Origin of the sequence: Photobacterium sp. SP02 (assembly GCF_038519165.1) — a bacterium.
Lineage (GTDB): Bacteria > Pseudomonadota > Gammaproteobacteria > Enterobacterales > Vibrionaceae > Photobacterium > Photobacterium halotolerans.
In genome coordinates this window covers 57,672-115,342 of sequence record NZ_JASJOJ010000006.1, presented here as the reverse complement: position 1 = coordinate 115,342, position 57,671 = coordinate 57,672, and the positions used below count along the sequence as shown (strand labels likewise).

The following is a 57,671-nucleotide window of genomic DNA, read 5'->3' as shown; positions in this document are numbered from 1 at the left end:
ATTAGTCAGTTACCTCAGTCTCAGCACCTCGCAGGACATTATTCAGTCGCGCCTGCTCAGCAATGAACTGCCGACCCGGCTGGCCCATTTCAGCGGACAAGTGGAATCAGAAGTCAGGCTGCTGCAAAACGCCACTGAGCAGCTGGCGAACAATACGGCCATGCTGAACCTGCTGGCGCAGCCTGTCAGCACCGCCGATGAACAGCAGCTGATTGACCAGCTCAACAGCCTCAAGCGCCAGTACGGCCTGAACGATGCGTCGATTGCCAACCGGGAAACCGGGGATTACTGGAACCAGAACGGATTCCTGCGCCGCCTGAATCGCACTCAGGATAGCTGGTTCTACAGCTTCCGTGACAGCAACACGTCAAGAATGACCCAGGTGTTCAGGGAAGCGAACGGCGAGCTGAAACTGTTCGTCAATTACCAGCAGCTGAACGGCACAGGAATGTCCGGCTTTTCCCGCTCATTCAATGATATGGCTAATCTGCTCTCACAGTTCAAACTGGAACAAACCGGCTTTGTGGTACTGACGGATGCACGCGGCGTGGTGCAGCTTGATCCGAACAACCGCAACCCGGCAAAAACGCCTTTTACCGATCGCTTTGGTTCCGACAGCCGGGTGTTACTGGAAAAGAGCCCTTTCAATCTGTTTACCGCCCATTATCAGGGCCAGAAGCTGCTGCTGGCTTCCAGCTATATTCCGGCGATGGACTGGTTCGTGATTGCTCAGGTGCCTGAACAAGAAGTGTTTGCCCAGCTAAATGAGACCCGCAATTATGTGATGCTTCTGGCTGTTCTGACCACACTGGCATTTATTGGCCTGGCGGTGTACCTGAGCCAGACCATCACCCGGCCGATCCGCCAGGCCGCTGATACCTTCCGCGAGCTGGGCGAAGGTGATGGCGATCTGAGCCGACGCATTCCGGTGTCTGGCAAAGACGAAATTGCCGAACTGGCCAATGGTTTCAATGCCTTTGCCGGCAAGATCCACGCACTGGTTATCGACGTCGCTGCCACGGGCACAGAACTCCGGGTGGCCGCCGAGCAAGTCTCTGCCCAGGCGCAGGCCACACTGGATCACAGCCAGAATCAACGCGATCGTACCCTGCAGGTGGTCACAGCCATTAATCAGATGGGCGCCACCGTCAATGAGATAGCCGGTAATGCGGCTTATGCGGCGGAATCCGCTTCGCAGGCCACCTCGGCCACCAGCAATGGTCAGCAGGTGGTCCAGAGCGCTCAGGACAGCATTGAACAGCTGGCCGGCGATATGCACAACATGGCGAAAGTGGTCGCGACCCTGGCAGACAATACCGTCGCCATTGGCGGTATTCTGGAAGTGATTCGTGGCGTCTCCGAGCAAACCAATCTGCTGGCACTCAATGCCGCCATTGAAGCGGCGCGAGCAGGTGAGCAAGGACGGGGATTTGCCGTGGTCGCCGACGAGGTCCGTAACCTGGCCAGCCGCACCGCGGCCTCAACCGATGAAATCCAGACCATGATTAACCGCCTGCAGCAGGAAGCGCAAAACGCCGTGCAGGCCATGCACAACAGCCAGCAATTAACCGAAGCCGGTACCCAGGCTGCGGATGATGCCACCAAGGCGCTGCTGCTCATCAACGAGCAGATCCTGCAGATTTCCGATCTGAACACCCAGGTCGCCACGGCCACCGAGGAGCAGTCCACCGTTGTGTCTGATATCAACATCAATATCGAAGATATCAACGAGAATACCCAACGTACCTCAGACACAGCCAATGAAATGGTCACGTCCAGTCAGAATCTGCACGCTTTGTCGCTCCGTCTGGAGCGTATGGTCAGCAGCTTTAAGCAGTAATCAGACTCTGCACCGCCTTCAAGCCTAGTGCCCGGAACATCCCCTGCTAACCTCCCCCTCCACGAGGGGGAGGAACAAAAGCAGCGAACCTGTCCTTGAAGCCAGAATACTTCCCTCCCCTTTTCAAGGGGAGGGAGGATGCGAATGCCTTTACTCTGATTCAAAACGTAAAAAAGCGCCGCAAGGGCGCTTTTTTCATGCAGTCAGAAAAGGTAAAAACTTACTTTTTCTTCTTCGCTTTGGCGTTTGGCAGGTCAGTGATCGAACCTTCGTACACTTCCGCAGCCAGACCCACAGACTCGTGCAGAGTCGGGTGAGCATGGATGGTCAGTGCGATGTCTTCGGCATCACAACCCATCTCGATAGCCAGACCAATTTCGCCCAGCAGTTCACCACCGTTAGTACCTACGATAGCACCACCGATAACACGGTTAGTGTCTTTGTCGAAGATCATCTTAGTCATGCCGTCAGCACAGTCAGACGCGATCGCACGGCCGGAAGCGGCCCAAGGGAAAGTCGCAACTTCGTAGTTGATGCCTTCTGCTTTCGCTTCTTTCTCTGTCTTACCCACCCAGGCAACTTCTGGCTCAGTATAAGCAATTGAAGGAATCACTTTCGGGTCGAAGTAATGCTTCTTACCGGCAATCACTTCTGCCGCTACGTGACCTTCGTGCACACCTTTGTGCGCCAGCATTGGCTGACCCACCACATCGCCGATGGCGAAGATGTGAGGCACGTTAGTGCGCATTTGCTTGTCGGTGTTGATAAAGCCACGCTCATCAACCGCCACGCCAGCTTTGTCAGCGTCAATCAGCTTGCCGTTTGGCGTACGGCCGATCGCCACCAGAACCGCGTCGTAACGAACAGGCTCAGCCGGTGCTTTCTTGCCTTCCATTGACACGTAAATGCCGTCTTCCTTCGCTTCAACCGCAGTCACTTTGGTTTCCAGCATCAGGTTGAACTTCTTGCTGATACGCTTGGTGAAGACTTTGATGATGTCTTTGTCTGCCGCAGGGATCACCTGATCAAACATTTCAACGACGTCGATCTGTGAGCCCAGTGCGTCATACACAGTACCCATTTCCAGACCAATGATACCGCCACCCATGACCAGCAGTTTTTCTGGTACTTCTTTCAGTTCCAGCGCGTCTGTGGAGTCCCAGATACGCGGATCTTCATGCGGGATGAAAGGCAGTTCAATCGGACGGGAGCCGGCAGCGATGATAGCGTTGTCGAATTTCACCGTAGTGGCTTCTTCGCCTTCGACAAGGATAGTGTTCGGATCGGTAAATTTACCGTAGCCGTTCACGACAGTCACTTTACGCATTTTCGCCATACCACCCAGACCACCGGTCAGCTGGTTGATGACTTTATCTTTCCAGATGCGGATCTTGTTGATATCGGTTTGTGGCTCACCAAATACCACGCCGTGATCGGCCATGGCTTTAGCTTCTTCGATGACTTTCGCCACGTGCAGCAGTGCTTTCGATGGGATACAACCCACGTTCAGACACACACCACCCAGCGTGCTGTATTTTTCAATCAGAACCGTTTCCAGACCTAAGTCTGCGCAACGGAAAGCGGCAGAGTAACCGGCAGGACCTGAGCCTAGAACTACGACCTGGGCTTTAATTTCTTTACTCATTATTGACCTCGTTGTAAGTCATCTATCCCTAACTGGCTGTAAGGCAGAATGCGTTATTTTTTTATTTTCAGACCGCGCAACAGTTTACAGACCTGTTATCACCCTGAAAAGGAAAATGGCATTCCCTGTGAGCCAGGCAACAATTCCTTGCCCGTTCATACGGGCAAGGAATCTCGGGTCACACCTTTTACAGCACCAGACGACGAATGTCGGACAGCATGCCGTTCAGGTAAGTAATGAAGCGTGCACCTTCAGCACCGTCGATCACACGGTGATCGTAAGACAGTGACAGCGGCAGCATCAGGCGAGGTTCGAAGTCCTTGCCGTTCCATACTGGTTTCATCTCAGACTTAGACACACCCAGGATGCCCACTTCAGGCGCATTCACGATTGGGGTGAACGCCGTACCACCCAGGCCACCCAGGCTTGAGATAGTGAAGCAGCCGCCCTGCATGTCAGCAGCAGTCAGTTTACCGGCACGGGCTTTCTTAGAGACCACCATCAGCTCTTCAGACAGCTCGTAGATGCCTTTCTTGTTCACGTCTTTGAACACAGGCACAACCAGACCGTTTGGTGTATCGACCGCGATACCGATGTTGACGTACTTCTTCAGGATCAGGCTCTCACCGTCATCAGACAGGGAAGAGTTGAACGCCGGGAAAGCTTCCAGAGACTTGGCAACCGCTTTCATGATGAACACCAGCGGGGTGATCTTCATGCCTGTGTCTTTCTTCGCTTCAATCGCATTCTGCTCTTTACGGAAAGCTTCCAGCGCTGTGATGTCTGCGTCATCCCACTGAGTAACATGCGGGATCATTACCCAGTTACGGTGCAGGTTGGCGCCAGAGATCTTCTTGATGCGAGACAGCGGCTTCACTTCAGTTTCGCCGAACTTGCTGAAGTCCACTTTCGGCCAAGGCAGCAGACCCAGAGCCGCACCGTCACCTTTACCCGATGCAGACGCAGCGGCACCCGATTCCAGGCGTTTCAGCGCGTCTTTCACATAGCTCTGAACGTCTTCTTTCAGAACGCGGTTCTTGCGGCCGGTCCCTTTGACTTTCGCCAGGTTCACGCCGAATTCACGCGCCAGACGACGCACAACCGGAGAGGCATGTGCGTATTCGTTGTTTTCAACGAAATCACCGCCCGCTGCTGGTGCTTCTGCTTTCGCAGCCGGTGCTGCGGCAGGTGCTGCTGCAGGCGCTGGTGCTGCTGCCTGAGGCGCGGCAGCCGGGGCTGCACCGGCAACTTCGAACACCATGATCAGAGAGCCGGTCGAGACTTTGTCGCCGCTCGCGATCTTGATTTCTTTCACTTTACCCGCGAATGGTGCAGGCACTTCCATTGAAGCCTTGTCGCCTTCCACTGTGATCAGCGATTGCTCTTCTTCCACCATGTCGCCAACGGCAACCATGATTTCAGTCACTTCAACTTCGTCGCCACCGATATCCGGTACGTTCACTTCTTTGTCAGCCGCCGCGGCTGGTGCTGCTGCCGGAGCAGGAGCCGCTTCAGCCGCTGGAGCCGGTGCAGCTGCACCAGAACCTGCCACTTCGAAGACCATGATCAGAGAACCGGTCGACACTTTGTCACCGGATGCGATCTTGATTTCTTTAACCGTACCGGCGAATGGCGCCGGTACTTCCATCGAAGCCTTATCGCCTTCCACCGTGATCAGAGACTGCTCTTCGTCAACGCTGTCGCCAACCGCCACCATGATTTCAGTGACTTCAACTTCGTCGCCACCGATATCCGGCACATGAACTTCTTTCAGTTCAGCGGCGGCTGGTGCTGCAGGTGCTGCGGCAGGCGCAGCTTCTGCAGCTGGAGCAGGTGCCGCTTGCGCCGCACCCTCCGCTTCGAAGATCATGATCAAAGAGCCGGTAGACACTTTGTCGCCTTCCGCTACTTTGATTTCTTTTACGATACCCGCCTGAGAAGCCGGTACTTCCATGGAAGCCTTGTCGCCTTCAACAGTGATCAGAGATTGCTCTTCTTCCACCTTGTCGCCAACGCTGACCAGGATTTCAGTAACCTCAACCTCATCAGCACCGATGTCAGGTACATTAATTTCGATTGCCATTATTTATTGCCTCTTACGCGAATAGCGGGTTGATCTTGTCGGCATCGATGTTGAATTTCTTGATTGCTTCCGCAACGGCAGATTTCTCAACATCACCACGCTTGGCCAGCTCGTTCAGAGCTGCAACAACCACGTAGCCAGCGTTCACTTCGAAGTGACGACGCAGGTTCTCACGGCTGTCAGAACGGCCAAAGCCATCAGTACCCAGCACTTTATAAGATTCAGCCGGGATGAAGGCACGCACCTGATCCGCATAGTTCTTCATGTAGTCAGTTGCTGCAATGGCAGGTTCAGTACCCATCACTTCCGCGATGTAAGTGACTTTCTGCTCAGCTTCCGGGTGCAGCATGTTGTAACGCTCTGCGTCCTGACCGTCGCGGGCCAGTTCGTTGAATGAGGTTACAGAGAATACGTCAGACGCGATGCCGTAATCGTCGCTCAGGATTTGAGCGGCTTTACGTACTTCAGTCATGATGGTGCCTGAGCTCATCAGCTGAACTTTCGCTTTATCACCCGCGTAAGTTTCCAGCTTGTAGATACCCTTACGGATACCTTCTTCAGCGCCTTCCGGCATAGCTGGCATCGCATAGTTTTCGTTCATCAGCGTCAGGTAGTAGAACACGTTTTCCTGATCGCCATACATGCGACGGATACCGTCTTGCATGATCACGGCCACTTCGTACGCGAACGTCGGATCGTAAGAGATACAGTTCGGGATGGTGTTAGCCAGAATGTGGCTGTGACCATCTTCGTGCTGCAGACCTTCACCGTTCAGGGTGGTACGACCGGCTGTCGCACCCAGCAGGAAGCCACGTGCTTGCTGGTCACCCGCCATCCACGCCATGTCGCCAACACGCTGGAAGCCGAACATAGAGTAGTAGATGTAGAAAGGAACCATTGGCAGGTCGTTGGTGCTGTACGAGGTCGCCGCAGCTACCCACGAAGACATAGCGCCCAGCTCGTTAATACCTTCCTGCAGTACCTGACCTGCGGTGTCTTCTTTGTAGTAAGACACAACGCCACGGTCTTCAGGGGTATAAGTCTGACCGCTTGGGTTGTAGATACCGATTTGACGGAACAGACCTTCCATACCGAAAGTACGCGCTTCGTCAGCAATAATAGGAACGATGTTCTTACCGATGTTCTTGTTCTTCAGCAGCACGTTCAGTGCACGCACAAAGCCCATAGTGGTTGAGATATCACGTTTCTGCTCTTCCAGCAGCGGTTTGAACTCTGCCAGCTCAGGCACAATGAACTCTTGGGTGAAGTTCGGCAGACGCTTAGGCGTGTAACCGTGCAGTGCTTTACGACGAGCGTGCAGGTATTCGTGCTCTTTCGAACCTTCTTCCAGTTTCAGGTAAGGCAGGTTCTTGACGTCATCTTCAGACACCAGATCTTGCAGACCCAGGCGATCACGCAGGTGCAGAACATGGGTCATGTCCATTTTCTTCACCTGGTGCGCAATGTTCTTACCTTCGGCCGCTTCACCCATGCCGTAACCTTTAACGGTTTTGGCCAGGATAACAGTTGGCTTGCCTTTGGTGTCTTGCGCGTTTTTGAATGCCGCGTACAGTTTTGATGACTCGTGACCGCCACGCTTGAGCGCGAAGATTTCGTCGTCAGTCATGTCAGCAACCAGGGCTGCTGTCTCTGGGTATTTACCGAAGAAGTGCTCACGCACGTAAGCGCCGTCTTTGGATTTGAACGTCTGGTAGTCACCGTCGATGGTTTCGTTCATCAGCTGCAGCAGTTTACCTGTGGTGTCTTTTGCCAGCAGAGAATCCCAGTTGTTGCCCCAGATAACTTTAACTACGTTCCAGCCTGCACCTTTGAACAGACCTTCCAGTTCCTGAATGATGCTGCCGTTACCCATGACCGGGCCGTCCAGACGCTGCAGGTTACAGTTAACCAGGAAGCACAGGTTGTCCAGTTTCTCACGGGCGGCGAAAGAAATCGCACCGCGTGATTCTGGCTCATCCATCTCGCCATCGCCCAGGAAGGCGTAGACACGCTGGGCTGAGGTATCTTTCATACCACGGCCATTCAGGTACTTCAGGAAACGCGCCTGATAGATAGAGGCGATTGGACCCAGACCCATAGACACGGTCGGGAACTGCCAGAATTCAGGCATCAGTTTAGGGTGCGGGTAAGAAGACAGACCTTTACCGTCGACTTCCTGACGGAAGTTATCCAGTTGCTCTTCAGTCAGACGACCTTCAACGAAGGCACGAGCGTAGATACCCGGAGAGATGTGGCCCTGGTAGTACACCAGGTCGCCGCCGTCTGTTTCGTTAGCTGCGCGGAAGAAGTGGTTAAAGCACACTTCGTAGAAAGCCGCAGAAGATTGGAACGAAGCCATGTGGCCACCCAGCTCCAGATCTTTCTTAGAGGCACGCAGTACGATCATTACGGCGTTCCAGCGGATAATTGCACGGATACGACGTTCCAGAGTGGTATCACCAGGATACGCAGGCTCTTGTGCTGCAGGAATGGTATTGATGTAGTTAGTGGTAATGCCCGTTGGCATGTCTACTCCACCCAGACGCGCTTTTTCCAGCACTTGCTCCAGCAGGTACTGTGCGCGCTCTACACCTTCTTCACGAACGACGGACTCCAGGGCTGCTAGCCATTCTTGAGTCTCCAGTGCGTCCACGTCATGCTTCATGACTTCAGACATGCGATCTATCCTTTCGTTGATATTCTACAAAACCAGGGTTTTATCGCCCCTAACAATGTCGCGACTGTTTGATACCGACCTCGGCTTATATGAGGGAAGTATTAATCCAGCCCGTCCTTGCGTTGTTGAATCCTGCGAAGAGAGCGTTCACGTCTGCTATCTTCAAGCGTTAAATCCAACAATGTTTCCTCGATATAAGCCAAATGTGCATGCGATGCTTCACGCGCCATTTCCGGCTGCCCGGAAACGATCGCATGCACAATATCGGCTCGGTGTTTGCTCACCTTCTCCACCACCTCAGGGCGGCGGTTCAGGAGTTCAAAGTTTTGTAATACGTTTTGTTCCAGCAAGGGGGCGAGACTGCGGATGATATGCAGCAGTACCAGATTATGAGCGGATTCGGTCACCGCAATCAGATACTGCATCACAGCGGCAGCTTCAGACTTGAGATCACCCTGTTGCTGGGCTTCCTGTATCCGGCTGTGACAGGCGCGGATACGGTCGAAATCGTCTTCATTGCCGCGAAGGGCGGCATAGTAAGCAGCCAGCCCTTCAAGGGCATGGCGGGATTCGAGTAAATCGAGCTGTGTTTCAGGATGGGCTGCCAGTAAGTCCAGCAGGGGATCAGAAAAGCTTTGCCATAACTGATCCGACACAAAGGTGCCCCCGCCCTGACGACGGGTCAGCAGATGTTTGGCTTCTAAGCGTTGAATCGCTTCGCGTACCGAAGGACGCGAAACGTCAAACTGCCGCGCTAACTCTCGTTCAGGCGGCAGTTGGTCTCCGGGGGACCATATCCCCTCCAGGATCAATCGCTCAAGTTCTTGCTCTATGACGTCTGAGAGCTTGGCTTGGCGGATACGCTTATAAGTCATTTATTAGTATCTGCTTCTTGTATTTTTTTATCTTACAATTCGACCCTACGACCGGTTAATTGGTCATACCAATTTAACTATATACAGAAATTTTACAGAAATAATTGAGGATGTCTACCGACAACTTGATTCATGTCATGGTACTTCGAGCAACAAATCCCCGCAATTCGGACCATGAAAGCCAAAAATTATCGGAACTTTAGACCATAATCCCGCATGTTGCGAACAAGATTCATACAGAAAGTTAATGGTCAGACCAATTTATTAACATTTTTATCACATATAAAAATGTCACTTTTTGTAAAATAGCTCAAATTTTTTTTAATCACTTAACCCGGTTTTATAATGCCGCCAGTCAAAGGCCAGTCCAGGGTCGGTCTTGCGGCCGGGAGCAATAAATTCATGGCCGGTGATACGGGCGCGGGACAGGTGCGGATAACGGGCTAACAAAGTGCGGGTGAGCCGGCGCAGAGCGTCATACTGCGCCGGGGTGTATGGCAGGGTATCTGTGCCTTCCAGTTCGATACCGATAGAAAAATCATTGCATTTCTCTCTGCCGGCAAACTCAGACACACCGGCATGCCAGGCTCTGGCATTGAAGGGCACAAACTGAATCACTTCGCCATCGCGGCGGATCAGGCAATGGGCCGATACCCGCAACTGATGAATTTCGCGAAAATACGGGTGCCCGTCCGGATCCAGCAGTCCGGTAAAGAGCTGCTCTATATAGGGGCCGCCAAACTGCCCCGGCGGCAGGCTGATATTGTGGATCACCAGCAATGAGATATCGGTTTCATCCTGCCGGCTGTCACTGAACGGAGAAGGCACCCGTTTTACTTTGTCCAGCCAGTGTTGGTCGTTAATTGTGAAATTCATGCCTGCTGCCTGTTTGCTTGATTCGCCTGACGCTAAGGATAAAACCTCTCGCCGCTCTCACTCAACCCGAGAATGCCTTCCCCTTGCCAGCATCTCACAGTATGATCGGCTTCATTTCGACAGCCTCAGCCAACACGGTATATAAGTTATGAGCCCTACGGAACAAAAACATGATACGCAGTCTCGCCTGGCCTACCTGCGCCAGCAGCTTCCCGAAGATATCCGCCGCAATGTGGCCGATGCGCTGCGCGAAGATTTGGGCGGCGAGATTGATGCGGCCCGCGACATTACTGCCAGCCTGATCCCGGCGGACAGCCAGGGAACGGCCACCATTATCACCCGTGAATCCGGGGTGTTCTGCGGCCAGCTCTGGGCCGACGAAGTGTTCCGTCAGTTAGGTGATCAGGTGACCATAGACTGGCAGGTCAGCGACGGCGATCCGGTTGAGCCCAATCAGGTGCTGTGCGTCTTGCGAGGCCCGTCGCGCATTCTGCTGACCGGCGAGCGCAATGCGATGAACTTCATCCAGACCTTATCCGGCTGCGCCACCAAGGTGGCCCATTACGCCGAGCTGCTGGAAGGCACATCAACCCGTCTGCTCGATACCCGCAAGACCATACCCGGCCTGCGCAACGCGCTGAAATACGCTGTGGCGTGCGGCGGCGGTTTTAACCACCGTATCGGAGTATTCGATGCCTATCTGATCAAAGAAAACCACATCATTGCCTGTGGCGGGATCAAGCAGGCCGTTGAGACGGCCAGGCAGCTCAATCCGGGCAAGCCGGTGGAAGTGGAAACCGAGAGTCTGGATGAACTGAAGCAGGCCATGGATGCCGGTGCTGATATCGTGATGCTGGACAACTTCACCACCGACATGATGCGCCAAGCGGTTGCGTTAAATCAGGGACAGGTCGCACTGGAAGTGTCTGGCAATGTCACTGATGAAACGCTGCGCGACTTTGCTGAGACCGGTGTTGATTATATCTCGGTCGGCGCACTGACCAAGCATGTGCGTGCCATGGACTTGTCGATGCGCTTTACGTAAATACCCACATGACTCAGAACAGAAAGGGAGCGCCAGAGCGCTCCCTTTTCTTATTGAGGGTGAGTCCCCGTTAGCCACGGTTCAGGAAAGATACCGCTTTGTCCGGGAAGTCAGTGAATACGCCATCCACTTTCACTTTGTTATAAAACACGTCCAGCATGTCATCAAAGTTATCCGCATAAGGGGCAATACGGCCTTCATCGGCGCGGAAGGTGTAGGGGTGAACCACCAAACCGGCAGACTTAGCTTCTTTCATCAATGGCAGGATGATCAGCTTATCTTTGGTTGACTTGTCATCCACCAGCATAGGTTTCCAGGGACCGATGCCATCGGCATACTGAGCCACTTTTGCCATGCCGTCTTTTTCAAACATCCAGTCATAGTTGTACGGCGTTGCATCTTTGCCTTGATACACCATGGTCTCGTTCCAGTCGGTGTAGGCCATCAGCTGGACCAGATTGAGATCCATCTTCATGGCCGGCATCAGTTCATCATTGATGCGTTTGAGCTCAATCGGATCAAAACACTGCACAAAAGCTTTGTCGTCTTTGCTGTCGTAGCCGTAGGCTTTCAGCACTTTCAGTAAGGCTTTGGAGATATCCTTGCCTTCGTGGCGGTGGAACCAGGGGGCCTTGATCTCAGGATAGATTCCTATGTTGTAGCCCAGCGTACGGTTCAGACCCTGGATCAGCTCAATTTCTTCCGCCAGTGTCGGCACAGTAAAGGACGACTTCCACAACGGAAAACGGTCAGGAAACCCCGCCACCTTGTTGCCGTCTTTATCTATGTTAAAGCCTTCGGTCAGGCGCAGGCCCTGGATTTCGGCCAGGGTAAAATCGATCGCATAGTAACGGCCGTCGGCACGGGCACGATCCGGATAACGCTCCGCCACGTCTGTGACACGATCAAGATAATGGTCGTGCAAAACAACCAGCTGGTCATCTTTGGTCATCACCACGTCTTGCTCGATATAGTCAGGTTTCATGGCATAGGCCATGGCTTTGGCTTCCAGCGTGTGCTCAGGCAGGTAGCCCGACGCGCCACGGTGGGCGATCACCAGCGGATCTGCCAGAGAGAAGGAAGAGTAAGTCAGTGCAGCCAGGGTTAAGCCAATAACGTTCAGTTTCATTTTATTATCCATATGTTGGTACATAGACACCCGAAAAGAGTCAGGCCGTCACAGTTATGAAACGGCCTGAATAATATAAAGATTAAAGCATGAATTTAAGCAAGTGCTTGTTCGCGTGCTTTTTGTTTATGGTGCGCGCGCTCACCGACAAAGGCATACATCAGGAAGATGATCGACGCGATACAAGAGCCCACCAGCACGATGAAACCGCCATCCCAGCCGAAGTGATCCACTGTGTAACCCAGCACCGCATTCGCCGCGACGGCGCCACCCAGGTAGCCAAACAGACCGGTCAGACCCGCCGCCGTGCCCGCCGCTTTTTTCGGCGCCAGTTCAAGCGCATACAGACCAATCAGCATCACAGGACCATAAATCAGGAAACCGATCGCAATCAGTGCCAGCATATCAACGGTTGGATTGCCTGCCGGGTTGAACCAGTAAACCAGCACGGCCAGTGTAACCAGCACCATGAACAGAATCCCTGCCGGCGCACGGCGCCCTTTGAACAGTTTGTCAGAGATCCAGCCGCACAGCAGCGTGCCCGGAATACCGGCCCACTCATACAGGAAATACGCCCAGGATGATTTATCCACAGTGAATTCCTTGGCTTCTTTCAAATACACAGGTGCCCAGTCGAGTACGCCGTAACGGATCAGGTACACAAAGGCGTTGGCAATCGCAATAGACCACAACAGCTTGTTGGAGAATACGTACTTGAAGAAAATCTCTTTGGCCGACATCTCATTTTCATGAGACTTGTCGTAATCGTCCGGGTAATCGTTTTTGTATTCTTCAATTGCCGGCAGGCCGCAAGACTGCGGCGTATCACGCACCGTCAGCCAGATGAAAACGGCAACCAGAGCGGCAAAAAAGGCAGGCACATAAAAGGCCGCGCGCCAGTCATCCTGGAACGCCCACAGACCGAGCAGAAACAGCGGGCCAATCAAGCCACCGCCCACGTTATGAGCCACATTCCAGACCGAGACAATTTCGCCCCGCTCTTTACGGGACCACCAGTGCACCATAGTCCGGCCACACGCAGGCCAGCCCATACCCTGGAACCAGCCGTTCAGGAACAGCAGGATAAACATGGCGGTAATACTGCTCGTCGCCCAGGGCATGAACCCGAAGCAGAACATCACCAGCGACGACATCAGCAGGCCGGCACTTAAGAAATAGCGCGGATCGGAGCGGTCAGACACGCTGCCCATCAGAAACTTCGACAGGCCATAGGAAATAGAGACAGCGGCCAGCGCGACACCCAGATCACCACGGCTAAAGCCCTGCTCAATCAGGTATGGCATCGCCAGACTGAAATTCTTACGTACCAGGTAATAACCTGCATACCCGAAAAAAATTCCAATAAAAAGCTGCCACCGCAGCCGTTTGTAGGTGCTGTCAACCTTGTCTGCCGGCAGCAGGGGTTGATGCGCTTTGGGGGTAAAAATTCCAAACATTCAGAGGGAACCTCGTTGTTATGATTATTGCGATGGTTTTTATGAGCGAGTGAGCGTATTCATCAAATTGATGAAAGTAAATGTTTTCGTTTATGCTCATTTGTTATCTGTGATCTGAGTATTGTCTTGATAGATACCCAACAAAAATAGTGGTTTTTAAGTAGCTTACTGCAATTGTGCGGCATTCATGCCCATCCAACACCGTGAGCACATTCGAGCAAATCAGCCCGATGAATGTCAATCCCGCCCTTACTGCCGCCGGCCCGACGCCGTTTCTTCGAGCAGCCTCCAGCCACCGACTGTAAGTCCTGGTTGTTACAGCCAGAGGGGTGAATAGCACCGAGAAACCAAAACGCATTGCTATCCATATGAATAGCATGACTTATTTTCATTCGCACAGGTTCTTCAGGTGGATAGCATAATGACCAGGCACAGTGGATTTACATTGATTGAATTGATGATAGTGGTGGCTATCATCAGCATACTGGCGGCGTTTGCCATGCCGGCTTATCAGGGATACACCCAGCGTGCCCATGCGACTGAAATGCTGCATGCTTCCTCGGCGATGAAAACCGCGGTCAGTTTGTGCCTGATGACAGGGCAAACATCAGGTACCGCTCAGCTGATCGACTGTCAAAGCGGCAGTAACGGTGTACCCGCCAAACAGCTCTTCAGCAAAAGCAATGGCGACAGTTTTGAAATTTACTCAACGGTGACGGCAAGCCTGTCTGGGACCACACCAACCATTACTGACGGCGCAGCCATAGTGGCGCATATTCCGGAAGGACAGCGCAAAGGCAGCCTGCCAGCGAATGCGCAAATCCGGCTGCAGCCTCAGAGCAACGCCCACGGCATTGTCTGGCGCACACTCTGCAGCGGTGATAACCAGTCGCAATTTTGTCCGGGGCAATAAGATGAGCAGCGCCCTGGTCAACACTTTACTGCAATCCAGCCTCATCAATCCGGCTGAAGCCGATCGGATACTGGCCGAAATGCGCCATCATCACCTGAACGATATCGCGGCCATCGTCAGCTCTGGGGTGTTCAGCGACTGGGATCTGGCCAAACAGCTGGCCCATCTTGCTGCACTGCCCATGGACGATGTCCACCATTACGATTACCAGTCGGTCTGTAAAAAGCTGAGCCTCAGACCCCTGATAGAAAGACACAGCGTGCTTCCCCTCGCACTGGACAAGGATGTGCTCACCTTAGGGATCGCCAACCCCTTTGACACCCGCAGTCAGGACGAATGCCGCTTTGCCTCCGGCTATCAGATTTCACCGGTAATTTTGCCGCTCAGGCAGCTGGAAAACGCCATCAGGCGAATTTACGGTGATCCGATCACCAGTACGCTGCACACAGCCAGCCTCAACGACAATGAGATAGCGCAGCTCTCCACCGCCCAGGTTCCGCCGAGCGAACAAGCAGCCGACAACGACGACGCCCCGGTCAGCCGATATCTCAACCATCTGCTGCTGGATGCGGTACGGCGGCAGGCCTCTGATATTCACATCGAGCCGTTAGAGAAACAGTGCCGGATCCGGTTTCGCTGCGATGGCCTGCTCCTGATTCATGCCACTCCCCCTTCGGATTTGGCTGCCCGGCTGGCCGCCAGGCTCAAAATACTGGCCAGACTCAACATTGCAGAACGCCGCCTGCCGCAGGATGGCCGCTTCAGGCTGCCGCTCAACCAAGATCTGACCGTAGATATGCGGGTCTCGACGCTGCCTGCGCAGTGGGGAGAAAAAGTCGTCTTGCGCTTACTTGACAGCAACCATATTCCGCTGGCGCTGCACAGGCTGGGGTATACCGACGGCCAGCGTAATGTCTTTGAGCAGGCACTGACTAAGCCGCAGGGCCTGATCCTGGTGACCGGCCCGACCGGCAGCGGAAAAACACTGTCGCTGTATGCCGCCCTGAGCTTACTGAACCAAGAACACCGCAACATTTGTACCGCGGAAGATCCGGTTGAGATTCAATTACCCGGCATTAACCAGCTTCACATTCACCCCGCCATCGGGCTGGATTTTGCCACAGCACTGCGCACTTTTCTGCGCCAGGATCCCGATGTGATCATGATAGGTGAGATCCGGGATCAGGAAACTGCAACCATGGCGGTACGTGCCGCGCAGACCGGCCATCTGGTTCTGTCCACCCTGCACACCAACTCCGCGGCCGATACCCTGAACCGATTACAACATCTGGGGATCGCGCCTTATGAGCTCAGCGCCTCCCTCAGTCTGATCATCGCCCAGCGGCTGGTGCGCTGCCTGTGCCCGCACTGCAAACAAAAGAGTGACTTAGCGGCCAGTCAGCGCCAAAAACTGGCCATAGATGCCTCAACGCCTGTGTTCGCCGCCAATCCTCAGGGGTGTGAACACTGTAATCAGGGTTACCTGGGCAGAACCGGGATTTTTGAACTGGTCTCCTGCACAGCCAGTCAGACAAACCCGTTAAGCGAAACCGCGCTCTGTGATTTTATGACTGAGCGGGCTGAAGGCTTGTCTCTGGAACAAGCCGGGATCCGCTTGCTCTGCCAGGGGATCACCAGCCTGAGCGAGCTGCAGCGGGTGCTGGCCTGTGACAGTCTGCAGCCGGATGCCGGGAGTGCCTGATGGTGCCGGCTGAACGATTAGGCTACTTTCGGTGGCGAGGACGCCACAACAATGGCCGCAGCGCCAGCGGCGTGCGTGTCGCTTTCCAGCCCGGCGAGATCGAGGACTCCCTTCGCATTCAATCGATTACACCTCAGTCTATCCGCCGCATCAGACCCGGCTGGCTAACCTATCGCCGTCATCGTTTCCGCCAGCAGGATCTGACCAACATGTTCCGGCAGCTGGCCAGCTTACTGAGTGCTTCTCTGCCGCTGAGCGCAGCACTGGCCATTCTGACCAAAGAGCAGAGCCGGATGGAAGCTGCCGCCATACTGAACCGTATTCAGCAGCAGGTCACATCCGGCACTCCGCTCTCTGAAGCCGTTGCCCGCCACATGCCCTGTTGCGACGCCATAGTCACCAGCCTGCTCAAAGCCGGTGAGTTCGCCGGGCAACTGCCGCAAATTCTCGAACAGATTGCCTCGTACCGCGAACAGTATCATCAGCTGCAGCGTACCCTGTTCCATACCCTGCTCTACCCTGCTGCGGTTTGTGTGGTGGCCATGGCGGTGACTGCCCTGATGCTGGTGTGGATCATTCCGCAATTTGCCGGATTGTTTGCCACCATGGGCCACCAGCTCCCCTGGCTGACCCAGACTGTGCTGACGCTGTCGGACTGCGCCGGCCGCTATGGCCTGCCGCTCATAGCCTGTGTGGCCCTGATGACCGGGCTCTGCCGCTGGCAGTATCGTCGCAGCCTGCACTGGCAATACCGTTTTCACCGCGCGGCGCTGCTGTTGCCGCTCGCAGGCACCTGTTTGCAACTGGCAGCGCAAGCGCGCTTCACCCGCACACTGGGCACCACTTTTCAGGCCGGCGTCCCTTTGCTGGACGGGCTGAATCTTGCCGCGAGTACCTGCGGCAACAAAGTGCTGGAACACACCTACCGTCAGGCTGCCCGGCTGGTCGCCGGCGGGCACCCGCTCCACTCTGCGATCCGGCAAGGGATGGGCACACAGCGCACCCTCATTCCGGAGCGCCTGATACAGCTCATCATGGTCGGTGAAGAAACCGGGAAAATTGACGCCCTGCTGTTCGAGCTGGCGGCTTATTATGACAACGCACTGTCACAGCAACTGAAAACGCTGACAACCCTGCTCGAGCCTGTGCTGATACTTGTCATAGGGATCATTATCGGCACCTTGCTGCTGGCCATGTACTTGCCCGTGTTTGATCTGATGAAAGCCGTTGGCTGAGTTATTTGCCTGCGGCTCGCTACTGACGGCAAAATCAGGCTAAAATAACGGTTCTTCGGATATCTTGATGGAAAATGAGTAATCTCATGGCGTTACTGACCTACTATCCCTGGCTTTACCCTCTGGCAGCCGCTATTTTCGGCCTGATTGCCGGCAGCTTTCTGAATGTGGTCATCCTGCGCCTGCCTGTCATGATGGAAAGACAGTGGCGCGCAGATTGCGCCGAGTGTTTTTCGGAACATGCAGAAATTGGCCCTCAGCCCGTTTTTAATCTCAGTGTACCGGCTTCCAGCTGTCCGCACTGCCAGCATAAGATCCGCGCCTGGGAAAACATTCCTGTTGTTAGCTGGGTCTTGCTCCGTGGCCGGTGCAGCCACTGCAAAACAAAAATCAGTGCCCGGTATCCGGCCATCGAGCTTCTGACGGCACTCACGGCGCTGGCCGCCGCACTGGTGTTGCCATTCTCGGCCTGGAGCCTGGCAGTGATTGGCGCCGGTTGTGCCCTGATAGCTCTGACTTTCATTGATATCGATAAAATGCTGCTGCCGGATCAGCTCACTCTGCCCCTGATGTGGGCAGGCTTGCTGCTGGCCCTGCTGGATGTCAGCCCGGTCAGTCTGGAATCTGCCGTGATTGGAGCCATGGTCGGTTACCTGTCGCTCTGGAGCCTGTACTGGATATTCAAGCTGCTCACCGGCAAGGAAGGCATGGGTTACGGCGATTTCAAACTCCTGGCCGCACTGGGAGCCTGGGCCGGATGGCAGTTGCTGCCTTTTATTGTCCTGCTCTCTTCCTTGCTCGGCGCTATCTGTGGCATCATTTTACTGCGTATGCAACACAGTGACAGTCAAGCGGGTATGCAGACACCGTTTTCATTCGGTCCTTATCTTGCTCTGGCCGGGTGGATCGCCCTGCTTTGGGGAGCCCCCGTTCTTAGCTGGTATGTAGGAACATATTTAGGATATCCATTATGACTTTGGTAGTCGGCCTGACGGGCGGCATTGGCAGCGGTAAAACCACAGTGGCTAACCTGTTTGCCAACTATGGCATTGATATTATTGATGCCGATCTGATTGCAAGAGACGTCGTGGCACCAGGCTCAGCAGGCCTGAAAGCCATTGCTGAACGCCTCGGGAATGACATCCTGCTGACAGATGGCCAGCTCAATCGCAGTAAACTCAGAGAGGCTATCTTTAATGAGCCAGCGTTAAAAGCCTGGCTGGATAGCCTGCTGCATCCCATGATTCGCCAGCAAATGAAACAGGATATCAATAAAGCCACCTCGCCTTATTGCCTGTTAGTTGTACCCTTAATGGTGGAGAATCAGCTGCAAGCCATGACCGACAGAGTGCTGGTGATTGATGTTCGGGAAGACATACAGATAGCCCGTACCACGGTTCGAGATAAGGTCAACGACGATCAGGTCCGTAAAATTCTGGCGGCCCAGGCCACCCGGGAGCAACGGCTTGCGGCGGCTGACGATGTGATTGATAACAATGGTGACAGCCACCAGTTACGCGGTGAAGTTGCCCGGCTGCATCAGCAATATCTGCTCCTGAGTGAGCAGGCTGATCGCAATTGATACAGCGCTGATCAAGAGATGAATAACAGGCCCGCACTATGCAGACTAACCGGCAGACAACCCGTTTTGAACACCCGTTAAACGAAAAAGTCCGTATTTACCTGCGACTGGAGTATTTATTGCTCCAAATGAATCACACCAGTGAATCGGAAGATCCCTGGCACTATCAGCTCTTTTTCCGTGCTTTGTTTGATGTGCTGGATATTCTTGATCAGATCCAGGTGAAAAGTGAGCTGGCCAAAGATCTGGACAAGCAGCAATCCCAGCTCAAGCTCTGGCTGGATGTCGACGGTGTGGATCAAAGCGCCGTGCTGTCGCTGTTGGATCAAATGGCGTCCATCCACCACAACCTGATCACAGCGCCGCGTCTGGGCCAGATCTTACGTGAAGATCGCTTCCTGGCCGGGATCAAACAGCGCTTCTCGCTGCCCGGCGGCAGCTGCTGTTTCGATTTGCCCAGCCTGCATCACTGGTTACACCTGTCGCAGGACGGCAAACAGGCCGATATGGCGTACTGGTTAGATCAACTCAAGCCAATGGCGCAGGCGATTCAGCTATGGCTGAGAGTCACCAGGGAATCCGGCCACTTTAAACCCCAGATAGCCCGCAACGGTTTTTTCCAGCATGATGCGGAAAATGCCAGCCTGTTACGATTGCAAATTTGCCCCAGCTATGGGGTTTACCCTATGATATCCGGTCACCGTAGCCGGTTTGCCATCCGATTCATGCCCTTTGATGAGGGGCAGAGCACGACGAATAATCCGGTTAGCGAAAGAATTGAATTCACACTAGCGATTTGCTGAGGTTCCCGTGTCGCAACAAAGAACACCCACGATAGTCCAATGCCCTACCTGCCAGGCCGACGTTGTATGGGGAGAAGTCAGTCCGTACCGGCCTTTTTGCTCCAAACGTTGCCAGCTCATCGATTTAGGGGAATGGGCAGCAGAAGAAAAAGCCATACCCGGTGCCCCTGACATGTCAGACTCAGACGGCTGGTCAGAAGATAACGCGTAACATAGCGGGTCAACAACCCGCTATCAAGCCTGCTGGTTTATCGGGCCAGCAGCTTATCAATGACCGGATAGTTGGCCTCGGGGAAAGTGAATTCCCGCAGCGCATCCAGTGTCACCCATTGGCCGGGTTGCCCCTCACGGCCGTACGCTTCGCCATCGAAGGCTTTGATCAGGAAAAAATCGAACTTTAAGGCTTTTTCCGGATAGTCATGTTCTAACTCAATAAAGTGCTCCAGCTCGGTGGCTGTGATCCCCACTTCTTCGTTCAGCTCACGAATAACCGCTTGCTCTGCCGTTTCTCCCAGCTCTACCTTACCGCCGGCAAATTCCCAGAAGCCGCCTTTATGGACCGTTTCGGCACGACGGGTAATGAATACTTTATCCTGCTGGCGGTTCAGGATAATGCCCGCCGATATCCAGACTCGTTTTTTATTCACGCTGCTTACCTGTTCAAATACTATTTCGCTCTGTCAGCAGAGCACCTGACTGATTTTAACCTTTGACAGAAAAAAACAAAGGCCGCATTCGCGGCCTTTGAAAAATTACCATGCCAAATCAGCTAATTCGGCCATGGCATTGTTTGTATTTCTTACCGGAACCGCAAGGGCACGGCTCGTTGCGGCCAACCTTACGCTCACCGGTCGAGAAATCTTCTCCGCCCTGACTGGTTTCGGCCACAGCACTGGCTGCTTCCTGATGGTTGAATTGCTGGCGACGGGCCATTTCTTCGGCCATGCGCTGGCGTTCAGCTTCAACACGTTCCACCTCATCCTGCTGCTGCACCCGTACCTTGCTCAGGATAGCCACGACGTCGGTTTTAAGGTTTTCAAGCATGCCCTGGAACAGTTCAAACGACTCGCGCTTATATTCCTGTTTCGGATTCTTCTGAGCGTAACCGCGCAGGTGAATCCCCTGACGCAGATGATCCATCGCCGCCAGATGCTCTTTCCAGAGTGTATCCAGGTTCTGCAGCATCACGGTTTTCTCAAAGTTGCGCAGTACTGGGGCGCCAACAGCTTCTTCTTTGCTGTTGTACACGCTGACCGCTTCGGCAACAATGCGCTCGCGCAAAGCTTCCTCATACAACTTATCATCACTGTCCAGCCACTGCTGAACCGGCAAATCCAAATCAAAATCTGCTTTCAGGCGCTCTTGCAGACCAGGGATATCCCACATTTCATCCAGTGACTGCGGCGGAATATAGGTATCTATCACGCTGTTCAGCACATCTTCGCGATTATGCGAAATCATTTCGCTGATATCATCGGCGTGCATCAGTTCATCACGCAGCTCATAGACCACCTTACGCTGGTCGTTCGCCACATCATCAAATTCCAGCAACTGCTTACGGATATCGAAGTTACGGCCCTCAACCTTGCGCTGCGCATTTTCGATGGCTTTGGTCACCCAAGGGTGTTCGATCGCTTCACCTTCTTCCATGCCCAGCTTTTTCATCATCGCGGACACCCGGTCTGAGGCGAAAATACGCATCAGACCATCTTCCATCGACAGGTAGAAACGTGAAGAACCGGCATCCCCCTGACGACCGGCACGGCCACGCAACTGGTTGTCGATCCGGCGCGATTCATGGCGTTCTGTGCCTATGATATGCAGACCACCCGAGTTCAGCACCGCGGCATGACGCTCTTTCCAGGCCGTCTTAACAGCAGCAATTTGCTCCTCAGTCGGCTCTTTCAGGGCTTCGACTTCGCTCTGCCAGCTGCCACCCAATACGATATCTGTACCACGACCAGCCATATTGGTCGCGATAGTCACCGAGCCAGGTTTACCTGCCTGAGCCACGATATCCGCTTCTTTTTCGTGGAATTTGGCATTCAGCACCTGATGCGCAATACCGGCTTTTTTCAGCTGGCTGGAAAGCAGCTCAGACTTTTCAATCGAGACCGTACCCACCAGCACTGGCTGGCCATTGGCCACACGGGCATGAATATCTTCGGTGATGGCGGCAAATTTTTCTCTTTCGGTCATGTAAACCAAATCACCCATATCATCACGGATCATAGGTTTGTTGGTTGGCACTACCACGGTTTCCAGGCCATAAATGCTCTGGAATTCAAAAGCTTCGGTATCCGCCGTTCCCGTCATACCAGACAGTTTTTCATACAGGCGGAAATAATTCTGGAAGGTGATAGAGGCCAGCGTCTGGTTTTCATTCTGGATCTTCACGCCTTCTTTGGCTTCCACCGCCTGATGCAAACCTTCAGACCAGCGACGGCCCGGCATGGTACGGCCCGTGTGTTCGTCAACAATGATGACTTCGTTATCTTTGACGATATAGTCAACATCACGCTCAAACAGCACGTGCGCACGCAGTGCGGCATTCACATGGTGCAGCAGAGAAATATTGGCGGGTGAGTACAAGGTGTCATCTTCTTGCATCAACTCGCGTTGCTTGAGCAATTCTTCGACAAACTCCTGACCATTTTCCGTCAGGTGAACCTGCTTTGATTTCTCATCAACCGTGTAGTGGCCTTCACCGCGGTATTCTTCGCTGTCTTCCTTGTCCTCTTTGACAAGCTCAGGGATCAGTGTGTTGATCTGGGTGTAGAGCTCAGAGCTGTCCTCAGCAGGACCGGAAATAATCAGAGGGGTACGGGCTTCATCGATGAGGATGGAGTCCACTTCATCCACAACCGCAAAAAAGCGTTCACGCTGCACTCGGTCTTCCGGTCGGAAAGCCATGTTGTCACGCAAGTAATCGAAGCCGAACTCGTTGTTGGTGCCGTACAGGATATCGCACGCATAGGCTTCTTTTTTCATCGGTGGCGGCATCTGAGACAGGTTCACACCTACTGTCATCCCCAGGAATTCAAACAGTGCCCGGTTGGTTTCTGCGTCACGGCTGGCCAGGTAATCATTCACTGTCACTATGTGGACGCCTTTGCCCGTCAGTGCGTTAAGATAAGCCGGCAGGGTGGCTGTCAGTGTTTTACCTTCACCGGTGCGCATTTCTGCAATTTGGCAGTCATTGAGCACCATGCCGCCGATAAGCTGCACGTCAAAATGACGCATGCCAAACACACGCTTAGAAGCTTCGCGTACGGTTGCGAACGCTTCAGGCAGCAGCTGGTCCAGCGATTCTCCCTGCTCCAGACGCTGACGGAACTCTGCCGTCTTGGCCTTCAGTTCTTCATCCTGCAGGCTTTCAAATTGTGGTTCTAGCTTGTTGATCTCATCAACAATTTTACGCAAACGTCGAATGGTACGGTCGTTGCGGCTGCCGATAACTTTAGTCAGTAGTTTTGATAACATGGCTATGCCGTTTTACTCTTGGTGATGTCAGATCCCAGCACAAGCGCAGGCTGAGTACTCAATAAATTGCAATCAAAACGAAGCCCTTCCATGCTCCGTCCTTCCCAATACTATTCGCTAACTTCAAGCTGGGTTGAAAACAAATGTCTGTGATGGAGATATTGTGTTTCCCTTGCTAAATTTCAAGGGCAATCAAAGCACAATATCACGCTTTACGAATTGGAACCATGCAGCTCAACGCCAGAAAAAGCGCAGGCCGCTTGCTTAATTTGTTATGATAAAAAATATTCTCTGGTCCGCCTATCATTTAGGCGATAACTTAGTGACCAGATAGCAAAACTTAGATCTCACTCCGTTCGGTGCGTTCTTTACATTCATTAAATTCATTTTTACGGCGTCAAAATGAGAGATCACCGCCCACAAACAACGGCCAGCCTGCTGGATGATGAAACGGCATTGGGCAATATCCAGCAAAGAGCCATGGCATTGCATAAGCTCAATGTGCAGGTACAGCAGCATCTCAATTGTGCGCAACTCTGCCGTGTCAGCAACTACCGGCAAGGAATCTTAGTGATTGAAGTCGCATCGGCGGCCTGGTCAATGCGGCTGAATTATGAACGGAACCAGCTGATGCAAAGGCTCCGTGAACATATGCTGCCTCAGCTTCAGGATATCAGGGTCAGTGTCAATCCGGCTCTGGCGGCAACGACAGTGAAAACCAACAGCACCTCTGTGCTGAAACGTAAGCCTATCTCACAAAAAGCCGCACAGTCTCTGCTGGAAACCGCTCAGGATGCGCCAGCTAAAATCAAAGCCCGTCTGGAGCGACTGGCCGCGCTCGCCAAACAAAACAACCAGTAACCGGTACAACAGGTGAAAAAAAAAACGCCAGACAAGGTCTGGCGTTTTTTCTTTAACTGCTTAGCTTCACGCCAGTACCATGCCTGGCTGGGCAAAGGTTACCGGTACTTCAGCTTCGTCCTGGAATGTCGACCATTCAAAGGCTTCCTGATCCGCCAGCACTGCGCGCAGCAGCTTGTTGTTCAGGGCATGACCGGATTTATAAGCCACCATTTCACCAATAATGTTGTGGCCACACATATACAGGTCGCCGATAGCGTCGAGTACTTTGTGCGTCACCAACTCATTGTCGAAACGCAGACCTTCATCGTTCAGAATGCGATAATCATCAAGCACAATCGCATTATCGAAGCTGCCACCCAGACACAGGTTCTGGGATTGCAGATATTCAATATCACGCATAAAGCCGAAAGTACGGGCACGGCTGATATCTTTCACAAACGACTGGCTGGAGAAATCCAGTACCAGACGCTGCTGCTCGGAATCAATCGCCGGATGATTAAATTCAATCGCGAAATCCAGACGGAAACCGTTATACGGTCGCAGCTCCGCCCACTTGTCGCCATCTTCAACGCGAACAGTTTTTTTCAAACGCAGAAAACGCTTAGGCGCATTCAGCGTTTCAATGCCGGCAGATTGCAACAGATAAATAAAGGGGCTGGCGCTACCGTCCATAATAGGAATTTCCGGTGCGTCCACTTCCACAATAACGTTATCAATACCCATACCAGCAAGGGCAGCATTCAGGTGCTCAACAGTTGAGATGCGTACGCCCTGATCATTCACCAGCGCGGTGCACAACATAGTATCTCGCACAGAATCTGCATTAGCCGGGAAATCCACCGGCGGATTTAGATCCGTACGACGATAGATTACACCAGTATTTGCGGCAGCAGGCCGCAGAATAAGCGTCACTTTACGTCCGGAATGCAAACCCACTCCAATCGTTTTAACGATGCTTTTTAGTGTACGTTGTCTGATCATCTGCTTACTCGTCTCAACTGACTGATGACAATTTATCGGCCACCAATCTGCAAACTTGAGGGCGGCCAGGCGCTCATATTACCACCAAACGTGACCTAACCCAAATTTTTTAAACTTAGTCTGTCTGTAAACTTAGTCTGCCTGCTTGCGCAAAAATGCTGGTATATCCAGATAGTCATGATCGGCTTGCTGCTTAGGCTTGGCGGCCGTCGCGGCAGACCCTGACTGAACACTTTTCTCAGCGACAGCGGGCTGTGCCGGCGTTTTAGCTGCAATCGGTTCTTCCTTCTCCTGAATCACAGGCTTTTCCTGTGCTGCAGGCTTGGCTGAGCTGGTGACCAGAGTAATATCCGGGCGAGACTCTTTACCAATACCGGTTGCCACCACTGTCACACGCAGCTCATCGGTCATGTCCGGATCCAGAGACGTACCGATAACAACGGTTGCGTTATCAGAAGCAAAGGCTTTCACTGTATTACCGACAGTTTCAAACTCGTCCAGACGCATATCCAGACCGGCAGTAATGTTCACCAGAACACCACGGGCACCCGCCAGATCGATGTCTTCCAGCAGCGGGCTGGAAATCGCCATTTCTGCGGCTTCTTCCGCTCGGTCTTCACCTGTCGCAACACCGCTCCCCATCATGGCATGACCCATTTCGGACATCACAGTACGTACGTCTGCAAAGTCGACGTTGATCATACCCGGACGGGTAATCAGCTCAGCAATACCCTGAACGGCGTTTTTCAGTACGTCGTTGGCTTTTGCAAAAGCGTCTAACAGCGTGATGCCACGCCCCAGCACTTTCAGCAGCTTCTCGTTTGGAATCGTAATCAACGAATCAACGTGTTTGGACAGCTCTTCAATGCCCTGTTCGGCAAACGCCAAACGTTTTTTGCCCTCAAAGCTAAATGGCTTAGTGACAACAGCAACCGTTAGAATGCCCAGCTCTTTCGCTACTTCAGCAATGATAGGCGCCGCACCAGTACCTGTGCCGCCCCCCATGCCTGCAGCGATGAAGACCATATCAGAACCTTCTAATGCTTCCCTGATCGCTTCGCGATCTTCCAGGGCTGAATCACGACCAACCTGAGGGTTAGCGCCTGCGCCCAAACCTTTGGTGATATCACCACCAATCTGGATCACTGTGCCGACGTTACTTTTGCGCAAAGCCTGCGCATCAGTGTTAACACTGATAAAGTGTACGCCTTCGATCGATTCACGAACCATGTGATCGACAGCGTTACCACCACCACCGCCAACGCCAATGACCTTAATTACCGCTTCATCAGACAATTCCATCATCGGTTCAAACATGTGTTCTCTCCGTTCTTCCTGTTCGCATCAGGTTTAAAATTCTTTTCTTAGCCAACCACTAATTTTAGTGAACAGACCAGCAACGGACCGTTTTGGTTCAAGTTCACCATCTTCAAATGTCTGACTGTCCTTTCCGTAATGCAGTAAGCCTACTGCTGTCGCGTAATGCGGGGCCTGGACATAGTCCGTTAAACCACTCAATGCCAGCGGTCGGCCCAAACGTACCTGGTTACGGAATACCCGTTCGGCACATTCGACCAGCCCTTCCATCTGTGAGGCTCCACCGGTTAACACTATCCCAGCGGCCAGCTGGTGTTTAACACCCGTATTACGCAATTGTTCTTGTATTTCCACCAACTTTTGGTTCACCAGACCCAGCAACTCGCTGTATCTCGGTTCAATGACTTCGGCCAATGTCTGGCTTTGCAGGCTGCGCGATGGCCGACCTCCCACACTCGGTACGTCGACTTTGGCATCTTTGCTGACCAGCTCGCTCAGTGCACAACCGTACTTCACTTTGATTTCCTCAGCATCACCTGGCGGTGTGCCGAAGGCATAAGCGATATCGCTGGTGACCACATTACCTGCATAAGGAATCACTTCCGCATGCCGCAATGCACCACCTGTCCAGACAGCCATGTCCATGGTGCCACCACCAATGTCTATCACGCACACACCCAGTTCACGCTCATCTGCCGTCAGCACAGCATAACTGGCAGCCAGCCCGGAGAAGATCAGTTGATCCACTTTCAGGCCGCAACGCTCTACGGCTTTCACTATGTTACGTGCCATATCATTATGGCAAGTGATCATATGAACGCTGGCCTCCATCCGGACGCCTGACAAACCCACAGGGTTCTTGATACCTTCCTGGTAGTCAATGGCGAACTCTTGCGGAATCACATGCAGAGTGCGATGCTCATCGCTGATTTTCACCGACTTGGCAGTATGAATGACGTTATCAACGTCATCCTGAGTCACTTCTTTATCAGAAATCGGCACCATGCCTTTTTCAGTCTGGCAACGAATATGTTTACCAGACAGCGACAGATAAACAGAGGCTATTTGGCAGTCGGCCATTAATTCTGCCTGGTCAACCGCCCTTTGCACAGATTTGACGACAGATTCCAGATCATTGACGCCGCCTTTGTCCATGCCTTTAGACGGACTGCTGCCCACACCAATGACATTCACCTGGCCGTCAGGTAATGCTTCGCCGACCAAAGCGCATACTTTGGAAGTACCGATATCAAGGCCAACGATGAGTTTTTTATCTGTAGCCTTCGTCATTAGCGCACGCTCTTATCCTGAACCACTTATTCATTATTCTGTTGCCACCCAACAGCAACACCTGTGTCGTAGCGGAGGTCAACATAATCAACAGCTTTACCCTGCTGTTCCAGCTCCGGGTATAGCCATAAAAACCGTTTGATACGCTCAATTCTGGCTTCCCGACCCAATTCCAGCCGGATTCCATTGCTGAGCCAGATTCGCCATGACCGCCGCTCATTCAACGACAGCCTAACAATTTCTAAACCGCCGCGCTGCAACTCGGGTTGCATTTCACGCCACGTTTTGAGCATTTCCTCACTGCTGCCATCCGGCCCTTCCAGCGTTACCATAGGCTCGCCCGACACATCGGAAGACGGGGCCTGAAACACCTGCCCTTGCAGGTTAACCAGATACTTGTCATTCCAGATCGCAGCCGGTTGATGCTCAACCAGATACACTTTTACGGTATCCGGCCATTGCTTTCGTACCGATGCCTGGGCAACCCAGGGCAAAGACTCCAGGGCATGCTGAAGCTCGTCCACATCCTGGAGCATAAAACTGCCCAGTGAGCCCATTTCAAGAATGCCCTGTCTGACCTGATCTGTGGTCAGATGATGCAGCTCACCCTGAATAATCAATTGGGATAACGGCAATCGGTTTGCATCTGTCATCCAGTGCACTACCGCGACAAACAACCAGGCCATGGCGGTGATGACCAGCACCAGAAAGCTTAATCCCCGCCACTGGGACAAAGTACCGCCAATCAAGTTACTCTGTTTCAAGGCTGTTTCTGTCATGGTTTAACACTTTATTTCCTGAATCATGTCAGTCTGCCGTTATTTTATGGACCAAACAAGCCAAGTGATGACTTACCAGCCACAAAATTTCACCAGAATCAGGATATGACAACAAAGCTGGCCGATTATACCGACCAACTCGATGCTCTCCAACCATTGTTCGCAATTTCCTGTGCTTAGACACCAAAGTGCATGCAAAAGCAGGATTATTCTGGCTTTCTCTTCAAGCTTAGCGAAGAAGTGCAAGAAAGTGACACAAAATAATCCAGATTTTAGCCTTTAGCCGTCATACCGGCACATTATTTCTTCATTTCATCCACGTTGAGCGCCATCGCGGCCAACTGACGGGCAATTTTACCAACGTCACCAGCACCTTGCGTCAGAACAAGGTCATTCTCTTGAATAACATTGGCCAAAGCGCCCGGTAATGCCGCTGTGTTGGGCACAAAAATCGGATCGAGCTTACCCCGTCCGCGAATGGTACGGCACAGTGAACGGCCGTCAGCCCCGGGGATCGCCGCTTCACCTGCGCTGTACACATCCAGCATCAGCAGTACATCCACCTGTTCCAGCACATTGGCAAAATCATCGTACAAATCGCGGGTGCGGGTATAACGGTGGGGCTGGAATACCATCACCAGACGTTTACCCGGCCAGCCTGCACGAGCGGCTTTAATGGTGACATCCACCTCACTCGGATGATGGCCATAGTCATCCACCAGCATCACATTGCCGTTGCCGCTGTCAAATTCACCCAGGTGATCAAAACGGCGGCCGGTTCCTTCAAATTCAGCCAGCGCGCGCAGGATAGCGTCATCCTCAACGCCTTCTTCCGTTGCCACAGCAACGGCCGCGGCGGCGTTAAGGGCATTGTGCTGGCCCGGAATATTGAGTGTGACCGTCAGCTCAGGCTTGCCTTTACGCAGGATAGAGAAATGCCCTTGCTGGCCCTGCTGACGATAGTTCACCAGCCGGACATCGGCATCCTCGGCAAACCCGTAGGTAATGACCTGACGTCCCACACGTGGCAGCAATTCCCGCACCACAGGATCATCAATACACATCACGGCCAGCCCGTAAAACGGCAGGTTATGAAGGAAATCAATAAAGGTTTGCTTCAGGTTTTCAAAGTTACCGCCATAGGTTTCCATATGGTCAGCTTCGATGTTAGTGACCACACACACCATAGGCTGCAAGTGAATAAAAGAGGCATCACTCTCGTCGGCTTCGGCAATCAGATAGCGGCTGGAGCCCAGACGGGCATTGGTACCGGCGCTCTTTACCAGGCCGCCATTGACAAAGGTCGGATCCAGTCCGGCTTCGGAGTAGATCTGAGTAGTCAGCGCTGTCGTGGTTGTCTTGCCGTGGGTGCCGGCAATCGCAATGCCATGGCGATAACGCATCAGCTCGGCCAGCATTTCCGCACGGCGAACCACGGGAATACGCAGCTCACGGGCAGCTTTCAGCTCAGGGTTTTCCGCCGATATCGCGGTCGAGGCCACCACCACGCTGGCCCCTTCGACATTGGTGCTTGCGTGACCAAAAAACAGCTCCGCACCACGTTCGCCCAGACGCTCAGTCACTGAGTTCGGGGTAATGTCCGAGCCACTGATACGGTAGCCTTCATTCAGTAAGACTTCGGCGATGCCACTCATCCCGGCCCCGCCGATACCAACAAAGTGAATACGCTCAACGCGGCGCATCTCTGGCACCATGGTTCTGATTTTGGCTATTTGCTGGTTATCCAGTTTACTCATCACTCTGTTCTCTTCTTTACTTAGCCTGCGCCTTAATCACATCCGCCACTCGGGCATCCGCATCAAGGATCGCAGCCTGTCTCGCCGCCTCGGCCATGCTCAGCAAAGCCGGGCGATCTAAGGTTGTAATTAGCTGTGCCAGACGATCGGCTGTCAGATCCGGCTGCTCTATCATGTGGGCGCCACCGCACGCCACCAGATGATCCGCATTCAGGGCCTGCTGGCGGTCTTTATGCATGAAAGGCACGAATATCGCGCCGACGCCAGCTGCCGACAGCTCAGAGACGGTCAGCGCCCCAGAGCGGCAAACTACCAGATCAGCCCAGTCATAAGCTGCCGCAACATCATCTATAAATTCAGTGACTTTAAATCGCTGCACGCCACACTGGCTGTATGTCTGCTCAGTGCTGGCCTGATTTCCCTTACCAGCCTGATGCCAGATGTCGACATCCCCACCCAGCTGCGCGGCGGCGGCCGGCACCGTCTGGTTCAGTATCCGTGCCCCCTGGCTGCCACCCATGACCAGGACCCGTACCGGACCCTCTCGCTCAGCCAGTCGCTGTGCTGGCGCTGCCAGCTCAGTCACATCGCGGCGAACCGGATTGCCCACCACAGGTTTGCCCGGAAACGCGCCGGGGAAAGCCTGTAACACGCTGGCCGCAATACGCGATAACCAGCGGTTTGTCAGGCCCGCGACCGCATTCTGCTCGTGAAGGATCACAGGAATACCGCTGATCCAGGCAGCCACGCCACCCGGACCGCTGACATAACCGCCCATGCCGAGCACCGCATCCGGTTGCCAGGCCTGGATATAGCGGCGGGCCTGCAATATCGCACCCACTATCTGAAAAGGCGCCGCCAGCAGCTTTTTGATCCCCTGGCCGCGTAATCCTTTCACTTTAATAAAATCAATTTCAATCCCGTGTTTGGGCACCAGGTCAGCTTCCATACGGTCTGCCGTGCCCAGCCAGCGAATTTCCCAGCCTTGCTGCTGCAGCTGACGGGCCACGGCTAACGCAGGAAACACATGGCCGCCCGTGCCGCCGGCCATCACCAGCAAACGCTTATTTTTCTTCATTGTCATTTTCATCACTTGATTGCGCTGATCCGAAACGGGCCTGATGCCGCTGTTCATGATCGATGCGCAGCAAAATGGCCACGGCCGTCGACATAATGAACAAGCTCGAGCCGCCGTAACTGATCAAAGGCAGAGTTAACCCTTTGGTCGGTACTATACCGGCCGCCGCACCGACATTGACCAAGGTCTGGAAAGCAAACCAGAACCCGATGCCGAATGCCAGAAAACCGCCGAATAACTGGCCGGACTCCAGACTTTTCTTTCCGATGAACAACGCCTTGAATACCAAAGCAAAGATAAGCAAAAGCACCAGGGTCACCCCCAGCAGTCCCAGCTCTTCGGCCAGCACAGCGAACACGAAATCGGTATGGGCTTCGGGTAAATACTCCAGCTTCTGGATGGAATTGCCCAGGCCTTGTCCCATCCAGTCACCCCGACCGAATGCCATCAAAGATTGTGTCAGCTGGTAACCACTGCCAAAGGGATCTTCCCAGGGATCCATAAAGGCAGTGATCCGGCGCATGCGATAAGGCTCGAACACAATCAGCATTACTATGCCCAGTAATGCCATCGAGAGCATGGCCAGGAACTGCCACAGCTTAGCGCCGGCTATAAACAGCATGCCCACAGTGGTGACAAACATCACCACAAAGGAGCCCAGATCCGGCTGTTGCAGCAGCAACACAGCCAACAGCGCCAGCACGGCCAGCGGTTTGATAAAGCCGTAAAAACTTTGTCTGACCTGATGATACTGGCGCACCAGATACCCGGACAGAAACACAAAGAGCGAAAGTTTAGCCACTTCCGCCGGCTGCAGGTTAAAGATCCCCAGCGGGATCCAACGCACCGCCCCGTTAACCGAACGACCGACAACCAGCACGATCACCAGCAAGGCCAGCGATACCAGCAGCATAGGCACGCTCAGCTGACGCCAGCGCTCCAGCGGCACCTGGACCATGAAAGCGGCAATAATCAGGGCACAGAACAGAAAAAAGGCATGGCGCAGCGCAAAATAAAACGGCATGTCTGTCAGGCGTGTGGCCACAGGCACAGAGGCGGAGCTGACCACAACCAGCCCGGTCACCATCAGGGACAGACTGATCCACACCAGTTGTCTGTCATACTGACAAGGCGGGGCCGGCCGGCTGAACCACTGGCTGATTTCAAACAGGGTATCTTTTACCCCTTTCAGCATGCCTGTACTCCCTGCACCTGATCTTTCAGGCTGTGAGCCAGCTCAGCAAAGGCGTCGCCACGCGCCATAAAGTTCGGATACTGGTCCAGGCTGGCACAGGCCGGAGACAGTAATATCATGTCGCCGGATGTCGCGTCCGACGCTGCCAGCGCCATCGCCTGATCTAAGGTTTCCACTACAACCGGGGCGTTTGATAAAGACAGGAACCGGTGACCGTCACGGCCAAAGCAGTACAGCTGAACATTGAGGGTCTCCAGCACGGGTTTGAGTGGCGCAAAATCCGCCCCCTTGCTGTCGCCGCCCACCAGCAGATGCAATTTGCCCGGAATGGACAGGCCACTGAGCGCAGCTAACGTACTGGCGAGATTGGTGGCTTTCGAGTCATTGACCCAGTCAACACCGTGCGCCTGTACCACACGCTGACAACGGTGCGGCAGGCCGGTATAACGGCGCAGTGTCCGGCAGGCGGCGTCACGGTCAATGCCCGCCGCGTCTGCCAGCGCCAGCGCTGCCAGGCTGTTAGCCACATTATGGCGGCCAACCAGGGCAATGTCCCGACTTGGCATCACAGGCATACCATGCACCGCCAGGTACTCCTCACCCCGATGCTGAATCAGTCCGTAGTCTTGCTCATCAAAGCCAAAACTGGTTTGCTTGCCGGTCCAGGCAGCATCCGGTAGCGTCGCCGCATCGTCCCGATTGCTAATGGCCAGCCGGGCATGACGGTAAATACGCTGCTTGGCCTGGCCATAGTCGGCAAGGCTGTCGTACCTGTCCATATGATCTTCAGACAGATTGAGGTAGGCCGCCGCCACCAGCTCAAGTGAAGCTGTGGTTTCGAGCTGAAAACTCGACAGCTCCAGCACATACAGCTCATTGCCCTGCTCTAACATATCCAGAGCCGCCAGGCCGATGTTACCGCCGACGCCCGCTTTGATGCCCGCTTCAGCGGCCATGGCACCGACCAGGCTGGTGACTGTGCTTTTACCGTTTGAACCGGTAATCGCCAGCACCGGCTTATCAGCCGCCTGAGCAAACAATTCTATATCGCCAATCACAGGAATGTCAGCCGCGATGGCGGTTTGCAGCTCAGGCGTACTCAGGGCGACGCCCGGATTGGCGACGATCAGATCCGCCGCCAGCAGCCAGTCCATCTGCCACTGACCGGCACTCAGGCTGACACCGTCTGGCAGTTGATCCTCGCCCGGGGGATGGGCCCGGGTATCAATCACCTGAATGGCCGGCGGTGAGCTTTGTCTTAACAGATAGTTCACCACCGACAGTCCGGTTACCCCCAGACCCACAACGACAACTTTATCTGCCTGTGCCAAGTGATTCATTTAGCGCACCTTCAGAGTGGCCAGCGCAAACAGCACCAGCATCAGGGTGATGATCCAAAAGCGCACTATCACACGTGGCTCAGGCCAGCCTTTCAGCTCATAGTGATGATGAATCGGCGCCATGCGGAAGATCCGCTGGCCTCGCAGCTTGTACGAGCCCACCTGCAGGATCACGGACACGGTTTCCATGACAAAAACACCGCCCATGATCACCAGCAACAGCTCCTGACGAACCAGTACCGCAATCGTCCCCAGAGCGCCACCCAGCGCCAGCGAGCCGACATCGCCCATGAAGACCTGTGCCGGATAGGTGTTAAACCACAAAAAGCCCAGACCGGCACCGACTATGGCCGCACACACCACCACCAGTTCACTGGCGTTACTGATATACGGAATATTGAGGTAGCTGGCAAAGTTCACGTTACCGGTCGCCCAGGCAATAAAGGCCATCCCGGCCGCCACCATCACGGTTGGCATAATAGCCAGACCGTCAAGGCCGTCAGTCAGGTTCACCGCGTTACTGGTGCCGACAATGACAAAATACGTGAGCACTATGTACAGCGCGCCAAGCTGGGGCATGACATCTTTAAAGAAAGGCACCACCAGCTGGGTCGCCGCCGTGTCTTTGCCGTAGGCATACAGGGCAAAGGCGACCACCAGGGCAATCACTGACTGCCAGAAATATTTCCAGCGGGCGATCAAACCATCGGTATTCTTGCGGACCACTTTGCGGTAATCATCAATAAAGCCGACGATACCGTAGCCCAGCATGACCGTCAGTACCGCCCAGACATAGGGATTGCTGATGTCAGACCACAGCAGCACTGTGATGGTGATAGCTGCCAGAATCATCACCCCGCCCATAGTCGGCGTGCCGCGTTTGCTGAAATGAGATTCCGGGCCGTCATGGCGCACCACCTGGCCTATCTGCATCATCTGCAAACGGGCAATCAGGCGAGGCCCCATCCATAATGAAATAAACAAAGCTGTCAACACGCTGATGATGGCGCGAAACGTCAGGTATTCAAACAGACGGAAAAAAGGAAAAGTCGACTCGAGTAAGTCCGCTAACCAAAAAATCATTGTTATAAGTCCTGCAGAGCGGCAATAATGTCTTCCATACGGGCGCTGCGTGCCCCTTTTGCCAACACTGTTATTTCTTGTTGTTGTTGAGAATCCAGTCCGGATTCATGATGAAATTGCTGTACCTGAGCGATCAACGCGGCGATCAATGCCGGGTTATCCCTGAAATGCTGTCCCTGGTTCACTTCACTTACAATCGCGCTGGCTTTGCCTACGGTCAGAATACGATCCAGCTGTTTTTGCCGGGCGTAATCGGCAATCTCGCGATGCATCCGCTCACTTTCCTGCCCCATTTCGGCCATATCGCCAAATACCAGCCAACGTTGTCCTTTAAAATCCGCCAGCAAATCAATCGCCGCTTTCACTGAGGCCACACTGGCATTGTAGGTATCGTCGATCAGACGCAATCCCTGTCTGGGCTCGAGCACCAATGCGCGTCCTTTGACGGCGGCCATCTGCGCTAATCCCGACGCCACTTGCGCCAACGTGGCTCCCATCGCCATTGTCAGCGCCGCCGCGGCCAACGCATTGGCCACATTATGACGGCCAGCCAGTGGCAAAGTGAGTGAAATATCACCAGCAGGCGTGTGCATTGTAAAACAAGGGCAGCCGTGGCCGTTAACGCTAATCTCGCTGGCTGAGAACCCTGCGACAGAATTGCTGTCAGAATCATCAGCAGCTAACGGCACTGGGTCCGCCGCAGTAAAACCCACCAGCTGCTTGTCGGTCAGCAAAGGCTGCCAACGTTCCAGAGCATGCGAGTCCAGATTAAAAACAGCCGTGCCACCGGCAATCAGCCCTTCGAAAATTTCGCCTTTGGCTCTTGCTACGCCCTCCAGCGAGCCGAAACCTTCTAAATGCGCCGCCGCCAGATTATTGACCAGTGCCGCATCGGGCTGCACCAGCGCTGAGGTGTAGGCGATTTCTTTTTCGTGATTGGCCCCGAGCTCAATCACCGCAAACTCATGGGCCGGTGTCAGTCGCAACAGCGTCAGGGGAACACCGATATCATTGTTAAAGTTGCCGGCGGTGGCCAGCACGCGACCGCACTGGGAGAGAATCGCGGCCACCATTTCCTTGACCGTGGTTTTGCCACAGCTTCCGGTCAATGCCACTGTCTTGAGGCCATTTTCACGCGTCATTTTTGCTTTCAGCCAGCTGCCCAGCTGGCCCAGAGCCTGACGGGTATCGCTAACCAGCAGTTGTGGTAAAGCCACATCCAGCTCACGGCTCACCAGTAAGGCGGATGCCCCCTTGGCCTTTGCATCCGCGGCAAAGTCATGGGCATCAAAGCGTTCACCTTTCAGCGCAAGAAATAAGGTACCCGGCACTATGGTCCGGGTATCCGTTGAAACTGCATCGATACTGACATCCTGGCCAATCAAGCGGGCGTTAAGCACCGCTGCCAGTTCGCTCAGTGTCACCTCAATCATTTAGTGTGTCTCCAACAAGGCCTGTACGGTTTCACGATCTGAATAGTGAATGGTTTTCCCCGCCAGTACCTGATAATCCTCATGGCCTTTACCGGCCACCAGTACAATATCTTGCGCCTGCGCCTGACTGAATGCCCGCTGGCAGGCTTCGGCCCGGTCATGAATAACCTGGGCACGTTCCGGCTGCGCCAGTCCGGCCAGCATATCATTCACTATCTCCCGGGGTGATTCACTGCGCGGATTATCATCCGTCAGGATCACATAATCGGCTAACTGCTCAGCCACGGCAGCCATCATAGGCCGCTTACCGCGATCACGCTCACCACCACAGCCGACCAGACACCAGAGCTTGCCTTCACAGTGCAGGCGTAACGCTGCCAGTGCTTTCTCCAGCGCATCCGGGGTGTGAGCATAATCAACCACCATCATAGGTTTGTCAGCGGCCTGAAAAACTTCCATCCGACCTATCACCGCCTGCAGACGGGGCGCTGTGGCCAGCAAGGCACTCAGGGGGTAACCCAGCGCCAGTAACGTCGCCAGCGACAACAGCAGATTAGAGACATTGAAAGCCCCAACCAGCGGAGCAGTAAAATCGCCTTGCCCCCAGCTGGAATCAAAAGACACAGTCACCCCCTGGGTGGAATAGCTGACGGCCGTCAGCCACAACGCCTGACCATGGTGCCCGGACAGATGTGACGGTTCGCTCGCGACCGCAACCGCATCAGGCAGCTCGTTCAGCCAGCGTCTGCCAACAGCATCATCAGCATTAATGACAGCGATACCTGCGCTATGTTCCGTGAACAAACTTTGCTTGGCTGCCGCATAGCTTGCCATATCACCATGGTAATCAAGATGATCCCGGCTAAGGTTGGTGAAAATACTGGCCGCAAAATGCAGGGCTTTCACCCGCCCCTGTACCAGACCGTGCGAGGAGACTTCCATCGCCGCAAAATCTGCGCCTTGATTGACCAGCTCAGCCAGGGTTTTCTGAATATCAATGGCGCTGCCAGTGGTGTTCACGGCCGGTCTCAGCCCGGACAACAGGCCATTGCCCGTGGTGCCCATCACCCCGGCGGTTCGGCCGAGCAACCCTGCCCACTGCGCCAGTAACTGGCTGACCGTGGTTTTGCCGTTGGTGCCTGTGACCGCCACCAGCTGCAGCTGCTGATCGGGCTGACCGTAAGCCGCACCGGCCAGGGCCGACAGCCTGCTCGGCAAATCGCGCACCCTAATCACAGGAATACCACTGTGATAATGTATCTCGCCATCTGGCTGGTTATCTTCAGCCTGCGCCAGCACAGCCGACGCACCGGCCTGGATCGCGGCATCAATATACTGGCGACCATCGACCGCATGGCCCTTAATGGCGACAAAAGTACTGCCCGGCACCACAGCGCGGCTGTCGAGGGTCAGATCTCTGACCTGCACTGCAGAGACTGAAGCGGCTAAGACCTCAGGCGCAAACCAGGAAGCTAACAGCTCCCCCAAAGAAATTGAAACATCAGGTTCCGGCATCAGACTTGCCTCTGTTATGGACGATATTCAACTGATCGCCTTTTCCGGCATCAGGTTTGACGTTGAGAATTTGCAGGGCACTGCCCATCACTTCTGCAAAAATCGGCGCGGCGACCTGACCGCCGTAATAAGCGTCGCCCTGGGGTTCATTGATCACCACCACCATAGCCAGGCGGGGATCACTGATAGGTGCCAGCCCTGCGGTCATAGCGACATATTCATCACTATAGCCACCGGCTGCCGCTTTCTTGGCGGTACCGGTTTTGGCTCCCACCCGGTAACCGGGTACGGCCGCGTGCTTGGCACTACCATCAGATTGGGTGACCCCTTCGAGCATATTGAGCACTTTGCGGGTATTTTCTGCCGACACCACCTGCCGACCCGGCACCACAGCTTCGGTTTTCAGAATCGACAGCGGCCGGTTAATGCCTAAGCCGCCCAAGGTGGCGTAAGCACGTACTAACTGAATGGGGGTGACTGAAATACCGTAACCGAAGGCCAGGGTCGCCCGCTCAAAATCCGACCAGCGGCGGCGATCCGGGAACAGCCCCTGCGCTTCGCCAATCAGGTTAATGCCTGAGGCTTCACCCAAACCTACACCGCTGTACATGCCCAGCACCGCATCAACAGGCATAGACAAAGACAACTTACTGACACCTATATTACTGGACTTTTTCAGGATTCTCGCCAAATCGGCCTTGCCGACCTGTGACACATCCCGCACCCGGCTGCCGCCTACCTGCATAATCCCGTTGCCGGTATCGATGACTGTGTTCTCATCGGCAACGCCGTTCTCCAGCGCAGCCAATACGATAAAAGGTTTGATGGTAGAGCCCGGTTCCATCGCATCTGTGATGGCACGGTTACGCATGCGGAAACTTTGCAGCTGATCGCGGTTATTGGGGTTATAGGAGGGCGCGTTGACCATGGCCAGTATCTCGCCGGTCCGCACATCGACCATCACAATGGTTGCCGAGGTCGCGTTGTAATCTACCACCGCCTGCTTCACGGCCCGGTAAGCCACCGCCTGCAATCGCTGGTCAATACTCAGCGCCAGCGGTTTGCCCGGCTCGCGCTGCTTGAGCGAAATGTTTTCCACCACCCGGCCGTACCTGTCTTTACGTACCGTGCGTCTGCCCGGCTCACCGGTCAGCCAGCCGTCATAGGTCCGCTCGACGCCTTCCAGTCCGCGGCCATCAATGCCCGTGACCCCTATCAGGTGAGCGCTCACTTCCCCTGCCGGGTAAAAGCGACGCGATTCATCTTTCAGACCAATACCGGGTAGTTTCAGCTTACCGACATAGGCCGCCATGGCCGGACTGACCTGACGCTGCAGATAAATGAATCGACGGGATTTATTCTCTTCCAACCGGGCAAGCATGTCCTGGCGGTCCAGCCCCAGCACATCCGCCAGCGCATGCCAGCGCGCCGGCTCTGAAAGGCCGCCATGCTTATAAATATCCACAGGATCAGCCCAGACCGCCTGAACCGGCACACTGACGGCCAGTTGCTCGTCATTGCGATCGGAAATAATACCCCGCGCTGACGGCATGGCTTTCACACGCAGCGAGCGCAGATCCCCTTCCTGGATCAGCTTACCGGGTTCCAATACCTGGATATAAGCGGCTCTGGCTATCAGGCCCACCAGTGCCAGACCAACAAAGCTACAGATCAGGGCGAAACGCCAGGGAATAAACGCAGGTGTGGAGGCCGAAGGGCGCGGCGTCTGCGGTTCAGGTGAAGAGGCGGCTTTTTTCATTACTGGACAACAATTTCATTCGCTGCATTAGGACGCTTCATATCAAGCTCCTTCTCAGCCTGGGTTTCAATTTGACTATGCTCAGCCAGCGAGTTTTCTTCCAGCAGCTGATTACGCCATTCGATATCCAGATCATCCCGCTCAATGAGCAGTTGCTCCTGTTGCGCGACCAGTTGGCGCGATTGGTGGGTGATATACACCACCCCCAAGGCAGAAATAAGAACCAGCACCAGCAGCACCAAAGGCACACGGCCGACAGATAGCAGATCACGGCCGATCTGCCGAATCAGGCTGTCTGCGGCGGCTGGCTGGGTACTCATAGGCGTTCAGCCAGACGCAACACCGAACTGCGCGCTCTCGGGTTATGCTGAGTCTCCGCGGCCGTCGGCTTAATGGCTTTACCCACGGCTTTCAGATCGGCACTGCCCAGCGCTTTGATCTGATCTTCGGTCAGCGGCAAGCCGGCAGGGACGTCAGGCCCTTTGCTCTGCTTACGAATAAAACGCTTCACCATACGATCTTCAAGCGAGTGAAAACTGATCACAGACAGACGGCCACCAGGAGCCAGTACTTCCAGCGCACCGTGTAAGGCGGTGTCTATCTCTTCAAGCTCGCTGTTAATATAAATACGTATCGCCTGAAAGCTGCGGGTGGCCGGATGTTTATGCTTGTCTCTGAACGGTGAAACGTCAGCAATCAGCTTAGCCAGCTGGGTGGTTCGCTCCAGCGGCACATTGTCCGGATTGCTGCGGTATTCCACTATCCCGCGGGCGATACGCTTGGCAAAACGCTCTTCGCCAAACTCTTTCAGGACCCAGGCAATATCGTCCGCCTCGGCGCTGGCCAGCCACTCAGAAGCAGAAATACCGGATGTCGGATCCATGCGCATATCCAGCGGGCCGTCACGCATAAAGCTGAAGCCACGCTCGGCATCATCCAGCTGAGGAGAAGAGACCCCCAGATCCAGCAGCACACCGTCGATCTTGCCGGTCAGCCCCAGCTCTGCCATATACCCGGCCATGCCGGAAAACGGACCATGAATAATAGAGAAACGCGGATCGTTGATCTTGGCGGCTTCTGCGATCGCCTGGGGATCGCGATCAATGCCGTACAAACGGCCATGTTCGCCAAGGTGGGAAAGGATCAGACGGCTGTGGCCACCACGGCCAAAGGTACCGTCGATGTAAATACCGTCTGGCTTGATGGCTAGGCCATCAACAGACTCATGGAGCAGCACGGAAACGTGAGCAAATTGTTCGGACATAATAATTGATTCAGCTGAATAATAAGCGAACTGAAGACACCGGCCGGATGCCTCCACCAGAGATTACTGGGTCGTTGGTTTTCCGCTGCTCTGCCTGTTGCGCTACAGGCAGCAGTGGCAACACACCGAAATCGTCGGATTTCGATGCATGTGCACCTCTTTCATTTATACCTGCCCTTGTCGGGCAAGCAACAGGAAAATTGCAATTTTTGCCACAAAATCGTCATTTTTTCCCACAAAAATCCAACACGAAGTGTACGAAGGCAGCAAAAAAGTTGTCAAGACAGATACTGCGATTCTGACAAACAATTGATGCAGCCGTATTTTCTGGTTCCCAGGCCCTGAAACGATAAAAGGTGATGCCCGCATATGTTGCGAACACCACCTTTCCAAAATAAGTGAGTTAACCGATAAGCCGGGTTCTGTCCCGCTTGCGCGGTGGTAACCATTCCTCTAGGCCTGAAATCGCTCGCAGGCTCAAGCAACCTACCCGTCCCCAGCGCGGACCACGCCATTAGGGACCTATTTGGTCTTGCTCCGGGTGGAGTTTACCGTGCCACGAACTGTTGCCAGTCGCGCGGTGCGCTCTTACCGCACCCTTTCACCCTTACCTGTTCTCGCAAGCGAGTCATCGGCGGTTTGCTCTCTGCTGCACTGGTCGTAGGCTCACGCCCCCCAGACGTTATCTGGCACCCTGTCCTGTGGAGCCCGGACTTTCCTCCCCCTCGTCAGTCTCCCAAAGGACATCAACGAAGCAGCGGTTACCTGGTCAACTCAGGCGGCGGATTGTATAAAACTCCCGCCCGAGTTACCAGAGAAAGTTAGACTTCTTCCTTTCTCTGGCGAGAAAACGGCCAGCGCTGACCGGTTCTGCACTTATTCCAGATTCTCCAGGCCCCATTTATAGAGCGCATTTTTCTTCACACCGTGAATCTCTGCCGCCATGGCCGCGGCCTTTTTGAGCGGCAACTCAGCAACCAGAATCTTTACCGTTCGCAGCGCTTCAGCCGGCAAGGCATCTTTATCGGCCCTGTGCCCTGCCACCAAAAGCACCATTTCACCCCGGATACGGTTGCTGTCCTCACCCAGCCAGGGGATCAGCTCACCTAACGGTGCACCATGAATGGTTTCAAAGGTTTTGGTCAGCTCACGAGCCAGCACCACGTGGCGCTCCGGGCCCAGCACGGCCTGCATGTCCGCCAGCGAGTCGAGAATACGGTGCGGAGATTCATAAAAAATCAGGGTACGCGGATCTTCAATCAGCAGCCGGAAGGTATCCTGGCGCCCTTTGCTTTTGGCCGGCAGAAAGCCTTCAAAACTGAAACGATCCGACGGCAGGCCCGATGCACTCAGCGCGGTGATCACCGCACATGCCCCCGGCAGCGGCACAACTTTAACACCCGCCTGACGACAGCGAGTCACCAGATGGTATCCTGGATCGCTGATGAGAGGTGTACCGGCATCAGAGACCAGTGCGATACTGCTGCCCTGACGCAATTTTTCAATCAGCACATCCGCTTTCTGCTGTTCATTATGATCATGCAGGGCAAAGGTGCGGGTAGAGATGGCAAAGTGGGACAGCAGGCGTGAGGTATGGCGTGTGTCCTCAGCAGCAATTAAATCCACCTTGGCCAGAACATCCAGCGCGCGGTGGGTAATGTCTGCTAAATTGCCGATCGGGGTCGGAACGATGTACAAAGTTGCGACATCCACCGAGCACGAATTGGTCTCACTCATTTGTCTATGATCTCATCTGCAATTAATATAGAGAGTAATTTGTCACAGTTGAATGAATTCAATGCTTAATTTTACCCATAAGCGCAAAAGTGTAACACGTATTCTGGCCCCTGTAGCCCTTGCCGTGATTCTGGCAGGCTGTTCAGCGCCAGGCACTCAGCCAACGTCTTACTCTGCGGATATCACGGCGCCTGCCTCTGACTCCGCTGCCAGCTACCTGCTCAAAGCAGAGTCGTCTGAAGGTGCAGCTAGCATTGACTGGCATATACTGGCTCTTAAAGCGCTGATCAAAGAGGGCCGCTGGCCGCAGGCTGATCAGCAAGCCAATAAGCTGGCCGGCATGAACCTGTCTCCGGTGCAAATGGCTGAATGGCAGTTAGCGCGTGCAACCCTGCGCTACCAGCAAGGCCAGCCCAAAACCGCGCTTGAGACGCTCAACTTCCTGCCCTGGTGGACTCTGGCCGACAGTCAGTACCGTCGCTATCACCTGCTGCGTGCCGAGCTGTTAACGCAGACGGAACAACACTTTGCCGCCGCCAGGGAGCGCACAGCGCTGTCACAGTATCTCAACAGCAGCGAGAGAGAGGTCAACTGGCAGAATCTGTGGCAGGACTTGTCTCAGTATAATAACCACCAGCTTAAAGCCGCCAGCATCAGTGCGGATGAAACCGTGCTGCAGGGCTGGGTGGCACTCAGCATGATCAAAAATGCCTCTGCTCAGCGCCCGGTCAGGCTGAAATCCGAGGTCGAACAATGGCTGCAAAACCATCCTGAGCACCCGGCCAACAGTTACCTGCCGAAAGAACTGCAGGCCATCATGAGCCTGGAAGTGGTAGAGCTGGAAAAAGTTGCACTCCTGCTGCCTTTGTCTGGCAAATTCGAAAGCCAGGGCAAAGCCGTTCGCGATGGCTTCCTCAATGCCATGCTGGAAGATACCGAGCGTAACCCGAATACCGAGCTGTCGATTTACGATACAGAATCCGAACCTATGTTCAGTATTGTCAACAAGCTCCAGCAAGACGGCATTCAGCTGGTGATTGGCCCGCTTCAGAAAGAAAAAATCACCGAATTTCAGTCTACCGAAGGCGGCAATGTCACAGAGCTGGCGCTCAATGAGCCGCAGAATCTGGATCTGAGCCAGCCCAACACCTGCTATTTCTCCTTATCTCCCGAGCAGGAAGCCGAGCAAGCCGCACAGCATTTATATGCCAAAGGTCACCGCAGCCCCATGGTCATGGCACCGGCCAATGACTTTGGCCGACGGGTCAGCCAGGCGTTCATGATGAAATGGGAAACACTGACCGGCACCCAAGCAGAACGCCAGACCTTTGGTTCCAGCCGTGACATTCAGAACCAGATGGCGGCCGTATTTGGCTTAACCGACAGCCGGACCCGCAGCCAGCAAATGGAGCAGGTGCTGGGTATGTCACTGGAAACCCAGGCGCGCAGCCGTCGCGATACCGATGCGGTGTACCTGATTGCCAACCGGAATGAAGTAACGCTGCTTAAACCCTTTATCGAAGTGGCGATCAATCCGGATGTCACGCCGCCAAAACTGTACGCCAGCTCACGGACTAACCCGGACAACAACGCCAACGTCAGTGAACTGTCCGGGATTGAATTTAGTGATATCCCTCTGCTCGCGGCGCCGGATCAACCCTTCATGGAGCAGTTTGAACAGTTGTGGCCGGGGCAGAAGAACAGCGCCATCCGGCTCCATGCTTTTGGGATGGATGCCTACCGGATGATCACTGAATTGCCTCAGATGAAAGTGGTTGAGCATTACAGCACCCAAGGTAAAACCGGCCAGCTGAGCATAGACGATCATTGTGTTGTTCAGCGTCAGTTAGACTGGGCGGTATTCACACCCAATGGCATTGCACCTGTTCAATAAGCGCCGTCAGGGGTACCATTACGAGTCACTGGCCGAGCAGTATCTGCAACGCCAGGGACTTTCTGCCATTGCCCGCAACGTTCACAGCCGGGGTGGTGAGCTTGATCTCATCATGAAAGACGGTGATTGCTGGGTATTTGTCGAGGTAAAGTACCGTGCCCATAACCGTTTCGGTTCTGCGGCCGAGGCCGTCAATTGGCGCAAGCTGCAACGCATGAAGCGTGCTGCACTGTACTGGCTGCATTCAAAAGGCATGGCTGCCGAACACTGCCAGCTGCGTTTCGATGTTGTCACCATAGAAGGGACTGACCACGCAATCTCGTGGCTGACCAACACTTTAGTTGAAGAGTAAAACATGCTAGAGAGCATTAAAGAAAACTTTACCGAAAGCATCCAGACACAAATTGCAGCGGCTGAAGCATTGCCAGACGCCATTTCCCGCTCTGCCCAGGTGATGGTGCAAAGCCTGCTGAACGGCAACAAGATCCTGTGCTGCGGTAACGGGGGGTCCGCCTCTAATGCCCAGCATTTCGCATCCTGCCTGATTAACCGCTTTGAAACTGAACGTCCCAGTCTACCGGCATTCTCGCTCACCGCAGACACCACCACACTGACGGCGGTGGCGAACGACTATCATCAGGACGAAATTTTCTCCAAGCAAATTCGCGCCCTGGGTCAGCCGGGTGACATACTGCTGGTGTTCTCTACCAGCGGGAACAGCAAGAACATTATCAAAGCCATGGAAGCCGCTCTGACCCGCGACATGAACATCATAGCGATGACAGGTAAAGACGGCGGTGTTATGGCCGGACTGCTGGGTGTGCAGGATGTCGAGATCAGAATTCCGTCGCAGCGTACCGCCCGCATCCAGGAAGGTCACCTGCTGACGGTGCACTGTCTGTGCGATCTGATTGACCAGATTCTTTTCCCGCAACACGAAGGGTGATCATGCAACGCTTGCTTCTCATTTTGATTTTGCCGCTGCTGCTCCAAGGGTGCGGTACCTTGCTGCAAACCGATCCCCGCAGCGGGCAACAGCAATGGCGAGATCAGCACATTGCTATGCAAATTGGTGGCCTAGTCAATAAGCCGCCTTATCAGGGCAAAGTCAGGGTCAATGCGATATCGACTGAAGGCCGGGTTTTGCTGGTTGGTCAGGCGGTGGATCAAGCCACTGCCGGGCAATTAGCTGACGCGGTACAAGAGCTGGCTAGCGTGAAAGAGGTCTATAACCAGCTTCAGATCGGCCCGCTCCCTACCCTGTCTGATGTCGGTCTGGACAGCTGGTTAACCACCAAAGTGAAAGCGCAGCTGATCGCCAGTAAAAAGTTGCGGGATTCAGCGGTACAGGTGGCAACGGAAAACCAGCGGGTTTACCTGCTCGGCTTTGTGACCAGAGAGCAAGGCAATATTGCGGCGGATGTCGCACGCAATGTGGAAGGGGTTAAACACGTGATCAAAGCGTTTGAATACACAGACTGAGCCAGGTCATCGGTATTCAGAAAGCATCAGATAAAGAAAAACGCAGTGCTTCGAAAGAAACACTGCGTTTTTTATGTCCGTCAAAGTGGATTACTTAACCACTGTGAGGCTTGGGCGACCGCGTGGACGAGGTGGTTCTTCCTCTGAAACAAGCTCTTCGACAGCATCAGTCAGACTGACCGGTGACAAATGCTCTTCATCACCGACAGCATCTGCTGCGTCAAACACGCCCTCTTGCTCGCTGTTTGCCATTTCATAGCCGGGTTCGGGTTCAAACATAGTGCCTGCTCCATTTTCCCGTGCATAAAGCGCCAATACAGCCGCAAGAGGCACTGCTACAGCATGCGGACGGCCACCAAAGCGGGCATTGAAGCGCACAGCATCATTGCCCAGTTCAAGGTTACCGATAGCACGCGGCGCAAGGTTCAGCACAATTTGTCCGTTACTGACAAATTCCTGCGGAACCTGCACATCAGGCAGTGTTGCATCAACGACCAGATGCGGAGTCAGATCATTATCCACAAGCCAGTCATAGAAAGCCCGCACCAGATAAGGTCGGCGCGGGGTCATCTCGGCCATCTCCATCACTGACCAGCCAGACGCATTTCGCGCTCAGCTTCTGTCAGCGATGCAAGGAATGAATCACGTTCGAAAACGCGCGTCATGTATGCCTTCACTTCTTTCGAACCAGCACCGTTAAGCTCAATACCCATAGAAGGTAAACGCCACAGTAACGGCGCCAGGTAGCAGTCGACCAGGCTGAACTCTTCACTCATGAAGTAAGGAAACTCAGCGAATACCGGTGACAGCGCCAGCAGCTCTTCACGCAGTTGTTTACGCGCTTTATCCGCTTCATCAGCTGTGCCTTTCTGCACTTTTTCCGCCAATGAATACCAGTTACGCTCAATGCGATACATCATCAGGCGGCTGTTACCACGAGCAACCGGATACACAGGCATCAGAGGCGGGTGAGGGAAACGCTCATCCAGGTATTCCATAATAATGCCGGCCTGATACAGAGCCAGTTCACGATCCACCAGAGTTGGAACAGAATTATATGGATTCAGGTCAAGCAGATCCTCAGGTAGGTTGTCTGGTTCAACCAGCTCAATCTCAACACTTACACCTTTTTCTGCAAGTACAATACGCACCTGATGGCTATACATATCCGAAGCATCAGAATACAGCGTCATCACAGAGCGTTTATTGGCAGCTACAGCCATCAACCCCTCCAGTATACTCATATACACAAAAAGCAACGGGGGCTCTTGCCCCCATTGCGAGTTTCTTAACGCACTAGATTACCCGATCAATGGACATCGCGCCAATATTCTTTCTTCAGCAGCAAGGCCAGAACAAAGAAGATAACGATAAAGCCCATCACCCACAGGCCCAGACGCTGACGTTCCAGCTTCATAGGTTCTGCCGAGTATTCAAGGAAGTTAACCAAATCACGAACCACTGCGTCATATTCTTCAGGGCTCAGTTCACCATTACCTTCAGTTTCCAGGCCAACAAACTCCTGTACTTCCTGACCATCAATGGTGCGTGTCTCAAACACCTTACGTGGCGTCCCCTGCAGTTCTTCCAGCACGTGTGGCATACCCACACTTGGGAAGATCAGGTTGTTGACACCAAACGGACGGCTTGGATCGGCGTAGAAAGAACGCAGATAGGTATACAGCCAGTCAGCTCCACGCACACGGGCTACCAGAGTCAGATCCGGCGCCGGGGCGCCAAATGACGCCGCGGCGTAATCTTCTGAGATCGCATTGGTCATCAGATCGCCGATCTTGGCATTTTCATCAAAGATCAGGTTTTCCATCATCAGGTCAGCCGGGATATCCAGATCTTCCGCTACACGCTGGTAACGCTGATACTGAGTGGCATGGCAACCAAAACAATAGTTAACAAAAGTACGTGCACCGCGCTGCAGTGAAGCTTCGTCCGACAAATCATTGTTTGCCGCATCAAGGTGAACATTACCACCGGCAGCCATTGCCAGAGACGGCAACAGAGCCAGCAGCATAACCATCAGCTTTTTCATTTGAATGTGACCCTCTCTGGTAGCGGTTTCGTCGCCTCATTCTTGCTGTAGAAATACAACAGCACGAAGAACATGAAGTAACCGAGACTGAAGATCTGCGCCATCAAGGTGTATACCGCAGTGGCAGGAAGCGCACCCAGAATACCCAATGCAATGAAGCAGACAGTGAACTGAGCGATGTTTGCCAGGTGCAGCTTGCTGCGGTAACGGTAAGAACGCACTTTGCAGCGATCCAGCCAAGGCAGCAAAAACAGCATGACAATTGACAGGCCCATCGCAATTACACCCAGCAGTTTGTCAGGAACCGCACGCAAAATCGCATAGAAAGGCGTGAAGTACCATACAGGTGCAATGTGTTCCGGTGTCTTCAGCGGGTTAGCCGCTTCAAAGTTAGGTGGCTCAAGGAAATAGCCGCCCATCTCAGGGTTAAAGAAAATCACATAACTGAACAAGAAAGCGAAGATAGCCACACCAACGAGATCTTTCACCGTACCGTAAGGATGGAACGGCACTGAATCAATGATGTCGTACTTATTGGTGTAGTACTCGTGGAACTTGAATCGAGACTGGTGGTTGTCACCTTTCGCGCCTTTTGGCAGCTTGGTTTCAATACCATCCGGGTTGTTCGAACCCACTTCGTGCAGCGCCAGAATGTGCAGCACAATCAGCAGCAGCAGAACAATTGGCAATGCAATAACATGCAGCGCAAAGAAACGGTTCAGTGTGGCACCGGAGATCACGTAGTCACCGCGAATCCACAGTGTCAAATCATCACCGATAACAGGAATGGCACCAAACAGAGAAATGATAACCTGGGCACCCCAGTAAGACATCTGACCCCAAGGCAGCAGATAGCCCATAAAGGCTTCAGCCATCAGTACCAGGAAAATCAGCATGCCGAACAGCCACAGCAATTCACGCGGCTTTTTGTAGGAACCGTAAATCAGGCCACGGAACATGTGCAGATATACCACAACAAAGAACGCCGAAGCGCCCGTGGAGTGCATATAACGCAGCAGCCAGCCGTAATCTACATCACGCATGATGTATTCTACAGAGGCAAAGGCACCATCACCTGATGGAACATAGTTCATGGTCAGCCAGATCCCGGTCAGGATTTGGTTAACCAGAACCAGCATGGCCAGTGAGCCAAACAGATACCAGAAGTTAAAGTTCTTCGGCATCGGGTATTCAGACATATGCTTTTTATAAGCATTCATCACTGGCAGACGTTTTTCAATCCAACCCAGCAAGCCTTCCATTATGCCGTCTCCTCATCTTGACCCACTAAAATCGTGTTGTCGTTCAGGAACATATGAGGCGGTATCACCAGGTTAAGCGGTGCTGGCACCCCTTGGAAAACCCGACCAGCCATATCAAACTTAGAGCCGTGGCAAGGACAGAAAAAGCCAGCTGGTACGCCACTGACCTGCTCATTGAAACTGTCCGGCAGGTAAGTTGGAGAACAGCCAAGGTGGGTACAGATCCCGACGGCAAGAAAGATTTCAGGTTTAACTGAACGGTATTGGTTTTGTGCGTAAGCAGGCTGCTGAGGTTCAGTGGCCTGCGGATCACGCAGTCGATCATCGTGTGTCGGCAGCTCATCCAAAATAGCCTGGCTACGGCGTACAACCCATACAGGTTTGCCTCGCCATTCTACGCGGATCATCTGGCCTTCTTCTAATTTACTGATATCAACTTCAACTGGCGCGCCCGCAGCCTTGGCTTTGGCGCTAGGATTCCAGGATTTGATAAAGGGTACGGCGACAGCGACTGCACCTAAGCCTCCAACAACCGAGGTCGTCGCAGTCAGGAAGCGGCGTCGGCCGTTACTTACTGGCGCTTTGCTCATCCAACATTCTCCCATGTGCTCCCGCTCAGGATTATTCTTTCCATCTGCGTCCCTGGAGCTTACGGCTAACTTTCTACGGAAAGACTCAACAGCTTATTGATTAAGAATTTTCATGCTGCTATTTATCGCGGCAAATGATAAAGAAAACCCCACTTTAAGACAAGGTAAACACCGCAAATGTGAGAGATTTGTGGGGTTAATTTCCTTGGCCGTCAAGATGAAAAAATGCAAACTATGGTGTCAATTATTCAATTTTTTTGACAAGATCCCTGAATGTCGCCGACAAAACAGCATTAAGCGCCTTAACAAAGGTTCCCGTTAAGGATAAATCACCCCTTAGCCTGGCTGCTACCCATCGCACTACTGCACGCTGACAGTGCGCCGGCCGCCGGCACTCTGCAATTTTTCTTAGCGCGTAAACGCAAAAAGCCCAGCACAATGGCTGGGCTTTGATGTACACAGTAACCAGAGAAACCTCTGGTGCGTTGAATTAACGCTTAGAGAACTGTGGACGACGACGTGCTTTACGCAGACCAACTTTCTTACGTTCAACGCGACGTGCGTCACGAGTAACGTAGCCAGCGGCACGCAGAGCAGGACGTAAAGTCTCATCGTACTCCATAAGAGCGCGAGTGATACCGTGACGGATCGCACCAGACTGACCAGTGATACCACCACCTTTAACAGTGATGTACAGATCCAGTTTCTCAGTCATATCAACCAGCTCAAGAGGTTGACGAACAACCATGCGAGCTGTTTCGCGGCCGAAGTACTCTTCGATGCTGCGCTTGTTGATTACGATATTGCCAGTACCCGGTTTTACGAAAACGCGAGCAGCTGAGCTTTTGCGGCGGCCAGTGCCGTAGTATTGATTCTCTGCCATTGTCATGTTCCCCAATTAGATGTCTAGAACTTGTGGCTGCTGTGCAGCGTGGTTGTGCTCGCTACCTGCGTAAACTTTCAGTTTACGGTACATAGCACGGCCTAGAGGACCTTTAGGAAGCATGCCTTTAACAGCAATTTCGATGATCGCTTCTGGCTTTTTCTCCAGCAGCTTGTCGAAGCTGATAGTTTTCAGACCGCCGATGTAGCCAGTGTGACGGTGATACATCTTATCAGTACGCTTAGCGCCAGTAACTGCTACTTTCTCAGCGTTGATAACAACGATGTAGTCACCGGTGTCAACGTGAGGAGTGTACTCAGGCTTGTGCTTACCACGCAGACGAGATGCGATTTCAGTTGCCAGACGACCCAGTGTTTTACCTTCAGCGTCAACAACATACCAGTCACGTTTTACAGTTTCTGGTTTAGCAACGAAAGTTTTCATGCTAATTCTTACCCAATTTTAAATAGTTTCACTTTCCAAGAACGCAAAGCGCTCTCTCTGTATATAGAGCCCAGTCATCACCCCTTCGAGTGGTTGGCACTCCCGGCATAACGCCGTCACAGGTACGGTGGGTCGCGAGAGTATACGGAAGCATGGGGAAAAAATCACCTTTTTTTCCAAAAAAGTTCAGCTATTTTTCCAGCTAAAATAGCGCTTCCGTTAAGCCAGATGCGGCCTGGCCAAATATTCATGACTCTGCATTTCAATCAGACGAGAGCAACAGCGCTTAAATTCAAAGCTCAGGCGCCCGGATTGATACAGCTTGTCCATTTCTGCTTCCGCCGAAATGATCAGCTTGACATGGCGCTCGTAAAACTCATCGACCATGGCAATAAAACGGCGGGCAGCGTCATCGTCTTTTTCGGTCAGCACAGGTACGTCAGACAAAAGGACGCTGTGATAGGTATGCGCGATATCCATATAGTCTGACTGACTGCGCGCCCCGCGGCACAGCGCATCAAAGGTAAAATGCACCACCCCTTCCGCTTCATGGCGGGTAGCAATCGGCCTGTCATTGATCAGTATGTCCTGGCCCTCATGCCGGGGATCTGCGGATAACTGCATGAAATAGCGGTGCATATTCTCTTCTGCGCTGGCATCGAGCGGCCAGTGGTAAATTTCAGCCTGCTCCAGTGTCCGCAGACGGTAGTCGACACCCGAATCGACATTCACCACCTCACAGTGTTCTTGAATTAACGCAATGGCAGGCAAGAAGCGCGCACGCTGCAGGCCATTTCGGTACAGTTGATCCGGCGGAATATTCGAGGTGGCCACCAGAGTAATGCCGCGGCGGAACAAGGCCTCGAACAAGGTACCCAGTATCATGGCATCGGTGATATCTGACACAAAAAACTCATCAAAGCAGATGATGTCCGTGTCCTGCTTGAACCTGTCCGCCACTCTTTCCAGCGGATCGCTCTGGCTGCCAAGCGACTGCATCTCTTTATGGACGCGGTGCATGAAACGGTGGAAATGCATCCGCATTTTTCGCTCCGTCGGCAGACAGTCGAAAAAGGTGTCGACCAGGTAGGTTTTGCCACGTCCGACGCCCCCCCAGAAGTACAAGCCTTTGACCGGTTTGACCGGTTCCGCAGCCTGGCGCTTGAACAGCCGGCTCACCAGAGAAGGTTTTAATGGCTCTGGTGGCGGGGCCTGCATGCGATGATAAAGATCATTGAGGTGAGAAACCGCCATTGCCTGGGCAGCGTCAGGCAAAAAGCCCGGTTTTTTCAGATCTTCTTGATAGCGTTGTTCGGGAGTCATCCTCATCCTGCTCAGTCACCGATAGCTGTACGCCCGGTGACAAGTTTGCCGGACTCACAGCGTCTAATATGTCCATCTTTGGTCGTAGATAGTACCACGACACTTCATGTGCATGTATAGTAACTAGATAACCACCCAATAAGCACATATCGCTTTTGAAATAACAAAACAGGTCAACCTGTTGTACTCACAGTCACAAGGAGTTTTTCATGGCTTGGATCTACGCGATTTTGATTTTCGCAGCCGGCGCGCTGGTCGGTGCCTTTGCCGCCCGCTTGGGGAACAAAAACCTGAAACAACAGAAAGAATTGCAAAAAGAGCTCGATAAAACCAAATACCAACTGGAGCAGTATCGCCAGGAATTGGTTGATCATTTCGCCCGCAGCTCTGACCTGCTGGACAACCTGGCAAAAGATTACAGCAAATTGTACGAGCACATGGCAAAAACCTCCGCAGAGCTGATGCCAAATCTGCCGGAACAGGATAACCCCTTCTCTCAGCGTATCAGCACACTCACACCTATCGCTGATGAGCCAGAAACCGAAACACCAGAGCTGGACACCCATCAGCCCCGGGATTATGCCAACGGCGCGTCCGGCCTGTTGCGAGCTGAGCAGAAGCAGGCAGAAGCAGCCAAAGCCAGTTAAGAATTGTTACAAATTTGACATTTATTGGAACTTTGCTCCGGTTTACAAGTCACAATTAGCACTTGTTAAACCGGAGTTGAGTAATGATGAAAAAACCTTTACTTGTAATGACTGCGCTGGCGTTAAGTATTAGCGCAGTGATGTCCCCAATCACTGCTTCCGCTGCGCTTCCTTTGGCTGTTAATGATCAGCAACTTCCCAGCCTTGCCCCCATGCTGGAACAAGTGACTCCTGCTGTGGTCAGTATCGCAGTAGAAGGCAAGCATGTTGCCAAGCAAAGAGTGCCCGAAGCATTCCGCTATTTCTTCGGCCCTGACTTCCCCAGCGAGCAGGTTCAGGAGCGTCCATTCCGCGGCTTGGGATCCGGGGTCATTATTGATGCAGATAAAGGCTATGTAGTTACCAACCACCATGTCATTGACGGCGCAGATAAAATCCTGGTTCAGCTGCATGACGGCCGCGAACTCAAAGCCGAGCTGATAGGCAGTGACGGCATGTCAGACATTGCCTTGCTGCGCCTGGACAACACCAAAAACCTGAAGGCCATCAAAGTTGCCGACTCGGATCAACTGCGCGTCGGTGATTTCACCGTGGCCATTGGCAACCCGTTCGGGCTGGGTCAGACGGTCACCTCAGGGATTGTCTCGGCGCTGGGCCGCAGCGGACTGAATATCGAGAATTTCGAAAACTTTATTCAGACCGATGCCGCCATTAACAGCGGTAACTCGGGCGGTGCGTTAGTCAACCTCAATGGTGAGCTCATCGGTATCAATACCGCGATTCTCGGCCCCAACGGCGGTAACGTCGGTATTGGTTTTGCCATTCCGGCCAATATGGTGAAAAACCTGACCAGCCAGATCCTGGAATTTGGCAAAGTGAAACGTGGCGTGCTGGGCGTTCAGGGCGGTGAGCTGACATCAGAACTGGCTGAAGCCTTTGGTTACGAAACCAATCACGGTGCCTTCGTCAATCAGGTCATGCCCGGCTCCGCGGCTGAGAAAGCCGGCCTGAAAGCGGGTGACATCATAGTGTCAGTCAACGACAAAGAAATTCGCACCTTCAGCGAATTACGCGCCAAAATTGCCACGCTCGGCGCTGGCAAAGACGTCGACTTAGGCGTACTGCGTGACGGAAAAGAGAAAGAGTTCAACGTCACCTTGCAAGAAGCCGAGATGAGCAACCTCAAGGCCGATCATCTGCATGAAAGCCTGGCCGGTGCCGAATTCAGTAACACCACGGCTGACGACAACACCAAAGGGGTGAAAGTCACCAAGATAGATCCCCAGTCACTGGCGGCCCGCTACGGACTGAAAGAAGGTGACATCATTATTGGTCTCAACCGCCAGCCTATCGGTAATCTGGGGCAGCTGCGCAAAGCCCTCGATAGCAAGCCTTCCGTGCTGGCGCTGGAAATCAGACGAGGCAATAACGAGCTTTACCTCATTATCCGCTGACGCAATCTGGTCCGGGCAACTGCCCGGACTGTTTTTCCTGCGGCATTTCTGTCATCTCCTTCCCGCTTCGACTTGTTGATAACTGGATGTAAATGCTATTCTCAATCGGTTTTTAACCTTTTGCTTTAATGGTAAAGCTTGAGTCAATCAGGGGAGCATCAATGCTGGCATTTTTAGGTCGATCCGCCTTAATGGGCGTGCTGACGGCTGGAGTCTTGCTACTTGCTTTCCCCAGCCTGCGCAGCCAGATGTTTTCTCCGGATGCCGCGCTCAATGGCCAGCCCGATGTTCCGCAGCAGATTTCCTTCAGTTATGCCGTCCGCCGTGCCTCCCCTGCTGTCGTTAATATCTATAACCGTCGCTACAATGCTGAAGACCGCCTGCAATTGAGCACTCAGGGCCTTGGCTCTGGCGTTATCATGAGTGATAAAGGCTATATAGTGACCAACTATCACGTGGTTGCCGAAGCGGATCAGGTGATAGTGGCGCTGCAGGATAGCCGTATTTTTACCGCCCAGCTGATTGGTAAAGACAGGCGCACCGATATCGCGGTGTTGAAAATCCAGGCCGAGAACCTGCCTGTCATTCCACTGAACCCGGATTATCCCCCTGCGGTGGGTGACGTGGTTCTGGCCATTGGTAACCCCTATAATCTGGGACAGACCACCACCTACGGGATCATCTCTGCCACCGGGCGCTCCGGCATGAGTTTCTATGGCCGGCAGGATTTTCTTCAGACCGATGCGGCGATCAACGAAGGCAACTCAGGTGGCGCGCTGGTCAACACCCGTGGCGAGCTGGTCGGTATCAACACCGCTTCTTTTCAGCAGGCGACCGACATTGAAACCTACGGTATTTCCTTTGCCATTCCCTATCAGCTCACACAAAAGATCATGAATAAACTCATCGCAGATGGTCGGGTGATCCGTGGCTATATCGGTATTGATGGCCGTGAAATCAATCCGGTTATGGCTCGACTGTATGATGCGGAGCAGGTAAGAGGGATCATAGTGATGGGCATGGATCCTGATGGTCCGGCATCCAAAGCCGGCTTTAAGGTTCAGGATATTCTGGTCGAGATTGACGGCAAGCCGGTGACAGATATGCGTAATGTGCTGGATATAGTCACTGAGCTGCGCCCTGGCACCTATGTCGATATGACGGTGCTGCGCAACGGTAAACCTAAGAAGTTAACTGTGCTGATTGGCGATGAGCCGGACAGATAAGCAGAAAGCAGAAAGCAGAAAGCAGAAAGCAGAAAGCAGAAAAAGACTAGCGAGGCAGGATCAGCAGACAATGTCCAGACACTGAAAGCAGTGACTGGACATTCAGATTACTTTGGCAGCTTACTCGCTGAAGCGCTCAATCTTCATTCCCAGACCACGCAGCTTCTCTTCGATATGCTCGTAGCCACGGTCAATGTGATAAATACGATCAACAATCGTCTCACCTTTGGCAATGTTGCCGGCGATCACCAGGCTGGCTGAGGCGCGCAGATCGGTTGCCATCACCTGAGCGCCGCTCAAGCCGTCAGTATCACCACAAATCACAGTGTTACCTTCGATTTCAGCATGCGCACCCATACGGATGAGCTCAGGAATGTGCATGAAACGGTTCTCGAAGATCGTCTCGGTAATGATGCCGGTACCTTTGGCGACCAGATTCAGCAAAGAAAACTGTGCCTGCATATCAGTTGGGAAACCAGGGTGTGGCGCAGTGCGGATATTGACTGCGGTCAGCTCGCGACCCGTCATGTCCAGACTGATCCAATCATCACCGGTCTCAATCAGGGCACCGGATTCTTCCAGCTTCGCCAGTGCGGCTTCGAGTAGCGAAGGACGGGTGTTACGACACACCACTTTTCCGCCAGAAATAGCCGCAGCGACCAGGAAGGTACCGGTTTCAATGCGATCCGGCAGCACTTCATGATACCCACCGCCCAGACGCTCAACACCTTCGATCACAATCGTATCTGTGCCGGCACCCGAGATTTTCGCCCCCAGGGTATTGAGGAAATCGGCCGTATCGACAATTTCCGGCTCACGGGCGGCATTCTCAATCACGGTTTTGCCTTGTGCCAGCGTCGCGGCCGACATGATAGTAACAGTCGCACCAACGCTGACTTTATCCATCACAATGTGGGCGCCTTGCAGGCGGCCAGCCACTTCGGCTTTCACATAGCCTTCTTCCAGGGTGATAGTTGCCCCCAGTTGTTCCAGACCATGAATGTGCAAATCAACCGGACGGGCGCCGATAGCACAGCCACCTGGCAGCGACACCTGGCCCTTACCGAAGCGGGCAACCAGAGGTCCGAGCGCCCAAATCGAAGCGCGCATGGTTTTCACCAGGTCGTAAGGGGCGCAATATTCATTGATATTGCTGGCATCGACATAAACAGAGCCATTACGCTCCACTTTTGCGCCTAAACGGCTCAGCAGTTCCATAGTGGTGTCAATATCACGCAACTTAGGAACATTGCCGACTTCAACCGGCTCTTCGGCCAGCAATGAAGCAAACAAAATTGGCAGGGCAGCATTTTTTGCGCCCGAAATCGCGACTTCGCCGCGGAGTGGGCCATTGCCCTGAATTCGAAACTTCTGCATTGGTTATCTCTTACAAAGACATCAGCTTCTTGTCACGCGCCCACTCTTCGGGAGTGTAGGCTTTGATTGACAAGGCATGAATGGCATTACTGGCAATATGCGACATCAAAGGTGCATAGACTGCCTGTTGTTTTTTCACACGGCTCATGCCGTCAAACATTGCACCGACAGCAATCACCTGATAGTGGCTGCCTTCGCCATTCACTATGACTTCATCCAGCTCCAACGCATTTTCAAGAATTTGTTTAATTTCAGATATTTCCACAAGCTATCCTCTACTTGAGCTGTTGATCATTCCAGGCAGG

The 57,671-nt window shown here is 53.5% G+C and carries 52 protein-coding genes and 1 other RNA gene (2 of these 53 cut by a window edge); 17 read left to right on the top strand and 36 right to left on the bottom strand.

What is annotated here, in order from left to right:
* Positions 1–1,840 carry the 3' portion of a methyl-accepting chemotaxis protein gene (locus P0Y67_RS04640; protein WP_342390925.1) on the top strand. 74 nt of this gene lie to the left of the window's left edge, so the window shows 1,840 of its 1,914 coding nt (coding positions 75–1,914); its start codon lies beyond the left edge, outside the window; it ends in the stop codon at positions 1,838–1,840.
* Between the two features lie 220 nt (positions 1,841–2,060).
* Here the strand turns inward: P0Y67_RS04640 and lpdA are convergent, their stop codons facing one another.
* The 5 genes from lpdA to ampD all read right to left on the bottom strand — a co-directional run bounded on the left by lpdA (position 2,061) and on the right by ampD (position 9,996).
* A complete protein-coding gene (gene lpdA / locus P0Y67_RS04635) occupies positions 2,061–3,485 on the bottom strand; it encodes a dihydrolipoyl dehydrogenase (RefSeq protein ID WP_342390924.1) in 1,425 nt (474 codons plus the stop codon).
* Between the two features lie 187 nt (positions 3,486–3,672).
* The gene (gene aceF, locus P0Y67_RS04630) at positions 3,673–5,568 is read right to left on the bottom strand and encodes a pyruvate dehydrogenase complex dihydrolipoyllysine-residue acetyltransferase (protein ID WP_027253655.1); all 1,896 of its coding nucleotides are present in this window, start codon (positions 5,566–5,568) and stop codon (positions 3,673–3,675) included.
* Positions 5,569–5,581: 13 nt separating this feature from the next.
* Complete coding sequence (gene aceE, locus P0Y67_RS04625; RefSeq protein WP_342390923.1) at positions 5,582–8,245, bottom strand: pyruvate dehydrogenase (acetyl-transferring), homodimeric type; 2,664 nt, start codon at positions 8,243–8,245, stop codon at positions 5,582–5,584.
* Positions 8,246–8,346: 101 nt separating this feature from the next.
* Positions 8,347–9,120, bottom strand: a complete 774-nt coding sequence (gene pdhR, locus P0Y67_RS04620; RefSeq protein WP_027253657.1) for a pyruvate dehydrogenase complex transcriptional repressor PdhR — start codon at positions 9,118–9,120, stop codon at positions 8,347–8,349.
* Between the two features lie 321 nt (positions 9,121–9,441).
* Positions 9,442–9,996 carry a 1,6-anhydro-N-acetylmuramyl-L-alanine amidase AmpD gene (gene ampD, locus P0Y67_RS04615; RefSeq protein WP_342390922.1) on the bottom strand — a complete coding sequence of 185 codons (555 nt, stop codon included), beginning with the start codon at positions 9,994–9,996 and terminating at the stop codon, positions 9,442–9,444.
* 148 nt (positions 9,997–10,144) lie between these two features.
* Between ampD and nadC the strand changes: the two genes are divergently transcribed.
* Positions 10,145–11,041 (top strand): carboxylating nicotinate-nucleotide diphosphorylase, encoded by an 897-nt coding sequence (nadC, locus tag P0Y67_RS04610; RefSeq protein WP_342390921.1) that lies wholly within the window; start codon positions 10,145–10,147, stop codon positions 11,039–11,041.
* Between the two features lie 70 nt (positions 11,042–11,111).
* Here the strand turns inward: nadC and glpQ are convergent, their stop codons facing one another.
* Together glpQ and glpT are read right to left on the bottom strand one after the other, a co-directional pair.
* Complete coding sequence (gene glpQ, locus P0Y67_RS04605) at positions 11,112–12,170, bottom strand: glycerophosphodiester phosphodiesterase (RefSeq protein WP_342390920.1); 1,059 nt, start codon at positions 12,168–12,170, stop codon at positions 11,112–11,114.
* 95 nt (positions 12,171–12,265) lie between these two features.
* Positions 12,266–13,627 carry a glycerol-3-phosphate transporter gene (gene glpT / locus P0Y67_RS04600; RefSeq protein WP_120513363.1) on the bottom strand — a complete coding sequence of 454 codons (1,362 nt, stop codon included), beginning with the start codon at positions 13,625–13,627 and terminating at the stop codon, positions 12,266–12,268.
* A gap of 421 nt (positions 13,628–14,048) precedes the next feature.
* Between glpT and P0Y67_RS04595 the strand changes: the two genes are divergently transcribed.
* The 7 genes from P0Y67_RS04595 to yacG all read left to right on the top strand — a co-directional run bounded on the left by P0Y67_RS04595 (position 14,049) and on the right by yacG (position 20,073).
* Positions 14,049–14,540, top strand: a complete 492-nt coding sequence (locus tag P0Y67_RS04595) for a pilin (RefSeq protein ID WP_342390919.1) — start codon at positions 14,049–14,051, stop codon at positions 14,538–14,540.
* Position 14,541: 1 nt separating this feature from the next.
* A complete protein-coding gene (locus tag P0Y67_RS04590; RefSeq protein WP_342390918.1) occupies positions 14,542–16,242 on the top strand; it encodes a GspE/PulE family protein in 1,701 nt (566 codons plus the stop codon).
* Entirely contained in the window at positions 16,242–17,477 is a 1,236-nt protein-coding gene (locus P0Y67_RS04585) for a type II secretion system F family protein (RefSeq protein ID WP_342390917.1), read from the top strand. The genes P0Y67_RS04590 and P0Y67_RS04585 overlap by 1 nt, the downstream gene beginning before the upstream one ends.
* Before the next feature lie 86 nt (positions 17,478–17,563).
* Positions 17,564–18,451 (top strand): prepilin peptidase, encoded by an 888-nt coding sequence (locus P0Y67_RS04580; RefSeq protein WP_342390916.1) that lies wholly within the window; start codon positions 17,564–17,566, stop codon positions 18,449–18,451.
* Positions 18,448–19,059 carry a dephospho-CoA kinase gene (coaE, locus tag P0Y67_RS04575; RefSeq protein WP_342390915.1) on the top strand — a complete coding sequence of 204 codons (612 nt, stop codon included), beginning with the start codon at positions 18,448–18,450 and terminating at the stop codon, positions 19,057–19,059. The genes P0Y67_RS04580 and coaE overlap by 4 nt, the downstream gene beginning before the upstream one ends.
* Before the next feature lie 38 nt (positions 19,060–19,097).
* Positions 19,098–19,862 (top strand): cell division protein ZapD, encoded by a 765-nt coding sequence (zapD, locus tag P0Y67_RS04570; protein ID WP_342390914.1) that lies wholly within the window; start codon positions 19,098–19,100, stop codon positions 19,860–19,862.
* A gap of 7 nt (positions 19,863–19,869) precedes the next feature.
* Positions 19,870–20,073, top strand: coding sequence for a DNA gyrase inhibitor YacG (yacG, locus tag P0Y67_RS04565; RefSeq protein WP_192015812.1), 204 nt, complete (start codon positions 19,870–19,872; stop codon positions 20,071–20,073).
* A gap of 37 nt (positions 20,074–20,110) precedes the next feature.
* Here yacG and mutT read toward each other — a convergent pair whose 3' ends face one another.
* On the bottom strand, positions 20,111–20,509 hold the full coding sequence (gene mutT, locus P0Y67_RS04560) for an 8-oxo-dGTP diphosphatase MutT (RefSeq protein ID WP_342390913.1): 399 nt from the start codon (positions 20,507–20,509) through the stop codon (positions 20,111–20,113).
* A 118-nt stretch (positions 20,510–20,627) separates the two neighbouring features.
* Positions 20,628–23,345 (bottom strand): preprotein translocase subunit SecA, encoded by a 2,718-nt coding sequence (gene secA, locus P0Y67_RS04555; RefSeq protein ID WP_342390912.1) that lies wholly within the window; start codon positions 23,343–23,345, stop codon positions 20,628–20,630.
* A gap of 402 nt (positions 23,346–23,747) precedes the next feature.
* On the opposite strand from secA, the gene P0Y67_RS04550 reads away from it, so the two are divergent.
* Positions 23,748–24,206 (top strand): DUF721 domain-containing protein, encoded by a 459-nt coding sequence (locus tag P0Y67_RS04550; protein ID WP_342390911.1) that lies wholly within the window; start codon positions 23,748–23,750, stop codon positions 24,204–24,206.
* Between the two features lie 66 nt (positions 24,207–24,272).
* Here the strand turns inward: P0Y67_RS04550 and lpxC are convergent, their stop codons facing one another.
* From lpxC to rsmI, 16 genes are all read right to left on the bottom strand, one after another.
* Positions 24,273–25,190 carry a UDP-3-O-acyl-N-acetylglucosamine deacetylase gene (lpxC, locus tag P0Y67_RS04545; protein ID WP_046220559.1) on the bottom strand — a complete coding sequence of 306 codons (918 nt, stop codon included), beginning with the start codon at positions 25,188–25,190 and terminating at the stop codon, positions 24,273–24,275.
* 132 nt (positions 25,191–25,322) lie between these two features.
* On the bottom strand, positions 25,323–26,507 hold the full coding sequence (ftsZ, locus tag P0Y67_RS04540) for a cell division protein FtsZ (protein WP_027253672.1): 1,185 nt from the start codon (positions 26,505–26,507) through the stop codon (positions 25,323–25,325).
* Between the two features lie 33 nt (positions 26,508–26,540).
* On the bottom strand, positions 26,541–27,797 hold the full coding sequence (gene ftsA, locus P0Y67_RS04535) for a cell division protein FtsA (RefSeq protein ID WP_027253673.1): 1,257 nt from the start codon (positions 27,795–27,797) through the stop codon (positions 26,541–26,543).
* Between the two features lie 26 nt (positions 27,798–27,823).
* Positions 27,824–28,576 carry a cell division protein FtsQ/DivIB gene (locus P0Y67_RS04530; RefSeq protein WP_342390910.1) on the bottom strand — a complete coding sequence of 251 codons (753 nt, stop codon included), beginning with the start codon at positions 28,574–28,576 and terminating at the stop codon, positions 27,824–27,826.
* A gap of 299 nt (positions 28,577–28,875) precedes the next feature.
* Positions 28,876–30,333 (bottom strand): UDP-N-acetylmuramate--L-alanine ligase, encoded by a 1,458-nt coding sequence (murC, locus tag P0Y67_RS04525; RefSeq protein WP_342390909.1) that lies wholly within the window; start codon positions 30,331–30,333, stop codon positions 28,876–28,878.
* Between the two features lie 16 nt (positions 30,334–30,349).
* Positions 30,350–31,411 carry an undecaprenyldiphospho-muramoylpentapeptide beta-N-acetylglucosaminyltransferase gene (gene murG, locus P0Y67_RS04520; RefSeq protein WP_342390908.1) on the bottom strand — a complete coding sequence of 354 codons (1,062 nt, stop codon included), beginning with the start codon at positions 31,409–31,411 and terminating at the stop codon, positions 30,350–30,352.
* A complete protein-coding gene (gene ftsW, locus P0Y67_RS04515) occupies positions 31,398–32,606 on the bottom strand; it encodes a cell division protein FtsW (RefSeq protein ID WP_342390907.1) in 1,209 nt (402 codons plus the stop codon). Before ftsW ends, murG begins: the two co-directional genes overlap by 14 nt.
* A complete protein-coding gene (murD, locus tag P0Y67_RS04510) occupies positions 32,600–33,946 on the bottom strand; it encodes a UDP-N-acetylmuramoyl-L-alanine--D-glutamate ligase (RefSeq protein ID WP_342390906.1) in 1,347 nt (448 codons plus the stop codon). Before murD ends, ftsW begins: the two co-directional genes overlap by 7 nt.
* Complete coding sequence (gene mraY, locus P0Y67_RS04505) at positions 33,947–35,029, bottom strand: phospho-N-acetylmuramoyl-pentapeptide-transferase (protein WP_027253679.1); 1,083 nt, start codon at positions 35,027–35,029, stop codon at positions 33,947–33,949.
* Between the two features lie 2 nt (positions 35,030–35,031).
* On the bottom strand, positions 35,032–36,462 hold the full coding sequence (gene murF, locus P0Y67_RS04500; RefSeq protein ID WP_342390905.1) for a UDP-N-acetylmuramoyl-tripeptide--D-alanyl-D-alanine ligase: 1,431 nt from the start codon (positions 36,460–36,462) through the stop codon (positions 35,032–35,034).
* Positions 36,463–37,977 carry a UDP-N-acetylmuramoyl-L-alanyl-D-glutamate--2,6-diaminopimelate ligase gene (murE, locus tag P0Y67_RS04495; protein WP_342390904.1) on the bottom strand — a complete coding sequence of 505 codons (1,515 nt, stop codon included), beginning with the start codon at positions 37,975–37,977 and terminating at the stop codon, positions 36,463–36,465.
* Positions 37,964–39,736 (bottom strand): penicillin-binding transpeptidase domain-containing protein, encoded by a 1,773-nt coding sequence (locus tag P0Y67_RS04490; protein ID WP_342390903.1) that lies wholly within the window; start codon positions 39,734–39,736, stop codon positions 37,964–37,966. The genes murE and P0Y67_RS04490 overlap by 14 nt, the downstream gene beginning before the upstream one ends.
* Positions 39,736–40,056: a cell division protein FtsL gene (ftsL, locus tag P0Y67_RS04485; protein WP_342390902.1), complete on the bottom strand. Its 321-nt coding sequence runs from the start codon at positions 40,054–40,056 to the stop codon at positions 39,736–39,738. Before ftsL ends, P0Y67_RS04490 begins: the two co-directional genes overlap by 1 nt.
* A complete protein-coding gene (rsmH, locus tag P0Y67_RS04480) occupies positions 40,053–41,000 on the bottom strand; it encodes a 16S rRNA (cytosine(1402)-N(4))-methyltransferase RsmH (RefSeq protein ID WP_234203933.1) in 948 nt (315 codons plus the stop codon). The genes ftsL and rsmH overlap by 4 nt, the downstream gene beginning before the upstream one ends.
* 395 nt (positions 41,001–41,395) lie before the next feature.
* An RNA gene (gene rnpB, locus P0Y67_RS04475) (RNase P RNA component class A) lies at positions 41,396–41,777 on the bottom strand.
* Positions 41,778–41,876: 99 nt separating this feature from the next.
* The gene (rsmI, locus tag P0Y67_RS04470) at positions 41,877–42,737 is read right to left on the bottom strand and encodes a 16S rRNA (cytidine(1402)-2'-O)-methyltransferase (protein WP_342390901.1); all 861 of its coding nucleotides are present in this window, start codon (positions 42,735–42,737) and stop codon (positions 41,877–41,879) included.
* 61 nt (positions 42,738–42,798) lie between these two features.
* Between rsmI and P0Y67_RS04465 the strand changes: the two genes are divergently transcribed.
* From P0Y67_RS04465 to P0Y67_RS04450, 4 genes are read left to right on the top strand one after another with little or no spacing between them, the layout of a single operon-like run.
* Entirely contained in the window at positions 42,799–44,631 is a 1,833-nt protein-coding gene (locus tag P0Y67_RS04465; RefSeq protein ID WP_342390900.1) for a penicillin-binding protein activator, read from the top strand.
* Positions 44,609–44,983: a YraN family protein gene (locus P0Y67_RS04460; RefSeq protein WP_342390899.1), complete on the top strand. Its 375-nt coding sequence runs from the start codon at positions 44,609–44,611 to the stop codon at positions 44,981–44,983. Before P0Y67_RS04465 ends, P0Y67_RS04460 begins: the two co-directional genes overlap by 23 nt.
* A 3-nt stretch (positions 44,984–44,986) precedes the next feature.
* Positions 44,987–45,577: a phosphoheptose isomerase gene (locus P0Y67_RS04455; protein ID WP_342390898.1), complete on the top strand. Its 591-nt coding sequence runs from the start codon at positions 44,987–44,989 to the stop codon at positions 45,575–45,577.
* A 2-nt stretch (positions 45,578–45,579) separates the two neighbouring features.
* Positions 45,580–46,113, top strand: a complete 534-nt coding sequence (locus P0Y67_RS04450) for a BON domain-containing protein (protein WP_342390897.1) — start codon at positions 45,580–45,582, stop codon at positions 46,111–46,113.
* A 90-nt stretch (positions 46,114–46,203) separates the two neighbouring features.
* Here P0Y67_RS04450 and sspB read toward each other — a convergent pair whose 3' ends face one another.
* The 8 genes from sspB to zapE all read right to left on the bottom strand — a co-directional run bounded on the left by sspB (position 46,204) and on the right by zapE (position 52,662).
* Entirely contained in the window at positions 46,204–46,698 is a 495-nt protein-coding gene (gene sspB, locus P0Y67_RS04445; protein ID WP_342390944.1) for a ClpXP protease specificity-enhancing factor, read from the bottom strand.
* Positions 46,698–47,336: a stringent starvation protein SspA gene (gene sspA, locus P0Y67_RS04440; protein WP_027253690.1), complete on the bottom strand. Its 639-nt coding sequence runs from the start codon at positions 47,334–47,336 to the stop codon at positions 46,698–46,700. Before sspA ends, sspB begins: the two co-directional genes overlap by 1 nt.
* A gap of 86 nt (positions 47,337–47,422) precedes the next feature.
* Positions 47,423–48,160, bottom strand: coding sequence for a cytochrome c1 (locus P0Y67_RS04435; protein ID WP_337112753.1), 738 nt, complete (start codon positions 48,158–48,160; stop codon positions 47,423–47,425).
* Positions 48,157–49,422 (bottom strand): cytochrome b, encoded by a 1,266-nt coding sequence (locus P0Y67_RS04430; RefSeq protein ID WP_342390896.1) that lies wholly within the window; start codon positions 49,420–49,422, stop codon positions 48,157–48,159. The genes P0Y67_RS04435 and P0Y67_RS04430 overlap by 4 nt, the downstream gene beginning before the upstream one ends.
* Positions 49,422–50,012 (bottom strand): ubiquinol-cytochrome c reductase iron-sulfur subunit, encoded by a 591-nt coding sequence (petA, locus tag P0Y67_RS04425; protein WP_120513397.1) that lies wholly within the window; start codon positions 50,010–50,012, stop codon positions 49,422–49,424. The genes P0Y67_RS04430 and petA overlap by 1 nt, the downstream gene beginning before the upstream one ends.
* Before the next feature lie 490 nt (positions 50,013–50,502).
* Positions 50,503–50,895, bottom strand: coding sequence for a 30S ribosomal protein S9 (rpsI, locus tag P0Y67_RS04420; protein WP_027253694.1), 393 nt, complete (start codon positions 50,893–50,895; stop codon positions 50,503–50,505).
* Between the two features lie 15 nt (positions 50,896–50,910).
* Positions 50,911–51,339 (bottom strand): 50S ribosomal protein L13, encoded by a 429-nt coding sequence (gene rplM / locus P0Y67_RS04415; RefSeq protein ID WP_027253695.1) that lies wholly within the window; start codon positions 51,337–51,339, stop codon positions 50,911–50,913.
* Between the two features lie 219 nt (positions 51,340–51,558).
* Positions 51,559–52,662, bottom strand: a complete 1,104-nt coding sequence (gene zapE, locus P0Y67_RS04410) for a cell division protein ZapE (protein WP_342390894.1) — start codon at positions 52,660–52,662, stop codon at positions 51,559–51,561.
* A gap of 209 nt (positions 52,663–52,871) precedes the next feature.
* Between zapE and zapG the strand changes: the two genes are divergently transcribed.
* The 3 genes from zapG (at position 52,872) to degS (ending at position 55,989) form a co-directional block, all read left to right on the top strand.
* Entirely contained in the window at positions 52,872–53,309 is a 438-nt protein-coding gene (zapG, locus tag P0Y67_RS04405) for a Z-ring associated protein ZapG (protein ID WP_192015835.1), read from the top strand.
* Positions 53,310–53,392: 83 nt separating this feature from the next.
* Positions 53,393–54,763, top strand: coding sequence for a Do family serine endopeptidase (locus tag P0Y67_RS04400; RefSeq protein ID WP_342390893.1), 1,371 nt, complete (start codon positions 53,393–53,395; stop codon positions 54,761–54,763).
* A gap of 161 nt (positions 54,764–54,924) precedes the next feature.
* Entirely contained in the window at positions 54,925–55,989 is a 1,065-nt protein-coding gene (gene degS / locus P0Y67_RS04395; protein ID WP_342390892.1) for an outer membrane-stress sensor serine endopeptidase DegS, read from the top strand.
* Between the two features lie 120 nt (positions 55,990–56,109).
* Here degS and murA read toward each other — a convergent pair whose 3' ends face one another.
* The 3 genes in view from murA to P0Y67_RS04380 are tightly spaced (at most 26 nt apart) and all read right to left on the bottom strand, a layout consistent with a single transcriptional unit that may run on beyond the window.
* Positions 56,110–57,366 carry a UDP-N-acetylglucosamine 1-carboxyvinyltransferase gene (murA, locus tag P0Y67_RS04390; protein WP_342390891.1) on the bottom strand — a complete coding sequence of 419 codons (1,257 nt, stop codon included), beginning with the start codon at positions 57,364–57,366 and terminating at the stop codon, positions 56,110–56,112.
* A gap of 10 nt (positions 57,367–57,376) precedes the next feature.
* Positions 57,377–57,631 (bottom strand): BolA family iron metabolism protein IbaG, encoded by a 255-nt coding sequence (gene ibaG, locus P0Y67_RS04385; protein WP_027253701.1) that lies wholly within the window; start codon positions 57,629–57,631, stop codon positions 57,377–57,379.
* 26 nt (positions 57,632–57,657) lie between these two features.
* Positions 57,658–57,671 carry the 3' end of an STAS domain-containing protein gene (locus P0Y67_RS04380; RefSeq protein ID WP_337112748.1) on the bottom strand. It continues 298 nt past the right edge of the window, so the window shows 14 of its 312 coding nt (coding positions 299–312); the start codon falls outside the window, past its right edge; its stop codon occupies positions 57,658–57,660.

Excerpts from the sequence above, each read along its gene's own strand:
- lpdA (WP_342390924.1), bottom strand. The coding sequence starts at position 3,485 with ATGAGTAAAGAAATTAAAGCCCAGGTCGTAGTTCTAGGCTCAGGTCCT.
- aceF (WP_027253655.1), bottom strand. The coding sequence starts at position 5,568 with ATGGCAATCGAAATTAATGTACCTGACATCGGTGCTGATGAGGTTGAG.
- aceE (WP_342390923.1), bottom strand. The coding sequence starts at position 8,245 with ATGTCTGAAGTCATGAAGCATGACGTGGACGCACTGGAGACTCAAGAA.
- pdhR (WP_027253657.1), bottom strand. The coding sequence starts at position 9,120 with ATGACTTATAAGCGTATCCGCCAAGCCAAGCTCTCAGACGTCATAGAG.
- ampD (WP_342390922.1), bottom strand. The coding sequence starts at position 9,996 with ATGAATTTCACAATTAACGACCAACACTGGCTGGACAAAGTAAAACGG.
- nadC (WP_342390921.1), top strand. The coding sequence starts at position 10,145 with ATGAGCCCTACGGAACAAAAACATGATACGCAGTCTCGCCTGGCCTAC.
- glpQ (WP_342390920.1), bottom strand. The coding sequence starts at position 12,170 with ATGAAACTGAACGTTATTGGCTTAACCCTGGCTGCACTGACTTACTCT.
- glpT (WP_120513363.1), bottom strand. The coding sequence starts at position 13,627 with ATGTTTGGAATTTTTACCCCCAAAGCGCATCAACCCCTGCTGCCGGCA.
- P0Y67_RS04595 (WP_342390919.1), top strand. The coding sequence starts at position 14,049 with ATGACCAGGCACAGTGGATTTACATTGATTGAATTGATGATAGTGGTG.
- P0Y67_RS04590 (WP_342390918.1), top strand. The coding sequence starts at position 14,542 with ATGAGCAGCGCCCTGGTCAACACTTTACTGCAATCCAGCCTCATCAAT.
- P0Y67_RS04585 (WP_342390917.1), top strand. The coding sequence starts at position 16,242 with ATGGTGCCGGCTGAACGATTAGGCTACTTTCGGTGGCGAGGACGCCAC.
- P0Y67_RS04580 (WP_342390916.1), top strand. The coding sequence starts at position 17,564 with ATGGCGTTACTGACCTACTATCCCTGGCTTTACCCTCTGGCAGCCGCT.
- coaE (WP_342390915.1), top strand. The coding sequence starts at position 18,448 with ATGACTTTGGTAGTCGGCCTGACGGGCGGCATTGGCAGCGGTAAAACC.
- zapD (WP_342390914.1), top strand. The coding sequence starts at position 19,098 with ATGCAGACTAACCGGCAGACAACCCGTTTTGAACACCCGTTAAACGAA.
- secA (WP_342390912.1), bottom strand. The coding sequence starts at position 23,345 with ATGTTATCAAAACTACTGACTAAAGTTATCGGCAGCCGCAACGACCGT.
- P0Y67_RS04550 (WP_342390911.1), top strand. The coding sequence starts at position 23,748 with ATGAGAGATCACCGCCCACAAACAACGGCCAGCCTGCTGGATGATGAA.
- lpxC (WP_046220559.1), bottom strand. The coding sequence starts at position 25,190 with ATGATCAGACAACGTACACTAAAAAGCATCGTTAAAACGATTGGAGTG.
- ftsZ (WP_027253672.1), bottom strand. The coding sequence starts at position 26,507 with ATGTTTGAACCGATGATGGAATTGTCTGATGAAGCGGTAATTAAGGTC.
- ftsA (WP_027253673.1), bottom strand. The coding sequence starts at position 27,797 with ATGACGAAGGCTACAGATAAAAAACTCATCGTTGGCCTTGATATCGGT.
- P0Y67_RS04530 (WP_342390910.1), bottom strand. The coding sequence starts at position 28,576 with ATGACAGAAACAGCCTTGAAACAGAGTAACTTGATTGGCGGTACTTTG.
- murC (WP_342390909.1), bottom strand. The coding sequence starts at position 30,333 with ATGAGTAAACTGGATAACCAGCAAATAGCCAAAATCAGAACCATGGTG.
- murG (WP_342390908.1), bottom strand. The coding sequence starts at position 31,411 with ATGAAGAAAAATAAGCGTTTGCTGGTGATGGCCGGCGGCACGGGCGGC.
- ftsW (WP_342390907.1), bottom strand. The coding sequence starts at position 32,606 with ATGCTGAAAGGGGTAAAAGATACCCTGTTTGAAATCAGCCAGTGGTTC.
- murD (WP_342390906.1), bottom strand. The coding sequence starts at position 33,946 with ATGAATCACTTGGCACAGGCAGATAAAGTTGTCGTTGTGGGTCTGGGG.
- mraY (WP_027253679.1), bottom strand. The coding sequence starts at position 35,029 with ATGATTTTTTGGTTAGCGGACTTACTCGAGTCGACTTTTCCTTTTTTC.
- murF (WP_342390905.1), bottom strand. The coding sequence starts at position 36,462 with ATGATTGAGGTGACACTGAGCGAACTGGCAGCGGTGCTTAACGCCCGC.
- murE (WP_342390904.1), bottom strand. The coding sequence starts at position 37,977 with ATGCCGGAACCTGATGTTTCAATTTCTTTGGGGGAGCTGTTAGCTTCC.
- P0Y67_RS04490 (WP_342390903.1), bottom strand. The coding sequence starts at position 39,736 with ATGAAAAAAGCCGCCTCTTCACCTGAACCGCAGACGCCGCGCCCTTCG.
- ftsL (WP_342390902.1), bottom strand. The coding sequence starts at position 40,056 with ATGAGTACCCAGCCAGCCGCCGCAGACAGCCTGATTCGGCAGATCGGC.
- rsmH (WP_234203933.1), bottom strand. The coding sequence starts at position 41,000 with ATGTCCGAACAATTTGCTCACGTTTCCGTGCTGCTCCATGAGTCTGTT.
- rsmI (WP_342390901.1), bottom strand. The coding sequence starts at position 42,737 with ATGAGTGAGACCAATTCGTGCTCGGTGGATGTCGCAACTTTGTACATC.
- P0Y67_RS04465 (WP_342390900.1), top strand. The coding sequence starts at position 42,799 with ATGCTTAATTTTACCCATAAGCGCAAAAGTGTAACACGTATTCTGGCC.
- P0Y67_RS04460 (WP_342390899.1), top strand. The coding sequence starts at position 44,609 with ATGGCATTGCACCTGTTCAATAAGCGCCGTCAGGGGTACCATTACGAG.
- P0Y67_RS04455 (WP_342390898.1), top strand. The coding sequence starts at position 44,987 with ATGCTAGAGAGCATTAAAGAAAACTTTACCGAAAGCATCCAGACACAA.
- P0Y67_RS04450 (WP_342390897.1), top strand. The coding sequence starts at position 45,580 with ATGCAACGCTTGCTTCTCATTTTGATTTTGCCGCTGCTGCTCCAAGGG.
- sspB (WP_342390944.1), bottom strand. The coding sequence starts at position 46,698 with ATGGAGATGGCCGAGATGACCCCGCGCCGACCTTATCTGGTGCGGGCT.
- sspA (WP_027253690.1), bottom strand. The coding sequence starts at position 47,336 with ATGGCTGTAGCTGCCAATAAACGCTCTGTGATGACGCTGTATTCTGAT.
- P0Y67_RS04435 (WP_337112753.1), bottom strand. The coding sequence starts at position 48,160 with ATGAAAAAGCTGATGGTTATGCTGCTGGCTCTGTTGCCGTCTCTGGCA.
- P0Y67_RS04430 (WP_342390896.1), bottom strand. The coding sequence starts at position 49,422 with ATGGAAGGCTTGCTGGGTTGGATTGAAAAACGTCTGCCAGTGATGAAT.
- petA (WP_120513397.1), bottom strand. The coding sequence starts at position 50,012 with ATGAGCAAAGCGCCAGTAAGTAACGGCCGACGCCGCTTCCTGACTGCG.
- rpsI (WP_027253694.1), bottom strand. The coding sequence starts at position 50,895 with ATGGCAGAGAATCAATACTACGGCACTGGCCGCCGCAAAAGCTCAGCT.
- rplM (WP_027253695.1), bottom strand. The coding sequence starts at position 51,339 with ATGAAAACTTTCGTTGCTAAACCAGAAACTGTAAAACGTGACTGGTAT.
- zapE (WP_342390894.1), bottom strand. The coding sequence starts at position 52,662 with ATGACTCCCGAACAACGCTATCAAGAAGATCTGAAAAAACCGGGCTTT.
- zapG (WP_192015835.1), top strand. The coding sequence starts at position 52,872 with ATGGCTTGGATCTACGCGATTTTGATTTTCGCAGCCGGCGCGCTGGTC.
- P0Y67_RS04400 (WP_342390893.1), top strand. The coding sequence starts at position 53,393 with ATGATGAAAAAACCTTTACTTGTAATGACTGCGCTGGCGTTAAGTATT.
- degS (WP_342390892.1), top strand. The coding sequence starts at position 54,925 with ATGCTGGCATTTTTAGGTCGATCCGCCTTAATGGGCGTGCTGACGGCT.
- murA (WP_342390891.1), bottom strand. The coding sequence starts at position 57,366 with ATGCAGAAGTTTCGAATTCAGGGCAATGGCCCACTCCGCGGCGAAGTC.